The following is a 56,977-nucleotide window of genomic DNA, read 5'->3' as shown; positions in this document are numbered from 1 at the left end:
CAATTGGAATTTCTGTTGTGTAATTTCGGTTTAAATTCTTTACATTTTTTGTTTCATGTACAAATCCATTTATTCTAAATACGCTCGCAGTTGTTCGAACCATAGCTTTTAACTTATCGGCAGCTTTTTGAGAACGAAATTCTTGGGAAAACCGAATCGTTGCACTAAGTAGGACCATTACAGATACGACAATCGTTCCTTGCATATCATCTGTGAAAAAGGAGAGTGCTCCAAGAGCTAATAAAACGAAAATAAATGGATTTTTAAATGCCAATAGAAATTGAATGTACCACGGCGCCATTTTATTATGAGCTATTTCATTCGGACCATATAAAGAAAGTCTACGAGACGCTTCTTGTTTAGATAATCCATCTTGTGTTGTTTCTAAAAGTTTTAACGCAGAGCTTACATCTTGTGTTGCAACCTCCACTAATAATTCGTTATTTGTTTTCATGCTATCTTGCTCATAAGCATGCTTTGTTTCTTGTCTTTGTAAATTAAACATCGGTAGTTCCTCCTCTGTCATGAAGGAGGAAACAATCTGTTACCTAACTATTTGAAATGGTGAGGAACAGTTTCTTTCCTACCTACATGATGAAATATGAATGTAAAACGTATGGGTATCTGGGCCGAATCATCAATTGCCAACTGTTCCTCACCTCCGTACAATTTAGTAGTTTCTGAATATGCTATGTTTGTTTCATAGTAAGGTGCATATAGACGTAAAAAGACCTTTACTCAAAACGAGTAAAGGTCTGAATTCGCAGTTAAAAGAGTCCACAACAAAGACTGTTAGTAGACATAAATAAAAACAGTTTTTGTGTATGACAAAATACATGCACCTCTCCCTCGTTGAGTTTTAGCACTGTATAGCATAGGTACTGAAACCAGCTACGTTAAAAAAGGCCTTCATTCCGACCTTTCCTGTTGACCCATTGGCGTCTCTCGACATTTTTGGGCAGCAGCGTTTCTCTATACAGGAGCCTCACCTAACAGAGACCATATTCAATTACATGTTGATGTTAGCACTGTAAAATCGTAGTGTCAATATCTTTTTTATCTGTGTTTTTAAAATATTAAACAGATTTATAATAGATATATGGGATGAAATGCATGATATTGATTATAAATAATATGGAAAAAATATTTTTATAAAAGGGGAATTTGTAATGGGACCACAAAATTTTATTATAAATATTGAGAATCAAAAATGGTTGTTTAATGAGCAGGAAGATTTATGTTCTCATGGAGAAATATATTTAAATATGGCTGGAACGATTATTACGCAGGCAGGTATGGATGAGGAATGGGGAATAAGTGAATCAGCTTTAGCTTTGTTACGAACTTTAGATAAAGAATATATTTGTGATATTGAAAATGAAGAGGGGCTTATTTTGCACGGATGTGGCACTATGCTAATGTTAGGATGCCCAATTTCAATTCATTGGACTATAAACCATATAGGTAAAAACGTGATTTTAAAGGACTTTGTCAAAGTTATTTCTACTGATCAAAAGGCTATATACTATGAAGGGCTTCATATAGAATTGAATGAAAATGAATATAGAAGACAAATTGTTTCTTTTGCATTACAAGCAAAAGAATTATTTAATAAATCAAGTGACAAGATAATTTTAGATGAGTTTGATCAAAGGATGTATACAAACTTTTGGACGGAATATGACGATTTACTAAATAAGTATAAATAAAAAAGCACTGTAACCAGTGCTTTTTTATTTATAGATTACGAGATTGTAGGGTTTTCAAAAATAACAATCTCTGAACTGTTTGTAGTTGAAACACGTTGGGCGTAATATGTTAAAGCTGAAGAAATATATGCTGGTAACGTATCATTTGTATGTGATGTTGTATATTCATGGATTAATTCCTTTAAAGTTGTCCATTCTAATTGTGCTGGGTGATCAGACACGAAAGAACTTACCCAGCGATCAAATGAAGATGAAAAATCAGTTTGTAAACGAAATACTTCTTTCATAATAAAACGCTCCCTTAAAATGTAGTATAATCATTTTACCATAAAACACGAACGATAGCTAAATTTTTTAAGTATAATGTTCGTGTTATATAGTTGTCTAGATGATTGGTTATGTAAATTCAATTTGCCATTTGAAATAACATTCCGTAAGATGAGAGATAGAGTATATTTAGAGCTGGAGGAAAGAAAGTGGAATTTGTATTTTTAGGAACTGGTGCAGGTGTTCCTTCAAAAGGAAGGAACGTTTCAGCAATTGCTTTACAATTGTTAGAAGAACGAGGACAAACTTGGTTATTTGATTGTGGCGAGGCCACGCAACATCAAATATTACATACATCTGTACGTCCGCGCCGCATTGAAAAAATATTTATTACGCATTTACATGGCGATCATATTTTTGGATTGCCTGGTTTATTAGGTAGCCGTTCATTTCAAGGAGGAACTACGCCTTTAACGGTGTATGGACCGAAAGGAATTAAACAATTTATTGAAGTGGCATTATCGGTAAGTACGACACATGTGAAATATCCACTTGAAGTTGTGGAGATAACAGAAGAAGGTACCGTATTTGAAGATAATGAATTTTATGTAGAAACGAAAAGATTGTCACACGGTATAGAATGTTTTGGATATCGTATTGTAGAGAAAGATATACAAGGTGCTCTTTTAGTTGATAAGTTACTTGAGATGGGTGTGAAACCAGGTCCAATCTTTAAACGTTTAAAAGATGGTGAAGCAGTTGAATTAGAGGATGGCACGATATTAAATGGAAATGAGTTTATCGGCCCACCTCAAAAAGGAAGAATTATTACTATCTTAGGTGATACGCGATATTGCGAAGCGAGTAGGGAGCTTGCGCAAGATGCAGATGTACTTGTCCATGAAGCGACTTTCGCAGCAGAAGATGAGCAACAAGCGTATGATTATTTTCATTCTACATCTAAGCAAGCTGCGAGCATTGCACTTCAGGCAAATGCGAAGCGACTAATATTAACTCACATTAGTTCTCGCTATCAAGGAGATACATATAAGGAATTATTGAAAGAGGCTAGAGAGTTGTTTTCTAATACAGAAATAGCGACGGATTTGAAATCATTCCCAGTAGAAAAATGATAATTTTATAAAAAATGGTAACGGCGGGTTACCATTTTTTTTTTTTTAAAAAAATTTAAAAATAAAACTGTTATTATTTTATACTTATACTTGGATGATACAGAAAATTAGGATGGTTTGAATATATAGGATAAAAATACGAAATAATGATTATTTAGAAAAACTGTTATATAAGTCAGATGACATACAAGTGATACAAATAGCAGAAATGGACTTTTATTCAGAACTTTTAAAATTCAACAAAAGTAAGCGTTTTATAAAAAACAAGCTATAATGAGGGCAGATTATAATTTATGATAAGTCACATGTATTTTAGTCATTATCGTAACAAGTGAAGTTGACTAAATCATGAGAGAGTAACACGAGAATTATAATAGGAAAGATATTACTATTATTTGTCATAAGTCTTTTTCACTTTTTAGCTAAACGATATGATTAGCGAGTGTATCTATTGCAAGTTCCTTAGTTGAAGCTTTTTATTAATAAGGTGGTGGAGATTTAATTGGTATACCACTCTTTAAAAGAGTTCAGAACATCAGCAGGTAGTCTAGGTGGAATAGCGGGTGCAAATTTAGTTGCATTAGCAATGGTTATATCACTTGTTTATGCTATGCTTGCAATGGCTTCTGTGTTAAACTTTGGATTGCTACCAGACTTTATTGTGGATTATCTTGTATCATTTTTAAATGAAAATAATGCTAAGATTCTTATGTATTATGATAACTGGTATTATTTCAGGTTATATTGGATTACTTTTATTCAAAAACTATCCAATTCGTATAGCAGAACAAATTCGTGGTACAACTGGAAAAGCGACAGATGTAGCAGCTTAATAGAATAGTAGAATAAATTTTTTTCATAGAGGTTTAGGGGGAGTTATGATGAAGTATCGCTCAGTATTTGATATTATCGGTCCAGTTATGATTGGACCATCAAGTTCACATACAGCAGGCGCGGCAAGAATGGGGCAAGTTGCTCGCCAGCTGTTTCGTCATGAACCAGAAAGAGTAAGCATTTCGTTATATGGATCATTTGCAAAGACGTATCGAGGGCATGGTACGGATGTAGCACTAATCGGTGGAATATTAGGATTTGAAACAGATGACTTACGTATTCCAGAGGCGCTAGAAATAGCAAAAGAGCGCGAAATTGAAGTGGAATTCATTGAAGAAGATGCCAATGCACCTCATCCAAATACAGCGAGAATTCGTTTGTATAAAGGTGAAGATGAAATTGAAGTTGTTGCCTGCTCAATTGGTGGCGGTAAAATTGAAGTTGTAGAATTAAACGGATTCGATCTTCAATTATCAGGCACGAGCCCAGCACTACTTATTGTAAATAACGATCGCTTTGGTGCTATTGCAGCGGTAGCTTCAATCCTTGCGAAACATGAGATTAACATTAGTACGATGAGTGTATCTCGTAAAGAAAAAGGAAGAAGAGCGCTTATGGTCATCGAAACAGATGAATTATTAGCAGATGAAGTAATTGAAGAAATAAAAGCGCAACAAAATATTTGTCAAGTAACTATTATGGAATAATTGCAGGGGGGACACACCATGTTTCGGAACGCAGCGGAACTAGTGGCGCAAGCTAAAGAACAAAATGTAAAAATCGCAGAAATTATGATTCAATGTGAAATGGAAACAAGAAGTATTTCACGTGAAGAAGTAATTGCTGGTATGGAAAAGAACTTAGTAGTGATGGAGCAAGCAGTAGAACGTGGTATTCGCGGCGTGAAATCACCAACTGGTTTAACTGGTGGAGATGCTGTAAAAGTTCAAGCGTATATGAAGAGTGGAAAAGGCTTATCTGGAGATACGATTTTGGATGCAGTAAGCAAAGCTGTTGCAACAAATGAAGTAAACGCAGCGATGGGAATTATTTGTGCAACACCAACAGCAGGGTCTGCTGGAACAGTGCCAGGTGTACTATTTGCACTAAGAGAAAAATTGCAGCCTACACGTGAAGAAATGATTGAATTCTTATTTACAGCAGGAGCTTTCGGTATGGTTGTTGCGAATAACGCTTGTATTTCTGGTGCGGCAGGAGGATGCCAAGCTGAAGTTGGTTCAGCAAGTGGAATGGCGGCTGCAGCTGCAGTTGAGATGGCTGGTGGAACACAAGATCAAGCAGCTACAGCGATGGCAATTTCATTAAAGAACATGCTTGGTTTAGTGTGTGATCCTGTTGCAGGACTTGTAGAAGTACCTTGTGTAAAACGTAATGCAGCAGGAGCTGCAAATGCGATGATCTCAGCAGATTTAGCATTAGCTGGTGTAACGAGTACAATTCCATGTGATGAAGTAATTGAGGCAATGTTTAGAATCGGACAAACGATGCCAGTAGCACTTCGTGAAACAGCAGAAGGTGGACTTGCAGCAACGCCGACTGGTCGTCGCCTGCAAGAAGAGATTTTTGGGAAGAACAATAACTAAGTGTAATTATAGAAAAAGGAGCTCAAATAAACTTGAGCTCCTTTTTCTATTTTTCTTTTGTTAGTTGTTCTAATGTTTTTCCAAGATTATGTGATCGTTTCGTTGCCTGTGTAATACAAGAAACAAGTGCTTGTTGAAATTTATGTTCTTGTAATACTTCAATACCTGCCTCAGTAGTTCCACCAGGAGAAGTAATTTCCTTTCGCAAAATAGAAGGGTGTTTGTCACTTGCTTTTAACATTTCAGCAGCACCAATCATCGTTTGAAGAATAAGTGATTTTGCAACATCTTCTTTTAAACCAATTTTTGTTGCAGCTTCTTCCATAGCTTCCACTACGTAATAAATATAAGCAGGTCCACTTCCGGATAATGCAGTGACAGCATGCATATCTTCTTCCTCTACAACAGAGACGAGACCAATCGTTTCAAATAAAGATGTTGCAGTGTGAATATGTTCCGCTGTTGCATGTTTTGAAGGGGAGATAGCGGTAGCTGATTTTAAAATGGCTGCGGATGTATTTGGCATTGCACGAATAATTGGAACGTCTTTTTGAAGTAGTTTTCTAATTGAGTGAGTAGAAACACCTGCTAGTAATGAAATAATAAGCACGTTATTATTTATGTATTCTTTAAAAGGGGTAAGCGCCTCTGCAACATCCTTTGGTTTCATTGCTAGAAAAAGAATATTTGCATCAGTAAGTAATTCTTTTTTATTATGAGTACCTTTGACACCGTATTTTTTATGTAGCTCTTGTAATCTTGTCTCGTTAGAACGATTACTTACAGTAATTTGTTCACCTTTAACGACATTTGCATGTAACAAGCCACCAATAATAGCTTCGGCAATAGAGCCTGCACCGAGAAAGGAAATGTTTTGAATAGACATGATGTTCCTCCTTTAATTTTGGTTAGAAATTCTTATAAATGTACATACATTCGTTTTTTTATAGGAAACACCTCTTTTTATCTGAAAATAATGACAAATATATATAGAAGTTGTAAACTGAAGAAGTATTCATTTTTGAACCGGAAAGAGACAGGGGGGCTAAGCATGACGGCGATTCACCGAATGGAGATTCCTGTACCATTTGCAGTGGAAACTGTGAATGTGTTTTTAGTTGAGGGGGAGACATTAACATTAATTGATACAGGGACGAATACAGAAGAGGCAAGGAATGCGTTAGAAAGTCAATTAGGTGCATTAGGACATACGATAGAAGATATTGAAACAGTAGTCATTACGCATCATCATGCAGATCATTGTGGACTTTTAAATATATTTTCTGAGAAGACGAATATTATTGGACATCCTTGGAATGAGCCTTGGATCACACAAAATCCAGAATTTTTAAAGCGGTATCATGAATTTTTTAGAGAGACGGCCTTACAGTTTGGTGTGCCAGCGGCATTTTTGAAAGACGAGTCGTTATTGACGACGAGGACACTTAAATATTCTTGTAATAGATCGTTAACGCATACTGTGAGAGAAGGAGATCGTATTGATTCTTTGCCTGGATTTATAGTACTTGAAACACCAGGTCATGCTTCTACTCATATTTCTTTATATAGAGAATCTGATGGAATATTAATTGGTGGAGATGCTCTCATCAGTCATATTTCTTCGAATCCAATACTAGAACCACCATATGAAGGGCAAACAGAACGGGCACGCCCATTACTACAATATAATCAAACATTACAGCGTTTAAGCGAAATGAATATTTCACGCATTTTATCAGGGCATGGGGAAGATGTTCTAAATGTGAAACAACTTATTGAAACGAGATTACAAAAGCAAGAAACACGTGCTTTTAAAGTGCTTGAGTTATTAAAGGAAAAACCAATGACAGCATTTGAAGTATGTGTAAAACTATTTCCGGTATTATATAAAGAACAATTACCACTTACTATTTCAGAAACGGTTGGACAATTGGACTATTTAGCATATAATCAACAAGTGATGATTGATGAATCATCGCAACAATTGATTTATTATGCAAAGTAGGTGACAGCAATGACAGGACGTTTACAAAATAAAGTAATCGTCATTACAGGTGCTTCTAGTGGGATTGGTGAGCAAGTTGCAATGCAAGTTGCAGCACAGGGAGCGACTCCCGTATTAATGGCTCGAACAGAAGAGAAACTACAAGCGTTAGTAGACAAAATTAAAGAAACTTATAATACGCCTTGCTATTATTATGTATTAGATGTAAGTGAAGAGATGGAAGTACAGTCTGTTTTTTCAAAGGTATTACAAGAAGTGGGACGTATTGATATATTAGTAAACAATGCGGGATTTGGTATTTTTAAAACGTTTGAAGATGCGTCAATGGATGAAGTGAAAGATATGTTCCAAGTAAATGTATTTGGATTAGTAGCATGTACGAAAGCGGTACTACCTTATATGGTAAACAAGAACGAAGGACATATTATTAATATTGCTTCCCTTGCCGGAAAAATTGCAACTCCGAAATCAAGTGCGTATGCAGCAACGAAACATGCTGTATTAGGATTTACGAATAGTTTACGCATGGAATTAGCGAATACAGATATTTATGTTACAGCAATTAATCCAGGTCCGATAGATACAAACTTTTTTGAAATAGCGGATCAATCTGGTACCTATGTAAAGAATATGGGACGTTACATGTTAAAACCAACATACGTAGCAGAACAAATCGTAAAGTCGATGCACACGAAAAAACGTGAAGTAAACTTACCGAAGTGGATGGGAATTGGCCCGAAACTTTATGCTTTATTTCCAGGTTTATTTGAACGTGTAGCAGGTAAATCATTAAGTAAAAAATAGGAGATTTCCACATGGAAATCTCCTATTTTTTATTGTTTTCCAGTCACATAATCATAAACAATATCCTCAATCTCCTCGTATAAATCAATTTCAATATTTGAATGAGTCACCGTTTGAATATGTTTCACTAGCATTTCCTGATCTTCTTTTGATATTGGACTGCATTGATATTGCTGAAAACTTTTTATAATCATTTTCTCAATTAATTTTTCGTTCATATTCTTTCCCGCCTGTATGTACGTATGTATTGTTTTATTGTACTTGAAGTGAAATAAAAAAACTACCATGCACTATTTTTGTATAAAAATCCGGTTGTGTATATTGTTTTTCTAGTAAAATTAAGTTTTTTAAGTTTGTGAAATTTATAAATATTTAATTGACTCTATAAATATACAATATTATAATCATACTTAATTTAAAGAATCGATTTGAGGAGGAACTTATGAAAGTCGCAATTATTGGAGCCACTGGATATGGGGGCATTGAGTTAATTCGTTTATTAGAACAACATCCATATTTTTCTATAGCATCTCTTCATTCTTTTTCACAAGTTGGTGAGTGTATAACAAATGTATATCCGCATCTTCGAAATGTCCTCGTTCATACGTTACAAGAAATTGATGTGGAGACAATAGGGAAAGAAGCAGAAATCGTATTTCTAGCAACACCAGCAGGAGTATCGGCGGAGTTAACTCCCAAGTTATTAGCAGAAGGTTTAAAAGTAATTGACCTATCTGGAGACTTTCGTATGATAGATCCTTCGTCATATGAACTGTGGTATAAAAGGCCAGCAGCGAAAGAAGAAATTCTTAGAAAAGCAGTGTATGGGTTAAGTGAATGGAAAAGGACTGAGATTCAAAAGGCAAATTTAATTGCAAACCCAGGATGTTTTGCTACAGCCACATTGCTAGCGATAGCACCGTTAGTACGTAGTAGCAGGATTGAAGAAGATTCGATTATTATTGACGCGAAATCAGGGGTATCAGGAGCAGGTAAAACACCAACAACAATGACTCATTTTCCTGAACTATACGATAACTTACACATCTATAAAGTAAACCAGCATCAGCACGTTCCAGAGATTGAGCAAATGCTTACAGAATGGAATAGTGAATTACAGCCAATTACATTTAGCACACATTTAATACCGATATCACGAGGAATCATGATTACACTTTATGCAAAAGTAAAACAAAAGATGGAAATAAAGCAACTTCAAAAATTGTATGAAGAAACGTATGAACAATCGCCTTTCATCCGAATTTGTACGCAAGGGAAATTTCCAAGTCCAAAAGAAGTGAGAGGCTCAAATTATTGTGATATTGGCATAGCTTACGATGAAAGAACAGAAAGAGTTACGGTCGTTTCTGTTATAGACAATATGATGAAAGGCGCGGCTGGGCAAGCGATTCAAAATGCAAACATAATAGCGGGACTAGAAGAGACAACAGGTTTACAACATATGCCGCTTTATCTATAAGGGGGACATGATGATTAAAGTAGCGTCTATTACAAAATTAGAAAATGGTTCAATTGTAACGCCGAAAGGCTTTTCGGCAATTGGTACTGCAAATGGTCTGAAAAAGGAGAAAAAGGATTTAGGGGCAATCGTTTGTGACGTACCAGCATCATGTGCCGCTGTGTATACAACGAATCAAATACAAGCAGCCCCTTTGCAAGTAACGAAGGATAGTATAACGGCAGAAGGGAAGTTACAAGCAATTATCGTTAATAGTGGAAATGCAAATGCTTGTACTGGAATGAAAGGATTACAAGACGCATACGAGATGCGCACATTAGGGGCGGAACATTTTGGATTGAAAGAAAATTACGTTGCAGTAGCTTCAACAGGTGTAATTGGTGTTCCGCTGCCGATGGATATAATCCGAAAGGGAGTTGCAACTCTTATACCGACGAAGGAAGAAAGTGAAGCATATTCTTTTTCTGAAGCAATTTTAACGACGGATCTCATAACGAAAGAAACTTGCTATGAAATGATTATTGATGGGAAGAAAGTGACGATTGCGGGTGTTGCAAAAGGTTCAGGGATGATTCATCCGAATATGGCAACGATGCTTAGTTTTATTACGACAGATGCTCATATAGAGCATGACGTATTGCAAACGGCATTATCCCAAATTACGAATCATACATTTAATCAAATTACGGTAGATGGAGATACTTCTACGAATGATATGGTCATCGTTATGGCAAGTGGATTATCAGAAACAAGGCCGATAAATATGGAACATACAGATTGGGAAACTTTCGTATGTGCTTTACAGAAGGCATGTGAAGATTTAGCAAAAAAAATTGCGCAAGATGGTGAAGGCGCTACGAAGTTAATAGAAGTAAATGTGCTAGGAGCTCAAACGAATGAAGAGGCAAAAAAAATTGCAAAGCAAATAGTCGGTTCGAGTCTTGTGAAAACAGCAATACATGGTGAAGACCCAAACTGGGGACGAATTATTAGCAGTATTGGACAAAGTGAAGTAGCTATTAGTCCGAATACAATTGACATTACTCTTCAATCTATATTGGTATTAAAAAATAGTGAGCCTCAAACATTTTCTGAAGAAGAAATGAAAGAGAGATTACAAGAAGATGAAATAGTCATTAATGTGTACTTACACTTAGGAGAAGAGACAGGATCAGCTTGGGGCTGTGACTTAAGCTATGAATATGTGAAAATAAACGCTTGTTATCGTACATAAGGAGAGAGAAGATGAGCGAATATATTGTAGTGAAATGCGGCGGTAGTATGTTGAATCAATTAAAAGCTGTGTTTTTTGAATGTATAAAGAAATTGCAACAGAAGTATAAAGTAGTGATTGTTCATGGTGGTGGGCCAGAAATTGATGCCAAATTAAAAGATTGTAACATCAACGTAGAAAAAAGAGATGGATTACGCGTAACACCAAAAGAAGTTATGGATGTTGTTCAAATGGTGCTATGCGGAAGTACGAATAAAAAACTCGTAATGAATTTACAAAAGCATAATTTACTTGCGGTAGGTTGTTCAGGATGTGACGGCAATTTACTTCAAGTTCAACCTGTCAGTGAAGAGATAGGATATGTGGGGGAAGTAAGTTATGTAGAAACAGCCTTATTAAAAGGATTAATGAATATGGAGTATATTCCTGTTATTGCTCCAATCGGGGTAAATGGTAATGAAGTTTATAACATAAATGCGGACAATGCTGCAGCTGGGATTGCGGCTGCGTTAGGGGCAAAAGAGCTTATTTTTATTACGGATGTAGATGGAATATTACATGAAGGGAATTTGGTAAAGGAAACGGATGAATCTGAAATTGCTACTTTTATAGAAACAGGTGTTATTACAGGTGGGATGATTCCGAAAGTACAGGCGGCACTAGCATCATTAAAAATGGGAGTGCAAAAGATAAGTATTGTGAATGGTACAAAAGATTTTACTGAGGTTACGGGAGAGTGTATTGGAACGACGGTAACGAAAGGTGTGAGTATTGCATGACGAGTCATCTTTTTCAAACGTATGGCAGAAGAACTATTGAGTTTGTAAAGGGAACTGGAACGAAAGTTATTGATAATAACGGTAAGGAATATTTAGATTTCACATCAGGAATTGGCGTATGTAATTTAGGACATTGTCACCCTACTGTTCTCAAAGGTGTACAAGAGCAACTTGATGATATATGGCATATATCTAACCTGTTTACAAACAGCTTGCAAGAAGAAGTTGCGTCATTATTAACAGAAAATAGAGAATTAGATTATGTGTTTTTCTGTAATAGTGGGGCAGAGGCAAATGAAGCGGCTTTAAAGTTAGCACGTAAGCATACTGGAAAATCTCTCGTCGTAACATGCCAGCAGTCTTTTCACGGTAGAACATTTGGAACGATGAGTGCAACGGGCCAAGATAAGGTAAAAGAAGGATTTGGTCCATTACTTCCATCTTTTTTACATATCCCTTTTAACGATATTAAAGCATTAGAGGAAGTAATGAATGAAGAAGTTGCGGCGGTAATGGTAGAAGTTGTTCAAGGAGAGGGAGGAGTAATACCTGCTGATCTATCTTTTTTGAAAGAGATTGAAACATTATGTAATAAGTTCGGTTCCTTATTTATTATAGACGAAGTACAAACGGGGATAGGAAGAACTGGAACACTATTCGCTTATGAACAAGTGGGAATAGAGCCTGATATCGTTACCGTTGCAAAGGCGCTTGGGAATGGGATTCCTGTTGGAGCGATGATTGGCCGGAAAGAGCTCGGAGCGTCGTTTACTGCAGGATCACACGGTTCAACTTTTGGCGGGAATTACATCGCGATGGCTGCAGCGAAAGAAGTATTGCAAGTAAGTGAAAAACCATCGTTTTTAAAAGAAGTACAAGAAAAAGGCGAGTACGTATTAGAGAAGTTGCAAGAGGAATTACAGCATGTCGAATGTATTCAAAATATACGTGGTAAGGGGCTTATGATTGGGATTGAGTGTAAGCATGAAGTTGCAAGTTTTATAGAACAACTAGAAAACGAAGGACTTCTCGTATTACAAGCAGGTCTTAATGTGATAAGACTATTACCGCCACTCATTGTCACGAATGAAGAGTTAGAACAGGCAGTATATATAATAAAAAAAGTAGTTTGTACAAAAAACGTATCAATCATATAAGGGGGAAGTTTCATGTCAACTGTACAAGTACCGAAATTAAATACGAAAGATCTTTTAACACTAGAAGAATTAACGAAAGAAGAAATTATTTCTTTAATTGAGTTCGCTATATATTTAAAAAAGAATAAGCAAGAGCCTTTATTACAAGGCAAAATATTAGGGCTTATTTTTGATAAGCATTCAACTCGTACTCGTGTATCTTTTGAAGCAGGAATGGTACAGCTCGGGGGACATGGTATGTTTTTAAGTGGGAAAGAGATGCAAATGGGAAGAGGAGAAAGCGTTTCAGATACTGCGAAAGTATTATCGCAGTATATTGATGGGATCATGATACGTACATTCTCACACGCGGATGTAGAAGAGCTTGCAAAAGAATCGAGTATTCCTGTTATTAACGGTTTAACGGATGATCACCATCCTTGTCAAGCATTGGCAGACCTTATGACGATATACGAAGAAACAAATACATTTAAAGGAATAAAATTGGCTTACGTAGGTGACGGAAATAATGTATGTCATTCATTGTTGCTAGCGAGTGCAAAAGTCGGAATGCATATGACTGTGGCAACGCCTGTAGGGTATGAACCGAATGAAGAGATTGTAAAAAAAGCGTTAGCAATTGCCAAGGAAACAGGAGCTGAAATTGAAGTTTTGCATGATCCTGAATTAGCGGTGAATGAAGCAGATTTCATTTATACTGACGTTTGGATGAGCATGGGGCAAGAGGGCGAAGAAGAGAAGTATACTTTATTTCAACCTTACCAAATCAATAACGAACTTGTTAAGCATGCGAAGCAAACATATCGTTTCTTACACTGTTTACCTGCCCATCGTGAAGAAGAAGTAACAGGAGAAATTATAGATGGACCGCAGTCTATCGTCTTTGAGCAAGCTGGTAATCGATTGCATGCTCAAAAAGCGTTATTAGTGAGTTTATTTAAAAATGTAGAAGAGCCTTCCTAAAAGGGAGGTTTTTTTATATTAAAATGTCGGATGTATATTTGGTTAACCATTTCGATATCATTTATAATAAAAGAGAAAACTAAATTTGTTTTTCAGAGTGTGTAAGGACATACTACATATAAAAATATAGTTAAAGAGATGATGAGGGTGAAAACAACTAAGAAAACATATTCGTTTTTCCAGCGGATGTGGAGAATATTAAAGTTTCAATATTATAAGTTGCTTCGATCGCCAGAAGGCGCAAAGAAAGTATCGTTAGGGTTTGCTATAGGATTCGGCTTAGAAATGTTAGTCATTTATACGGCATCGCTCGTATATGTAATATTTTATCCAATCGTCAGGTTAGCAAAGGGATCTTTTCCAGCGGCAGTTATTGGCAATATTATTGGGAAAATATCGTTTCTCCCAGTATTTTTATTTCCGCTTGCGTATGCGTTAGGAAAAATGATTTATCCATTTCATGTACAGAAAATTCATCATGAACCATTTACGATATCGGACTTGTTTTCAAGTCACATTTTTACGATATTAAAGAGCTTATTACAAAGTGAAGTGTATGTATTAATTGGAATGACGATTTTAGGAGTTGTGTTTGGTCTCATTTCATATTTCGTTGTGCATTATTTATACGAAAAGAACCGTAAGTTACGTTTGAAGAAAAGGAAGAAACGAGTGAGAGAACCACTTGTACAATTATAAACAATGTCACATTCATTTTCTCCTTTGAATATGTTTAAGAAAAAGGAGGAGAGGATAATGTATTATTATTACGTACCTCAAGTATATCCATATGTAAATTATTATCCGGTTTATGATACGAGTAGACAATACGAATTATATCGGCAACAACAATTACAGCAATTATCACAAATACCACAATTACCAACACAACAGCCTACACAGGAAAAAAAACCATATTTAACAACATGGCCATATTCCAATGTATACTATGGTAACTATTACGAATCATAAAGCTGCTTCTATTTAGAAGCAGCTTTATACGTTTGTTTTCAAAATTAAATTTTGAATGGTTTGAAGAGAATGAATGAGCTTTTCGCGCTCTTCCTCAGATAATGTTTGGAAATTTTCTTTTAGTTTGTCTAAAATGAATTGCTGATACTGATTTACTAATAATTTCCCTTCAGCTGTTAGGGAAATTAAAATGACCCGTCGATCTTTTTCGCTATAATGACGCTCTATTAGTTCTTCTTGAATAAGTTTGTTTAATAGAGGTGTCATGTTAGGCCGTGAAATCGCTAGCCGCTTGCCGATTTCGGAAACTGCTAATGTGCCGTTTTCATGCAAAAGCAGTAATACTTGTGTATGTGATGGCGGCATATGTCTTTGAGAAGAAAATTCTCCAGGAAGCATAAATTTGCGATAAAAAAGAGGCACTAGCGAAAGAAGATGATCAACAATACGTTCCCACTCGCGTGATTCCATATAAAGGCCCCCTTCCACTATCATTGTAACAAAAAAGACATGTTATAAAAATAGAATTGTTTCATGGTCGCTTTAATATTTGTAGGATAACACTTGCTTTGTAAATGTATTGGCAATAATTGCATAGCCGTTATCATTTGGGTGTACTTGGTCAAATAATAACTCTTTTTTATCATTCGATATTAATTTGCGAATTGGTAAAACGATAGATGGTTGATTTGCTTTGGAAATGGAATAAACAGATTCATTCCAGCCATCTAAAAACATATCTGCATAACTTGCGATGGAGTCATCGAGTTGTAACGGGTTATAGAGTTCTGAGAGAATGAGTAAAGCGTCCGGATTTTGATCTCGAACTGTCTTTACAATACTTTTTATATCCGCTTCAAAATGGGCTTTTTCTTTATTTAACATTTTTATACCATCTATAACACCAACATCACGATTTAAACGAAATAAATTATTTCCTCCAATATTAATTGTAATTATATTTGCTGCTCTAATTTTTTCCTTTACATCTTCTGATTGAACTTTTTTAGCGAGACGATCTGTTGTAAGACCGTTTACCCCAAGGTTTTCTACTGTAATTGGTTTATGAATTTGTGCTTCTATTTGCTTAGAAGCTAATTCAGCAAATCCACCTTGTGTCGATCCATATCCTTTAGCGAGTGAATCGCCTAATACAAGATGATAAAAAGATTCGTTTGTTTGCTTATCAATCCAATTTGGGGCAGATGTTTTTTCTGTTTTTTCTTCAGATTCATTTTGTTTTGTCTCGTCGTTCTTTTCAAAATAAGAATAAGAAATGATCAGAAGGAGGAGACAAACAATTGTTAAGATGACTTTTTTCATAAATTCATCCTCCTTGTAATTGGTAATTGTATCATATTCAGCAGTATTAGCAATGTAAGGGCATATTATATGTTTATGAGAAGTTTATAATAACTTTACAGAAAATTTGTTGAAGTTTGTCAAAAAATATTGACGATAGGAAAGAACTTTATATATGATAATGTCAGATAAGGTGAAACTTTAATGAGTGGGAGCTTTATTTCCTATTAATTGTTAGTCTTCATCAATCGGGCGTTTAAGGGGACTACTCGTTAGCGCAGGATGAAATGAAAATTGTGTCTCTAATAGAAGAAAAAAGGTATGTGGTTAGAGACAGATAGGGATTCATTTCATTATTTCTGGTAATTGTATAAGGGGGATTTTTTGTGAAAAAGTCAAAAAAAATGCTGGCTGGAGCAACTCTTGCGATTGGTGTTATAGCACCGCAAGTAATGCCAGCAACAGCTCATGCAGATGAGAACACTGGGGAGAGTACAGTTAACTTACGAATTCTAGAAACATCAGATATTCACGTTAACTTAATGAATTACGATTATTATCAAACGAAAACAGATAATAAAGTAGGTCTCGTACAAACGGCAACACTCGTTAATAAAGCACGTGAAGAAGTGAAGAACTCTGTCCTATTTGATGATGGGGATGCATTACAAGGGACACCGCTTGGAGATTATGTAGCAAATAAAATAAAAGATCAGAAGAATCGTGTGGATCCTAGTTATACACATCCATTATATCGTGTAATGAATTTAATGAAGTATGACGTCATCTCTCTTGGGAATCATGAATTTAACTACGGTTTAGATTATTTAAATAAAGTGATTGAAAAAACGGATTTCCCGGTTATTAACTCGAATGTCTATATAGATGACCATGATGGTAATGATGAGAATGACGAGCATTACTTTGATAAACCATATCATATTTTAGAGAAAGAAGTAGTGGATGAAGCAGGCCAAAAACAAATAGTGAAGATTGGTGTAATGGGATTTGTTCCACCACAAATTATGAATTGGGATAAAGCGAATTTAGAAGGAAAAGTAAAGGCAAAAGATATTGTGCAAACAGCGAAAAAATTAGTTCCGGAAATGAAGGCGCAAGGTGCGGATATTATAGTTGCACTAGCGCATTCAGGTGTTGATAAGAGTGGATACAACGAAGGAATGGAAAATTCATCGTTTTATTTAGCGACAGAAGTTCCTGGCGTAGATGCAGTATTAATGGGACATTCACATACTGAAGTGAAGGATGTATTTAATGGTGTTCCAGTTGTAATGCCTGGTGTCTTTGGAAGTAACTTAGGTATTATTGATATGCAATTGAAAAAGGTAAACGGAAAATGGGAAGTACAAAAAGACCAATCTAAGCCACAACTTCGCCCGATTGCTAATAGTAAAGGTACCCCATTAGTAGAATCTGATCAAAAATTAGTTAATGAAATTAAAGATGAGCATCAAGCGACAATCGACTATGTAAATACACCTGTAGGTAAAACGAAAGCACCAATTAATAGTTATTTTTCATTAGTACAAGATGATCCTTCCGTACAAATTGTGACAAATGCGCAAAAATGGTATGTAGAACAAGAACTTAAAAAACCAGAGTACGAAGAGATTAAAGATATTCCGGTTTTATCTGCAGGCGCACCATTTAAAGCAGGTGGCCGAAACGGTGCTACATATTATACGGATATTCCAGCTGGAACGTTAGCAATTAAAAACGTTGCAGATTTATACGTGTATCCAAATACGTTATATGCTGTAAAAGTAAATGGGGCACAAGTGAAAGAATGGCTTGAAATGTCTGCAGGTCAGTTTAATACAATTGATCCAAAGAAAACAGAAGAACAGCCATTAGTAAATATAGGCTATCCTACATATAACTTCGATATTTTAGATGGCTTAAAATACGAAATTGATGTAACACAACCGGCGAAATACGATAAAGATGGAAAAGTTGTAAATGCAAATACGAATCGTATTGTAAATATGACATATGAAGGTAAGCCAGTAGCTGATGATCAAGAGTTCATCGTCGCTACAAATAACTATCGTGGAAGTAGTCAAACGTTCCCAGGTGTAAGTAAAGGGGAGGTTGTATACCAATCACAAGATGAAACACGTCAAATCATTGTGAAGTATATGCAAAAAATAAAAAATATTGATCCAGCAGCTGATCAAAATTGGACGTTTAAACCGATTGTTGCAGATAAATTACATACAACATTTGATTCTTCACCAAATGCACAAAAGTATATAAAGAAAGATGGGAACATATCATATGTTGGACCATCTGAAAATGAATTTGCTAAATATGCAATTGATATAACGAAGAAAAATGATGATAAAGAAACTGGTGAAGGAAATCCAACGACACCGCCAACAGGTGGGGGAGAAAATCCAACAACACCGCCAACAGGTAATGGAGAAAACCCAACACCACCAACAGAAGAAGGTAATAATGGTAATGAACCAAAACAAGATGGAAACAATACTGGATCTGGACAAACTACAACAGATGATCAAAATACAAAAGAAACAACAACAACTGTAAGTGAAAATAAAGAAGCTGAAAAAGATGAACGTGATTTACCGAAAACAGGTGCAAGTATTGCTTCTACAATTGGAGCGGGTCTTGCGTTTGTTGGAGCGGGATTACTTATGTTATTTAGAAGAAAGAAAGCGAATAGATAGTCGAGAAATATAAAAAGGATTACCGATTTGGTAATCCTTTTTATTATATTATGAAACTGGTACTGCTTTTTCTTTTTTCCATGAAAGGCCGAATCCAGTAAAGCCGACGATAATGGTTACGACTGGACATGCTAAACAGAAGATTGCGTATGGCAGGTAATCGAATGTTGGAACGCTAAGAACGTTTGTTAAGAATACGCCACTTACACCCCATGGTACGAGTGGATTAATTACTGTACCAGCATCTTCTAATACTCGTGATAAATTACGACGTTCTAAACCGACTTCATCGTATTTATTAGCAAATGCTTGTCCTGTTAAAACGATGGATAAGTACTGCTCACCGAGTAAGAAGTTTACACCAATTGCAGTTGAAGCAGTAGAAATAATTAAGCGTGTACTAGTTTTTACGAAGCTAGAGATAATATTCATCAGCTGCGCTATAATACCCATTCCTTGTAATAATCCTCCCATACAAAGAGCTAGGAAAATAAGAGCAATTGACATCATCATACTTTGCAGGCCACCGCGAGATAATAAGCTATCAATATCTTTGATACCAGTTTTAGAAACGTAACCGTCTTGCATAATTTTTATTAAATCAGCTAAAGAAGTGCTAGGTTTAAAAATAAAGAGAATAATAATCCCTACCACAATTCCTGCAAGTAATGTTGGAACTGCGGGTACCTTTTTAAATGCGAATAGGAACAGTAATAAAATAGGAATCAGTGTAACGATAGAAATCGTTGCATTTTTTTCTAATGTGTTAATAAATGCTGAGAAATCAACGTTTCCACCAGATCCGCTTCCTAAAATGAAAAATGCGATAAAAGCAATAATGAAAGCTGGCACTGTTGTCCAAAGCATGTTACGAATATGTTCAAATAAATCTACACCCGTTACAGCAGGCGCTAAGTTTGTTGTATCAGATAAAGGAGACATTTTATCTCCGAAGAATGCCCCAGAGATAATTGCACCAGCAATAAGAGCTGGATCGTATCCAAGGGCAGTACCCATTCCCATAAAGGCAAGTCCTACAGTTGCAGCAGTTGTAAAAGCACTACCGATACTCGTTCCAACAATTGCACAAACAACAAAAACAGTTGGAACGAAAATTTTTGGAGATACAAGTTGGAAGCCGTATACCATTAAAGTTGGAATAGTTCCAGCTGCGATCCAAATGCTAATTAATACGCCTACAAGTAAGAAAATAAATATAGATGGAATACCAGCTGAAATACTACTTATCATTCCTTTTTCCATAGTAGACCAATCAATTTTTTTCATAAATCCAAACGCTAATAAAAGAACGATGCCAAATAAAATCGGGATGTGTGGTGAAACTTCTAATTTGATAACACTAAAGCCAATGCAGAAAAAGATAAAAATTGTTAAAAGAACAGACTCAATTTTTGAAACCATTGTTTTCCCCTCCTAAGTAATATGAAATAGCTCTTTTTTATATAAAATTCGCCAATATTGTATATTTCCTTCTAAAATTTAGAATTTTGTGACAAATTACCGGTAATTGTTTGTTCTTCTATATGATACGGAAATGATTGGATAAAAAAACGTCCCTGCATATAATTATGCAGGGACGAAGAAATCGCGGTACCACCCTAGCTTGTGAAATGAATGTATCACAAAATAAAGGGTCATATGATATGCGCTTATAAAATAAAAAACGCCCCTGCAATATATGCAGGGACGAAAAATTCGCGGTACCACCCTAAATTGTGAAACAGTGTCGTTTCACCACTCTTTAGACATAACGGTCTATAACCGTCTTTCACTACTCCTCACGTTTCGTAAAAGAAGCTCCAGGGGGTAATTCATAATTCGCTCTGTACTGGTTCGCACCGACCACCAGCTCTCTGAAATCAGAAATCGAAATACTACTAAATCCTATCAACGCCGATTCATATGATGTTAGTTAAATTTTTATCATATTTTCATCTTACATGTCAATAAAAATATTAAATGTTTTTTTAGGGAAATAAAGGATAATTGTTTTTAATGCTGTAAAAATGTACGTTATAATGAATTTGAAAGGGGGAGGAAAGAGTGAAGAAAAAAATAATTCTTTTTACCACTTTATTAGTTATTGGAGGAAGTGCTGGAATTTACACAGCTTTTGCGGCTGAATCAGAGCAGCTGAAACAAAAGCAAATACAACAGTCAGAAGTGAAGAAAGTAAAAGAAATAGAAGAGAAGAAATCAATGGAAAAAGCAGCAGAGAAACTAGGAGTTTCTACAGAGGGAAAAACAAAAGAAGAGGTTACGAAAGAAGTAAATACCGCTAGGTTTGAGAAGCGTCATGATTTATTAATTGAGCACGCTAAGCAACTTGGAATTGATACAGAGGGGAAAAAAGATGAAGAAATTATTTTAGAAATTGGAAAGATACAGCATGGAAAGTAGAACAACTTATCGTATGATAAGTTGTTCTTTTTTAAGAACTATTTGATTTTAAAATAATTGACAGTCATTCAGATTTAATGTTAACTATATTTATAAACGAGTTAACATTAGGGGTGACAATTGTGACAATAAATAGTAAAACGATTGAAAAATCATCTTATACATATGAAGAATTAGCAGAGAAAAATAAAGCTTACGTATGGCACCCATTTACACAAATGAAAGATTATTTAGAAGAAGATCCTGTCATTATTGAACGTGGAGAGGGAAGAAAGCTATACGATGTAAATGGTAATGAATATTGGGATGGTGTTTCATCTATATGGTTAAATGTTCACGGACATCAAGTACCGGAATTAGATGAAGCAATTCGTGAGCAATTAAATAAAATTGCTCATTCTACTATGTTAGGACTTGCTAACGTTCCATCTATTTTATTAGCAGAAAAAATTATTGAGGTTGTACCAGATGGATTGAAGAAGGTATTCTATTCTGATTCAGGTTCTACCGCTGTTGAAATTGCAATTAAGATGGCTTTCCAATATTGGCAGCATAAAGGGAAACGAAAGAAACAAAGATTCGTTACATTAAAAGAAGCATATCACGGTGATACAATTGGAGCTGTTTCGGTAGGAGCAATAGACTTGTTTCACCAAGTGTATAGTTCGCTCTTATTTGATGCGATTAAAATGCCGTATCCATATACATATCGTTCTCCTTACGGAAATAATAAGGAGGAAATTGTAAAAAGCCATTTAGAAGAAATGGAAGAATTGTTGAAAGAAAAGCATGAAGAAGTAGCTGCCATCATTGTAGAGCCATTAATGCAAGGTGCTGGCGGGATGATTACAATGCCAAAAGGATATTTAAAAGGACTGCGCGATTTATGTACTAAGTACAATGTATTATTTATTACAGATGAGGTAGCGACTGGATTTGGGCGTACAGGGAAAATGTTTGCGTGTGAACATGAAAATGTGACGCCAGACATTTTAACTGCTGGGAAAGGTTTAACAGGTGGATATTTACCAATTGCAGTTACGGTAACGACAGATGAAATATATAATGCCTTTTTAGGAGAATATGAAGAACAAAAAACATTTTTCCATGGACATAGCTACACAGGCAATCCGTTAGGGTGTGCCGTAGCAATCGCAAATCTAGAACTATATGAAAAAACAAATTTAATAGAAGAAGTGGCACGTAAAACGGATTATGTGGCAGCGCAATTAGAAAAGCTCTTTGCGTATAAACATGTAGGTGATATTCGTCAGTGCGGATTAATGGTTGGTATTGAGCTTGTGAAGAATAAGGAAACGAAAGAAGCGTTTGACTGGACAGAAAGAGTCGGTGTTCAAGTATGTAAACGCGCAAGAGAGCTGGGTATGATTTTACGACCGCTAGGTAACACGATTGTATTTATGCCACCACTTGCTTCTACTTTTGAAGAGATTGATGATATGTTACGCATTTTATATAAGGCAATCTCGGATGTTACGGAGGGAGAATAATGAGTGGTTTTTTCATAACAGCAACTGATACTGAAGTTGGAAAAACAGTAGTTGCAGGTGCTATAGCAGGTGTATTTAGACAATTAGGATATAACGTAGGGGTGTATAAACCGTTGCAAAGTGGGCATGTTGCATCAAACCCTGAGGGAGATGCGGCAAGGTTAAAAGCATTATCAGGTGTGCCGACACAAGAAAATGAAATTTGCCCTTATTCTATTGAAGAACCACTTGCTCCGAGACTTGCCATGAAAAGAGCTGGAAGAGTAGTAAAGTTAAAAGAAATTACTGATTACTATAATGAACTATTAAAAGAGTTTAATAGCTTATTTGTAGAAGGAGCAGGTGGGCTTGCTGTCCCATATACAGAAGATGCTTTAGTAATTGATTTTGCAAAAGAATTACAGTTGCCTCTTATTGTAGTAGCTCGTCCTATATTAGGAACAGTAAATCATACAGTGTTAACGATTGCTTACGCAAAGGCGCATGGCTTAACCGTAGCGGGTGTCATTTTATCAGGTTGCAAAGAATGTGAAATGGAAAGAGTGCAAGAAAATAAAGAGATGATTGAAGAGCTGAGCGGGGTACCAGTTTTAGGATTATTACCATTCTTTGAAGGTGAGTTTACGAAAGAAGAAGTCTTAGAATCTGCAAAAGAACATATTATGATTTCAAAATTAGAGGAGTTTATCCAAAATGAATCAAACGTGGCGGGCGCACCTTCAATGTAAATTACAACAATTACATGAGCAAGGGCAGTATCGTGATTTGCATGTAACAGAGAAGGCAGAAGAGACTTGGCTTATTCGAGATAAAAAAAGGATGTTAAATTTAGCGTCAAATAATTATTTAGGGTTAGCTGGAGATGAAAGGTTAAAAGAAGCTGCTATTGCCTGTACAAAAAGATATGGAACTGGAGCGACTGCCTCTCGTCTCGTTGTAGGAAATCATCCATTATATGAAGAGGTTGAGAGAAGCATATGTGACTGGAAAGGTACTGAAAGAGCTTTAATTGTAAATAGTGGGTATACGGCAAATATAGGTGCCATATCTTCTTTGGCCTCTCGGCACGATATTGTTTTTAGTGATAAGTTAAATCACGCAAGTATTGTTGATGGAATCATATTAAGCGGGGCAGAGCATAAAAGGTATCGTCATAATGATTTGGATCATTTAGAGAAGCTGTTGAAAATGGCTTCGCCTGAAAACAGAAAATTAATCGTAACAGATACCGTTTTTAGTATGGATGGTGATACTGCGTATTTGAGAGATTTAGTACAGCTGAAAGAGAAGTACGGGGCAATCATTATAGTCGATGAAGCACATGCGAGTGGAATATATGGAATCGGCGGAGCTGGGTTATCTCATATAGAAAAAAATCTTGCTCAAAAAATTGATATACATATGGGGACGTTTAGCAAGGCTTTAGGGTGTTATGGTGCGTATTTGACAGGTGATGAAATTTATATAGAGTATTTACAAAATATGATGAGAAGCTTTATTTTTACTACAGCTTTACCACCAAGTACGTTAGGAGCAGTGCAAAAAGCAATTGAAATTGTAAAAGAAGATAACGAAAGAAGAGAGAACCTTATAGCAAACGGAGAATACTTCAGAACTAAATTAAGGGATGCTGGTTTTGATATTGGGAATAGTTCAACTCATATTGTACCGATTGTAGTCGGTTCAAATGAACATGCTTTACGATTTAGTAAAAGGTTGCAAGAGGCAGGGATTGCGGCCATTGCAATTCGTCCGCCAACTGTGCCGGTTCATAGTTCTCGAATTCGCTTTGCAGTTACATCGCAACATACAATAGCTGATTTAAAATGGGCTATTGACCGAATTATTCACATTGCGAAAGAAGAGGAGATTTTCGTATGAACGAGCTAAAGATTATTTTTATCCCCGGATGGGGAATGGAAGAGAATATTTGGGATTTAGTACTTCCGTATTTTAAAGGATATCCTGTTCAATGCGTAGATTGGCGTAATGTGAAAGAACGAAGTGAATTTGCGGAACGAATTATAGATGTAGCGCATAACGACAACGTAATTTTAGTTGGATGGTCACTAGGAGCGTTAGCAGCAGTTGAAGCTTATAAAAAGATTCAGGCAAAAGGCATCGTATTAATTGGTGGGACTGCTAAATTTACAAATACGAGCGACTATAGTAATGGATGGAATGCTTTGCATGTAGAACGGCTGAAAAGGAATTTGGCGAGAAGGAAAGAAGATACGCTCAAGCGGTTTTATGAAAATATGTTTACGAAAGATGAGCTAAAAGGGAATAAAAACTTTGAAGACATTGTAGACCGTTTTAAAGGTGATTCTATTCAGTCTTTACAACTAGGTTTGGATTATTTAATAGAAACAGATATGAGAGAAGAACTAAAAGAAATTAAAGTACCTATACTACTTATTCACGGAGAACAGGATGTAATATGCCCATTGTCTGTGGCACGTAGTATGACGGAGAATAGCAGCAGCGAGCTGAAAGTAGTAAGTGAAGCAGGGCATGCATTATGTGTAACGGATTTTGAATATTGTGCAAATGAGATAATTCAATTTGTAGAGGGGATACGACATGATCAACAAAACGTTACTACAAAAACGGTTTAATGGGGCAGCCGTATCTTACGATCGATATGCAAATGTACAAAAAAAGATGGCACATTCATTACTTTCAATCTTAAAGGAACGATATAGTGAAACGGCATCAATACGTATTTTAGAACTGGGATGCGGGACGGGGTATGTAACAGAACAATTATCAAAGTTATTTCCGAAAGCACATATTACAGCAGTTGATTTTGCTGAAAGTATGATTGCGATTGCGCAAACTAGACAAAATGTAAAAAATGTAACGTTTCACTGTGAAGATATTGAGCAATTACGATTAGAAGAATCATATGATGTCATTATTTCAAATGCTACATTTCAATGGTTAAATAATTTACAACAAGTGTTAAGAAATTTATTTCAACATTTGTCTATAGATGGGATATTACTCTTTTCAACGTTTGGACATGAAACATTTCAAGAATTGCATGCTTCGTTCCAACGTGCGAAAGAAGAAAGAAATATAAAAAATGAAATATCGATTGGTCAACGTTTTTATTCAAAAGATCAGTTGCTTCATATATGTAAGATAGAAACAGGGGATGTGCATGTTTCTGAAACATGTTACATAGAGAGTTTTACAGAAGTTAAGGAGTTTCTGCATTCTATTCGAAAAGTAGGAGCAACTAATAGCAATGAAGGATCATATTGTCAAAGTCCCTCACTCTTTCGTGCGATGCTACGCATATACGAAAGAGACTTCACGGGAAATGAAGGGATAATGGCAACGTATCATGCTTTATTTATACATATAACAAAAGAGGGGAAGAGATGAAATGAAACAAGTGCAAACAAAAAGGGATTGGAAAAAACTTGCATACGACGTAGTGGAAGAGAAGATGATTACGAAAGAAGATGCAATAGCGATATTAGAAGCTGATGATACAGAAGTTTTAGAAATTATGAATGCAGCTTACATTATTCGCCATCATCACTTTGGTAAGAAAGTAAAATTGAATATGATTATTAATACGAAATCTGGATTATGTCCTGAAGATTGTGGATATTGCTCACAGTCTATTATTTCAGAAGCACCGATTGATAAATATGCATGGTTAACGCAGGAGAAGATTGTAGAAGGGGCACATGAAGCAATACGCCGTAAAGCAGGTACATATTGTATTGTAGCGTCTGGTCGTCGTCCGACGGATAAAGAGGTAAATCACGTAATTGGAGCAGTTAAGGAAATTCGTGAAACGACAGACTTGAAGATTTGTTGTTGTTTAGGTTTCTTAAATGAAGATCAAGCAGGACGTTTAGCGGAAGCAGGCGTGCACCGTTATAATCACAACTTAAATACACATGCAAATAATTACGATAGTATTTGTTCAACTCATACGTATGATGATCGTGTTGATACAGTTCAAAAAGCAAAACAAGCTGGTATTTCACCATGCTCTGGAGCGATTTTTGGCATGGGAGAAACAATTGAAGAGCGTGCTGAAATTGCATTTGAATTACAACGTATAGATGCAGATTCTATCCCTTGTAATTTCCTTGTTGCTGTAAAGGGGACACCTCTTGAAGGGCAAAAAGAGTTAACGCCAGTAGAATGTTTAAAAGTACTTGCAATGATGCGTTTTGTAAACCCAACAAAAGAAATTCGTATTTCAGGAGGACGTGAAATCAATTTACGTTCTGTACAGCCAATCGGTTTATTTGCAGCAAATTCTATTTTTGTCGGGGACTACTTAACGACAGCTGGACAAGAGCCGACTGCGGACTGGGGTATGATTGCAGATTTAGGATTTGAGATTGAAGAATGTGCATTATAAGATAGATGAAAAAGCAAACTTGTAAAAGAGTTTGCTTTTTTGTAAATAAAATGTAATAAATAGTTGTGAACGCTTGATACTATTGGTTTTTGAACGAAAAAAAGAATTTTTGTGGACGAATTTTCCAAGCCCTAGTTGTACATAGTAAATATGTAATTTATATTGGGTTGGAGGATTTTACATGTACAAATACATATTAGCGATTATGACTTGTTTAATTTTAATAAAAGCAATAAGTTCTGATCCAGTTAAGGCTACCGAAAATCCTGAACAAAAAGAGATGCAACAAAGAATCGAACAACACTTTCGAACGAAAGCTGAACATTTTGGATTGAAAACGGAAGGAAAAGATTTAAAGGAAGTTAGAAAAGAAATTACTATTATAGAAGAAGCGAAAAAAAGAGAGAATGTATGGAGAACAGCACAAGCTCTTCATATAAAAACAGAAGGAAAAACGATGAATGAATTAATAAAAGATGTACAAAAAAAGGTGAAAAAATAAAAAGAGGCCGCAGCCTCTTTTTTTATGCCCATTGTTTTGATAAGTGAGCCATTTCAATTGCAGCAACAGCTGATTCATATCCTTTATTACCAGCTTTCGTACCTGCGCGTTCAATCGCTTGTTCAATTGTTTCTGTCGTTAATACGCCGAAAATAACTGGGATGTCCATTTGTAGTGATAAAGACGCAACACCTTTTGCTACCTCATTACAAACGTAATCGTAGTGAGTTGTAGCACCTCGGATTACAGTACCTAATGTAATAACAGCATCATACTTTCCGCTACTAGCCATCTTTTTAGCGATTAAAGGAATTTCAAATGCACCAGGAACCCAAGCAACATCAATATCACTTTCTTCTACACCGTGACGCTTTAATCCGTCTAAAGCTCCGCCAAGTAACTTACTTGTAATAAATTCGTTAAAACGTCCAACAACAACTCCAACTTTTAATCCTGTACCAACTAAATGACCTTCGAATACCATAATAAATCTCTCCTTTAATTATAAGTTTAGTAAGTGTCCTAATTTATTTACTTTCGTTTGTAAATACGATTTATTCTCTTCTTTTGCCGGCATTTGCAACGGTACACGCTCGACTACTTCTAAATCGTAACCTTGTAAGCCAGCAATTTTTCTTGGGTTATTCGTTAATAATCGTAAGCTTTGTAAACCTAAATCTTTTAATATTTGAGCACCGATACCGTAATCACGAAGATCAGCAGGGAAGCCGAGTTTTTCATTTGCTTCTACAGTATCGAATCCTTCTTCTTGTAATTTATAAGCGCGAAGCTTATTAAGAAGCCCAATGCCTCTTCCTTCTTGTCTCATATAAAGAAGAACACCTTTTCCTTCACGCTCAATTTGAGCAAGTGCTGCATGGAGTTGTGGTCCGCAATCGCAGCGATGTGAACCGAATACATCTCCTGTTAAGCATTCAGAATGAACACGTACAAGTACCGGTTCACCTGTTGAAATATCACCTTTTACAAGTGCGATATGTTCTTTCGTATCTAATGAGTTAGAATAGCCAATTGCGTGGAAAGTACCGAAATCTGTAGGTAATGTAATTTCCACTTCTCTCGTCACAAGTGTTTCATGATGGCGGCGATAAGCAATTAAATCTTCTATTGTAATCATTTTTATATCAAATTGTTTTGCACATTCTATTAAATCAGGTACACGTGCCATCGTGCCGTCCTCATTTATAATTTCGCAAATAACTCCAGCTGGTTCGGCACCGCATAGCTTTGCTAAATCAACAGCAGCTTCTGTATGACCTGCACGACGCAGGACACCGCCTTCTTTCGCAATTAATGGAAAGATATGTCCAGGTCGATTGAAATCAGCGCCTTTTGATGCGGGGTTTAACAATTCTTGTATCGTAGTTGCACGTTCGTGAGCGCTAATCCCTGTTGTTGTAGAAACATGGTCAATGCTCACTGTAAACGCAGTATGATGTGAATCTGTATTATGAGATACCATTGGTTCTAATTGTAGACGTTCTGCGTACCCTGCTGTAATCGGTACACAAACGAGACCACGGCCATGTGTAATCATAAAATTAATTGTTTCTGGTGTAATGTACTCTGCTAAAGCAATAAAATCGCCTTCATTTTCTCGGTTTTCATCATCACATACGATAACGACTTTACCTTGTTTTAAATCTTCTAGAGCTTCTTCAATACGATGAAACATTGTGCTTCCCCCTTATAGAAATCCGTTTTCTTGTAAAAAGCTTTCGGTCATTGAACCTACTCGTTTTGCAGGTTTAGTAATAAAGCGTTCGATATATTTACCAATCATGTCACACTCAATGTTTACGATATCTCCGGCATTTTTTTCCCCAATGACAGATTCGCTTACTGTGTGCGAGATGAGTGAAATCGTTATGGAAGATTCGTCTATAGCAAATATCGTTAAACTCGTTCCATCAACAGCAATGGACCCTTTCTGCAAACAATAGCGCAGCAGTTCATCAGAAATTGCTATTTTGTAATAGACGGCATTGTAATGTTGTTTTTTATTTAAAATCGTTCCGGTGCCATCAATATGTCCTGAAACGAAATGTCCACCGAATCGTCCGTTTGCAGCCATTGCTCGTTCTAAATTTACTTTAGAGTGCGGTTTAAGTATACGAAGTGATGTCGACTGCATCGTTTCGGGCATTGCATCAACTGTAAATGAAGTAGTTGTAAAGTTTGTTACAGTTAAGCAAATACCGTTAACCGCGATACTATCACCTAAGTGAACATCTGATAAAATTTTCTTTGCATGAATCGTTAATTTCATCGCTTCTCCGCTTTGTTGCATGTTTGCTATCGTTCCTAATTCTTCTACAATTCCTGTAAACATTTCGTCACCTCGTTTCGGGCATTCGCAACGATTTTTATATCATCACCAATTTGTTTCATCTCTTGAATTTTCAAGGAAAGCGCATCTTGTAATTTTGAAAAACCATTTCCTCCAAATAAAGTAGGAGCATCTTTCCCACCAATTAATTTCGGACTTATATAGGTTACAATTTCATTAAAATTGTTTGTTTTTAAGAAACTTGCATGAATCGATTGGCCACCTTCAACGAATAGAGAAAGAATTTGTTTCTCTCCAAGAAAGGAAAGAAGGTCCTCGATTTCTATATACTTCGTTTCCATTTGGAATATAGCTATATTTTTAGATTCATAAGAAGATATCTTCTCTTTCTTTACATCCTTACCGACAATAATCCATGTCGGTGCTAAACCATCTGTTATAACATGAGAAGATGGTGGCGTTCGTAAATGGGTATCTAAAATAACGCGAATAGGATGTTTCCCACCATTTGGAATTCTTGTTGTTAAATGAGGATTATCAGCTATAACTGTATTCACTCCAACAAGAATTGCATCATGTGTATGGCGATATTGGTGAACATCAGCACGTGCTTCTTCACCTGTAATCCACTTACTTTCACCAGTTACAGTTGCTGTTTTTCCATCTAAGCTCATTGCGGTTTTGATTGTTACAAAAGGGCGTTTCGTTTTCATGTAGTGAAAAAAGTAGCGATTTAATAAAACTGCTTCTGCTTCAAGAACACCGGTAGTTACTTCAATTCTAGCTTCCTCTAATCTTCTTTTTCCGTTACCAGAAACGAGCGGATTACAATCGAGAGTAGCAATTACAACACGCTTAACTCCTCTTTCGATGAGCAATTCACAGCAAGGTGGTGTTTTTCCAAAGTGGCTACACGGTTCCAGTGTTACATAAACGGTAGCGTCTTTGGCGTTCTGACCAGCCATTTGAAGGGCATGAACTTCTGCGTGTTCTTCACCAGCTCGTAAATGAGCGCCCATACCAACGATGTTTCCATCTTTTACAACAACAGCACCAACCATAGGATTTGGACTTGTTTGTCCTGATGTTCCTTCTGCTAACTGCAGGGCAATCCTCATATATTCTTGATCTGTCATTTTCTTCACCTCTCCAAAAAAAATCAAAAAACCCCAAGGATTTAATATCCTTGGGGTTTGGGAGACGTGATTTCTAGAAATATAGTTTGAATACGAAAGCATAGGAAAGAAACCTAACGATAATTGATATTTCTGCATAAGGAAAAAACCTAGCAAAATATCGAATTTTTAAACGCTAGTTGTCTCTTTTTATTTCAGTATAAAAAATAAGTATAGAAAATTAAACATATATAAAGAATCAAAATGAATCTTTAAAAATATGCATACTGAAATAAAAGTGTATTCACTATATAAAAAACTAGAAACATATCCTTCTCCCATCCAGACTATACTGTCGGCCCTAGAGTTTCACTAGATCCACCGTTTTCGAGTTGAAAACGGGTCACGGACTTAGAAGTTTTCACTTCATCACCGCCGGTTGGGAATTTCACCCGACCCCGAAGGATGCTGTTTGCTCAAATTATAGCACAAAAAAAATAAAAGGCTAGTAAAAAATATTCGAATGTGAAGAATTGTGTGAAAATATATGCAGGCTGGAATGGAAATAAAAGTATTAGAAATGTTGTAAAGAGAAGGGATATAACGGAGTTGCTAAAAAGAAAAAACATGCACAAAAAAATGTGCATGTCACATGTAAAATTATTCTGCCTCTGGTGCTCTAACAACAGACTCGAATTTACCTTTATGCGAAGCGTCGCAATAAGGCATATTTTTTGATAAACCACAACGGCATAAAGAAAATGCCGGTTTTGCTGGGAATGCATTCCCTTGTGAGTCGACTAATTCCACGTCCCCTGTAACGCGAAAAGAGCCATTATCATTTACTTTAATTTGTACTTTTGCCAACGTTATCCCTCCTTCCCAAACGCTTAATTTCATCATATAATCAAGGGAAGTGCTTGGCAATATAAAGTGAAACTTTAATTAGTGGGGGAGGCATCCCCCACTAATTATTAGTTGAACCAATCGGGCTTTTAGGGGCAGTTAATCTCCTACCTAACTTCTTTGTTTCAGCCGAATTTTGAGGTGGGAGTTTTACTGCCCGCAAATAGCGGAGAAAAAAGAGCACTTTGTTTGAGAAAGAAGAGAGTGTTATAATAGTTTTCATAACTGACTAGAGTAAGGTGACGAGAGATGGATAAACAATTACATACATTACGAAACATTGCAAATGAGCGCACGTGGGCATCATTTTTGAATGATAATCATCCATATAGTTTGTTACATTGGTCCATTGCAGGTGTAGGGCAAGAGGCAAAGGATGTTTGGTTACTGCAAGATGAAGTAACATTTCAAACGACAGAATTCCCAACGTTAGATGATGCAATGCAATGGATTTCTGAAAATATGGAACAAGTTACAGACGTTTTAGCGCAATAAAAAACAGGCTTATGCAAGCCTGTTTTTTGTTTCTTTCACATATGTGTTTAAAAATTGATCGACGGCTGCTTCGTACTCTTCTTTATTTTCGTTATAAGAGCAAGCGTGTGCACCGTGTTCTGCAATATAAAGCTGCTTATTATTTTCTTTCGCTTCATATAACGCTTTTGTCATATCAGCTAAAATATAGTCGTCATCTTTACTATGAATAAAGAGAACGGGATTGTTAATGTTTTTTATACAGTCGATTGGTGAAACTTCACGAATTGTATAACCGTCACGAACTTTCAAAAATGCGTTTGCTAAAGGTAATAAAGGCCATTTTGGTAAATGGAATTCAACCTTTAAACGGTGCTGTAATTGTCCGTGAAAATCAGAGAAAGGACAATCTGCAATATAGAAATCAGCACCATCTTCTACAAGTCCTGCGTATTGAAGAAGTGTTGCAGCTCCCATAGATTCACCATGAATACCAAGTGTAATATTGGTGCCAAAACGGTTTTTTAGCCAGTCAACTACGGATTTTAAATCATGTTTTTCATAGTATCCATAGCTTGTTGTTTTTCCGCCAGTTTTACCATGACGACGATGATCGTAAATGAGGACGTTATATCCTCTTTTTAAGAATAAGTTTGCATATTTTACAGAGTTTATTTTATTTACAGTTACACCGTGGCAAAAAACCATAAACTTATTGGTGGAATGACCAGCAGGAATGTAATATCCGTGAAGGTCGTATCCAAATTGTGAAGGGATATGAATTTCTTCTTTATGAAGAGCATCAAAATCCTCTATACGAAAATGTTTTTTCGTTTCTCTTTCGAGTACTTCTTCCTCTGTTTTTTTCTTTAAGTACATCACTTTATTTGTAAAGAAAATCCCAAGGGCAGTTATTGCACCTAGTATAGTAAACAATGCTGCAAAAAAACGTTTCATACTTTACCTCATCCTCCAAATACCGTTACATGTGATACACTTATATTGTATCACAATGATATAAAAGGGGAGAAATAGGAAATGCTGCATATACAAAAAATTACGCCAGCGATGAAAGAAACAATCCGAATGTTCATGTGTGAGAACTGGGGAAGTTCATTGATGGTTTCACGTGGTAAGGGACATCAGTTAGAAGAGTTGCCAGGATTTGTTGCGCTCTCAGATGACAGAATAATCGGAATTATAACGTATGAAGTGACCAGAAATATGTGCGAAATTGTATCGCTAGATAGCTTTGAAGAAAGAAAAGGAATAGGGACGAAACTTGTGGATTGTGTATTACAAGTTGCAGAAGAAGAACGGTGCAGACAGGTTTGGCTTATTACAACTAATGATAATATGAATGCGTTACGATTTTACCAAAAACGTAATTTTGTAATGACTAATTTATATGTGAATGCGGTAGAGGAGGCACGAAAAATAAAGAAAGAAATTCCACGTATTGGATATGATAATATCCCAATTTTACATGAAATTCAGTTGGAGTATCGTTTAGTGAAATGATGTAACAATTTTCAGAAATATGAGTTATTAATCTTGACGGATAGTTTAATTTAGGTTACCGTAAAATTGTAATCTATTACCATATTAAGGGGTGACGATGTGGCAACTATACGTGATGTTGCAAAATTGGCAGGTGTTTCAGTCGCAACCGTTTCACGAGTTATTAATGAAAAAGGATACGTTCATGAGGACACAGTAAAACAAGTAAAGGAAGCAATTGAAGAATTACGTTATAGGCCAAACAGTGCAGCGAAGCCACTATTTAAAGAGGATTCAACGATAATTGCATTACTTGTAGATAATTTATGTAACCAATCAAACATCACTTTGCTACATTGTATTGAGGAAATAGCATATAAAGAAGGTTATCAAATCATTATTTGTAATATAGAGAATAAAGATAGATACATACATATGCTGAAGCAAAATAACATTGCAGGTGTTATTTTGACAAGAGCAGTTTTTAAAAGTGTAGGAAAAATTCCATTTCCGTTTGTTGTGATCGATGAGCAACAATCACATGGAAATTATTATGAAAGTGGACAGAGAGCTGTTTCTTTATTAAAAGAGAAAGGGTGTCACTTTCTTGCATATTTCGGTGAGGGAGAAGAAAGTGAAGAAATGGAAGATCATATAGCAGGGTTTTTAGACGCTGTTTGGGATGAAGGAATCTCTTATCGAGAAGAATGTGTACAAGGGTATACAAATAAACAATTTATTACATTATTGCAAAACAATCCGTATGTAGATGGAATTGTAGCCTCAAGTGATCAGATTGCTATTGAGTTAATTCGGTCAGCGAGATTTCTAAATATACATATACCAGATAAATTAAAAATTGTTGGACCGAATGGGAGTATAGAGTGTGAATGGATAGGTTCATCACTACCGACAATTGAAAACTATGTCAGAGATAATGGAAAAGTAGCTTTTCAACAATTAAAAGGAAAAATAAAAAAGTAAAAGGTGCGTTTTATACGCACCTTTTTATAATGTAATTGCGGCAATAAAGCCAAATATAAGTAACGGTATATTGTAATGTAGAAAAGTGGGTACACATGTATCCCATATATGATGGTGCTGACCATCAGCATTTAAACCGGATGTTGGTCCAAGGGTACTATCCGATGCTGGAGATCCTGCGTCACCTAGTGCTCCGGCTGTACCGATAATTGCAATTGTGGCCATTGGACTAAATCCAAGCTGAATGCAAAGAGGTACAAAAATGGTTGTTAAGATAGGGATGGTTGAAAAGGATGAACCAATTCCCATCGTAACGAGAAGTCCAATAACGAGCATAAGAAATGCAGCGAGTGGTTTGTTATTTCCGATTATATGTGCACTCGTTTGCACCAGAGATTCAACATGTCCTGTTTTTCGAAGAACAGCGCCGAATCCAGCGGCAGCAATCATAACAAAGCCAATGAAGGACATCATACGCATTCCGCTTGTTAATATCGCATCTGCTTCTTTAAGTGGTAGACTGCCACTAACTGATAAGACGATAATACCTGCTAAAGCACCGAAAATCATTGATTCGGTTGTTAATTGAACAGTTAATGTAGCAATAATAGATAATAACCCGAAAGTAATGCTACGTTTTGTATAGGGAACGATTTCATTTTCGGTAGTATGAATTTGTTCTGTTTCATACGTACGAGGTTTTCGGTACGTAATGAATACCGCTACACATAATCCAATAATCATACCGATTGCTGGAATAGTCATTGCTTTTGGAATAAGTGCGACATCAAATGTAAGACCGCTTTGCGCAGCGTTGGTTTGCAATACGTCATGATAAATTTTTCCGAACCCTGCAGGGATCCACATATAAGGAGTAATCAATCCAAATGTAATAATACATGTGACAAGTCTGCGATCCACTTTCAGCTCAGTTAATACTTTTAAAAGTGCTGGAATTAAGATGGGGATGAAAGCAATGTGAACAGGAATCACATTTTGTGAGAAACAAGCCATCATTAAAATAATGAATAAAATAAGTACCTTAGAATAAACTTGTTTTTTCGTGTCTTGTTCATTGCCAATCCATTTTAATGCAGTTTGAATCATAGCATCTGGAAGTCCTGTTTTGGAAAGGGAAATAGCGAAACCACCAAGCATTGCATAACTTAAAGCGATTGGAGCACTGTTTCCAAGACCAGTTGTAAAAGTGTTAATCGTTTCTGAAATACCGAGTCCGCCGATAAGTCCGCCTGTTAAAGCTCCAACAATGATGGCGACAATGACCTGGACACGTAACAAACTAAGCAATAGCATAATTGCTACTGCGACGAGTACAGCGTTCATAATAAATGTAATCTCCCTAAATTTTTATTCTGTTAAGACAAGTACATATGAAACATTTTGCTATGTTTATACATACTTGCGACATATTATTATAAAATGTTTTCTATGAAATGTAAAAGAGCCTTTTGTGACTAATGCTGAAAAGCTAGCTCTTGTTTAATTGATTGCAAAGAATTGGCGAATAATTCTGGTTCTTCTAGATCAGGAGAATGTGCTGAGTTTGGGAACCAAATCATCTTTTTTATAGGCGCTTCAATAATATCGCAATATTCCTGAACGAGTGCATAAGGAGTTTGATAATCATAGCGACCAGAACAAAAATAAACTGGAATAGATAAACTTGAGATAGAAGAAAAGAAATCGATTGTCAGCATTTCTTCCCATAAAACGCCAGATTTTAAATTTCCTGCGAGAAACTTGAACCAATCTAATAGCGTGTACTCAGGAGAAAAGAAACCTTTTCGTATGAAAGAAAAGGAAGATCCATTTTGGATTGCGCCTCCGAATGTGCCAAGCCACTTTCTTTGAATAATGAGACGTCTCGTATCTAAAAATGGTGGCTTTCCTAATTTTAAAAGGGAAGCTAATGCTTTTTTATGATTATGTTTTTTTGCAGAACGAATTAAATGTTGATATAGCAATTCTTCATTTTGTTTCATATGTACAATTTGCCCAATACCGATGTAAGCCTCAATATACTTTGGATATTGATGTGCTATGTTAAGCCCAATAATACTTCCCCAAGAATGACCAGCGAGAAATAGTTTTTGTTTGTTGAACCTTTTAAGTACATATTGAATTACTTCTTTTGCATCGGAAACGAATTGTTCGATTGTGAAATTTGCTCCGAAATCTTTCAGTGAAAAGGATTTACCAGCCCCGCGCTGATCCCAATTAATAACAATAAATTGCTTCTCTAATTCTTTTTGAAAATGGCGAATAAATCCGATTTGTGCCATCCCAGGTCCGCCGTGACAGCATAATAAAATAGGTTGCTCTACGTTTTGTCCACGCATAAGGAGAGTTTGTTTTCGATTATTAATCATAACGCTTTCTATCGTAGCGATACTGTTAGGAATGAGTTGTTTGTTTTCATTATAGAACTGAGGGGTGTAGCTACGAAAAAGCATATTGAAAACCTCCTTTTGTGAAATCGTATGAATCGCACAGGCTATTCATTTTGCATATACTGTTAGAAAATCATTGTAACATACCATACTAGTGTCATTTCAACACGGGAGGAGGGAAATTGTGACGATTGGAGAAATTATAGATGGTTTAAATAGACGTGAACCCATCGCTATTATAGCAAAACGTCTTGAAATAAGCCCGTATACATTATCGAAGAAATTAAGATTGATTGGATACGAATATGATGGAGAGCAGAAGAAACGTATTTTTGTAGGAGATGGAGAAGAACCACGTCACTTACAACTCCAAGAAGCGACCGCCCTTCAATATGAGAAAACAGATTATCAATTGTTAATTTATGAGCAATTACAAAGCATTTATGAATTATTAAGAAAAAGAGAAGAAGTAATTGTACCAATTATGAGTAAAAGTACAGAGAAGAAGAGACGAACCTTTTCTATTAATACAGAAATATTATCACAATTGGACCTTATATCAGAATCGAAAGGAATTCAAAAATCTAAACTTGTAGAAGAGGCGTTGCACCAATTTTTACAGCAATATGAAGTTGACAAAACATCACATTTTGATAACTAAAGAAAAGGATACTATGTTCATTGGAAGAACGAGTATCCTTTTTATGATGTATATTACGTATAAAATAGAGGATCAGTATAAATCCTTTATGGCGTGAAAAATGAAATTTATTATTAGAGAAACACTTAATTTACTTTTTGAATTCTTCCATCAATAACTGGCTGAATTGGTTCTTTTAATTGTTTTACGTAATCGACTAACGCTTCAAAGTCGTTTGGACCAGTTTCTGCATTTTTACCATTTTTAAATGATACGAATCCGTCACCGCCAGAAGCTAAGAAGGCATTTGCAACTACGCTATACATTTTAGATGGAGATAATTCTTCTCCGTTTGTTAAACGTATATTTGTAACTTTTTCACCGTTTGGTTTATTTGCATCCCACGTATATTGAATACCTGAAATTTGAAGCATTCTTGTTGTTCCTTTTTGCCATTGCTGATTTAAAATATCGCGAATGTCTTGACCTGTTAAATCTACTTTAATTAATTGATTTCCAAAAGGTTGAATGCCGTATAACTCACCCCACGTAATATCACCAGCATCTAAGTCATTACGAATGCCACCAGGATTCATGAGGGCGATTTGAGTTTGCATCGTTTGACGCTGAGCATCGGCAACTAAATTTCCAAGAGTGGACTCACCAGCATCATTTTGTTTACGGTCGATAGGTGCTGTAGATTTTCCGACTACTTCATTTACAAGTGGTGCAATTTTTTCTTTATATTGATCTAGTTTTTTCTTTACTTGTTTATCAGGTTCTACACCTTCATGATACGTTGTAACAACTTCAGCTTTTTTCTTTACAATATCCTTTGTTTTACGATCAATTGTTACATCCACGTCTGAGAAAGCCGTTCCGTATGAATTTGCTTGGACAATTAGTTTATTATTTACTGTACCATTTACATACGTATGACTATGTCCACCGAAAATAACATCAACTTCTGGGTCTGTTTCATTTGCAATTCGAGTAAGATCGCCATTTGTTACCCCAGACTCATCGGTTGTTCCACCGACATGAGCAAGAACGACGATAGATTTAACGCCGAGACGTTTTAATTGTTGTGTTGATTTATTAATTGCTTCTACTTCATCAGTAATTTGTACATTGTTAAGCATCGTAGGCATAACGACATTTGGTGTATCAGTTGTAACAACCCCAATGAATCCTACAGGAACACCATCTACCATTTTTACAGTAAACGGTGGTAAAAATAAGCGGCCAGTTGATTTGTTGTAGAAGTTAGCAGCTACATAGGGGAAGTTAGCCCCTTTGAAATTCCCTGTTTTTTCATGATATCCACCGTAAATGAGGCGTTGCATTTCATCAATACCTTCATCAAATTCATGGTTTCCGATTGTACCGACATCAAATTTTAAGTCATTTAAAAATTCAATTGTCGGTTCATCTTGTAATAATGCTGAAACTGGTGGACTAGCTCCGACGATATCACCAGCATGTACGAGAAGTGTATTAGGGTTTTGTTTTTTACGTTCTTTTAAATAAGTAGCTAAGTAATCAGCGCCACCAGCTTCTTTATTATTGATTTTTTTAACAGTATCTAGTTGTCCATGGAAATCATTAATACCAAGCATTTGTACGTCTATGTAGCGGTTTTGTTCAGTTGGATTCTGAGATGGGGGAGCGGCAAATGCGCTTGAAAAAGTAATGGTGCTTAAAACAGCAACGGCAGGAATAATTTTTTTCCACATAATATAATTCTCCTTTTTTTATAATCTGACATCATACGACATAATTTTAATAGATTCATAGGATTATAGCTACACAAAAATTTAGTCTTTTCGAAAAATTAACATATTTACAAAAAGTGAATAATAGAGTGAAGACCTTTTTTTATTGTCGATTTCATCGTGTATCTACTATAATGGAGAAAAAAGTAAAAGGTGAGTAGCATGAAGAAAAAGAAACAAAGACAAATACAAAGACAATCACAAGTGAATCAACCGAAGAAAGAAACACTTACATTAGGCGATCAATTAAATGATTCACTCATGCAACAATTAAAGAGTAAGAAGAAAGAGTTGCAAGTGAGGGAAGAGGAAAAAGAGGCAGCTGAACTGGAAAGAAAGCGCCAAGAACAAAAAGAACGTGAAAAGAATAAATCATTTGAAGAACTGCTAAGTGAAAGTAACCTTACTTGGAAAGACTTTAAATAATAAAAAATGATCAGTGGTATTTCACTGATCATTTTTTGACGAGCTTGTAAGAAAAGGGGAGTTAGAATGAGAAAAATTATCGTTGTTCCACATGAAAACCATTGGAGTGAAAAATTTCAAATGGAGGCTGAAAGATTAAAAACAGCGATGCCAGAAACGGTGAAAATTCATCATATTGGAAGTACGTCAGTGCCCGGACTGGCAGCTAAACCTATTATTGATATGATCATGGAAGTAGAAAATATCGAAAGAGTAGATGGGTGGAATGAACGATTTATAGAGCTTGGTTACATCGTAAAAGGGGAAAATGGTATTTCAAGACGCCGATATTTTATTCATGGAACTGAAGAAAAACGTTCGTATCATTTACACGTGTTTGAAAAAGGAAATCCAGAGATTGTAAGGCATTTAGCGTTTCGTGATTATATGATGGCTCATTGTGAAGAAGCAGAGGCATATGCAACCTTAAAGAGAGAATTAGCCGAAAAGTATACATATGATGGCACGTTATATACGGAAGGGAAAAATGAGTTTGTGCGCAATGTGGATGAAAAAGCGAAAGAATGGAGAGAAAATAACTTAAATGAATGAGTTCACGTTATTTTTTAGCTATATAAAAGTGTTATGTAAACTGTACGTATGTTTTGACTTTTGGGATGAATCTTGTTGAAATAAAGTTGTGGCTTATAAAAAATGTAACAATGAAAGGGAGACGACTGTGCATATTCCAACAACTACACTTCATAATGGCGTGAAAATGCCGATGATTGGTCTAGGCGTATATAAAGCGAAAGAAGGAGACGAAGTAAAGCAAGCAGTAAAAACAGCGTTAGAAGTTGGATACCGTTCGATTGATACAGCAACTGTATATGAAAATGAAAGCGGTGTCGGAGAGGCGATACGTGAATCAGGAATTCCAAGAGAAGATATATTTATAACAACAAAAGTATGGAACGACGATCAAGGATATGAGGAGACACTCGAGGCGTTTGAAAAGAGTTTGAAAAAATTACAAATGGACTATGTAGATTTATATTTAATACATTGGCCGGTAAGAGGGAAGTATGTTGATACGTACCGAGCTTTGGAGAAATTGTATGAAGAAGGTAAAGTGCGCGCGATTGGTGTTTCTAATTTTCATAAACATCATTTAGAACTATTATTACCAAATTGCAAAGTGAAGCCGATGGTAAACCAAGTGGAACTTCATCCGATGTTGACGCAATTTGAGTTGCGCAATTATTGTCAAGATGAGCAAATTCAAATGGAAGCATGGAGTCCGTTAATGAGGGGCGGAGAAGTATTCCAGCATCCAATCATTCAGGCTATTGCTAACAAATATGAAAAAACACCTGCACAAGTTATATTAAGGTGGGATATTCAAAGCGGAATTGTTACAATTCCTAAATCTGTTACACCATCTCGTATTGAAGAAAACTTTACTATTTTTGATTTTGCACTAACTGAAGAAGAGATACGTCAAATTAACACGTTGAATCGTGATTTACATGTAGGAACGAATCCTGATAAATATGATACGTTATAAAAAAGACTGTCTCCTAATACTGGAGACAGTCTTCTGTTTATCGGTAATTCGATATTTTTAACGATGCAAAGCATATGTGTCATATTTAACAATCTTTTGAAGTTGTATATATTCTTCTTTCGTTAAAGGTAACTGTTGGCTAGCTCGTATATTTTCCTGTAATTGTTGAAGCGAGCTTGCACCGGGTATAACAGCTGCAACAGTCTTACTATGTAAGCAATATTGAATAGCTGTTCCTGTTAAAGAGCGTTCTCCAATCGTTTCTTTTACACTCGCTAGAGTTGTATGTAATTCATCGTAAGAATAAGAGAGATAATCCTTTTCCTTTACTCTTTCTATTTTTTTTGCATTGTTGTCAGTTAAAATTCCTTTTGCAAGTGGTCCGCGGGCAATGACGCTAATTTGGTGTTCATTCAGAAGGGGGAACCATTCTTCTGGACGACGATTTAAAAGGCTATATTCCATTAGTACACTAACGATGTTTGAGCGTTTTGCATACTCACGAACGACATTTGGGCGTATAGAAGAAATACCGTAATGGCGAATAATACCTTCCTTTTTCAATTCTTCAAAAGCTTCAATTGTTTCATCTATTGGATCTTCAGTCGTTCCGCCATGAAGTTGGTAAAGATCAATATAATCAGTTTGAAGTCTACGTAAACTTTCCTTTACTTCAGTTTTTATGTAAGCTTTAGAAGGATCCCAAGACCAGCCATTTTTTTCTTCTGTCCAACGATTTCCAACTTTCGTTGTAAGAACAATTTGGTCTCTTCTTCCCTTCAAGGCTTTTCCAACAAATTCTTCATTTAATCCGTAATCATATAAATCTGCTGTATCAAAAAAATTAATTCCTAAATCGATTGCTTCATCGATAATACGCATAGCTTCTGTTTCAGATGTACCGAGAGACATACAGCCAAGGCCCATTTCTGTAACAAACAAATCTGAGTTTCCTAATTGACGTTTTTTCATAGGTCAACCTCCTTACCTTTATTGTACGAGAGGGAAAAGAGGTTGACAAACGTTTACTTTTCGTTTCGCATTAACTGCCCGTAAAAGCATGATTAATGTTTCACTTTATTTGCTGTAATCCACTCTTGTACAGTTGTATACTCTTTGCTATATTGCTTTAGCTTATGGCGAATTTGCCATGCTTTTCCGACTAAAGTGACGCGATTTGGTAAAATATAAACTTTCATTTCTATCACGCTCCTTTCAATGTGGTAAAATGTATGAGGAAAGAATAGGAAATAGAACAGGGAGATGAAGTAGTATGAGTAATCTTGCAGAGAGAACAGTAAAAACTGAGCCGATTTTTGATGGTAGAGTTATAAAAGTTCGTGTTGATGATGTAGTATTACCAAATGGAGCAATGAGTAAACGTGAAATTGTAAATCACCCTGGTGCAGTTGCTATTATTGCTATTACTGATGAGGGGAAAATTGTGCTTGTTGAGCAGTATCGTAAAGCGCTTGAAAAGGCGATTATAGAAATTCCAGCTGGTAAGTTAGAACCTGGTGAAAAACCTGAGGTAACAGCAGTTCGTGAATTAGAAGAGGAAACAGGATATGTATGTGAAAATATGGAGCTCATTACTTCTTTTTATACATCTCCAGGATTCGCAGATGAAATTTTATATGTATATAAAGCGACAGGTTTGACAAAAAAAGAAAATAAAGCTGAGTTAGATGAAGATGAGTTTGTGGAATTAATGGAAGTATCGTTAGAAGAAGCGATTACTCTTATGAAAGATCTTCGTATTCATGATGCGAAGACGATGTTTGCAGTACAATATTTACAACTACAAAAATAAACACTCGCCAAAGGCGAGTGTTTTTTAATTGATTTTTGCATATACACGTGCATCACGTAAGCTACCATCTGGTGCTAGGAAATCATTTTCCATTGTACCTTCTAGAATGAATTCTAGACGTTCTGCTAAGCTACATGCATTTATATTTGTTGCATCAGTACGAATTTCAATTCTTCTAGCGCCTAGTTTATCAAAGGCGAACTGAATTGCACCTTTAACAGCTTCGGTCATATAGCCTTGTTTTGTATAGGCACTATGTAGCCAGAAGTGAAGTGAAAACTTTGGAATATCCCAGTTTTCAGGCTTTAGTGTAATTGCTCCGATGAATGTACCAGATACTTTATCGTATAAGTGAAAATCAAGTGTTTCACGAAGTAAAAACTGTCCGTGAGCTTCGCGAACAATTTCTTCAGCACTCTCTTCTGTTTCAGCGTTAATTGGTATCCACGGTACTAAGTCTTCTAGAGAAGCTTGGATTGCTTCATATACTTCTGCACCATCACCTGGAAATGGTTTACGAACTTGCAAGCGTTCAGTTTGAAATAATGTTGGAAAATCTAATAATAATGGTTTCAAGAGAAATCCCTCCTATTCTCTACTTTTTAGTTTAGCAAAGTAGAGCGGAATTTCAATGTTAATTCGTCATACTTTTTTCTTTCTTTCATACATTTTTAATAAGAGTGTGAACGGAGGGAAGAAAAATGTGGCGAAAAAATTGGCAAGACCGTGTAATGTCTCACATACAGGAAAACTCTTCATTATATATATTTAACGCCGTTTTATTATTGATGGGAGTAATATTCGGAGCTATTCTGGTGAATAGTTTACAAATCAATCAAAAACAAGATTTATCATTTTACTTACAACGTTTTTTTGGACAAGTCTCTAAAGGAGAATTTGCCATTGCGGGCGAAATGTTTCGAGAAAGTTACTTTTCGCAATTAAAATACATCGGATTTATTTGGATTTTAGGGATTTCAATTATTGGATTACCACTTATTTTTATTTTATTATTTGTAAAAGGAGTTGTCGTTGGATTTACAGTTGGTTTTTTAGTAAGTCAGCATGGATGGAATGGACTATTATTAGCATTTGTATCTGTTTTGCCACAAAATTTAATTATCATTCCAGTCTTTCTCGTTATGACAACTATTGCTGCAAGTTTTTCTTTACGGATGATTAGGCATCAATTTATTAGAAAAATAACCGAGCCACTATTACCATTATTAATCCGTTATACATGCTTCTTTCTCGTAATTGGAGTGGTGTTAGCACTTGCTTCTAGTGTGGAGGCTTACGCATCACCAGTTTTAATGAAAGAAGTCGTTGAGGCTATTAATAAAAAATAAATACTTTTTGAGAATAATTATCAATTTGTTTTTATTGTTTTTTTCTTTTGACAGAAGCCCTTCTTCTGATATAATGGTGTAAGAGTGGCGAGGAGGGAGTAGTACCGAATGGAAGAAAGAATTGAACGAATTAAGAAGCAATTACATGCAGCGAGCTACAAATTAACACCGCAACGTGAAGCAACAGTTCGTGTGCTGCTAGAAAATGAAGAAGATCATTTAAGCGCAGAAGATGTTTACCTCCTTGTAAAAGAAAAGTCGCCAGAGATCGGATTAGCAACCGTCTATCGAACTTTAGAACTATTATCTGAGTTAAAAGTTGTCGATAAGATTAACTTCGGAGACGGTGTTTCACGCTATGACTTACGCCAAGAAGGTGCGCAGCGTTTCCACCATCATTTGATTTGTACACAATGTGGTGCTGTACAAGAAATACAAGAAGATTTACTTGGTGAAGTGGAAAGGAAAGTAGAACGAGACTGGAGCTTTAAGGTGAAAGATCATCGTTTAACATTCCATGGGATTTGTAAAAATTGTCAAGAAAATGAAACGGATGAAAAATAACCTTTTCCTATTTATCTAGGAAGAGGTTTTTTATTTGAATAAGGTATAAATTGGTGAAAGCTTGGCATATGTTGTAATAACTTATATTTTGGAGGAATTTACAATGCGCCGAGCTTTAAAATTAACTTTTGATGGAATAAAAGTATTTTTATTATTTACAAGTTGTACGATTTTGTTTTATTTCGCTATACTATGGATAAATGAAGAATATGAAAGCTATCATCGTTATGAAAAACCTAAAGAAGAGACTGTAGAAAAAGTATCAGGGAATGAAGAACCGGCAAAGGATGCTTTCGTAAATAGAATGATGTTTTTCTATGAAAATGGGGAGTAGTGTAGAGTGGAAGATCAATTAAAAGATTTTATTCATTATATGGTTGTCGAAAAAGGATTAGCAAAGAATACAGTAGTATCTTATGAACGGGATTTAAAAAGCTACGTAAAGTATTTGCAAAATGTGGAACAGACGAAAACTTTTCATGAAGTGACCCGTTTACATATTGTTAATTTTTTGCAGTATTTAAAAGAGAACGGAAAATCTTCGAAAACATTAGCGCGTCATATCGCATCAATTCGTTCGTTCCACCAATTTTTACTTCGTGAACGAGCGGTAGAACACGATCCATCCGTACATATTGAAACGCCACAAGGGGAACGGAAATTACCAAAAGTATTATCAGTTGATGAAGTAGAGGCGTTACTTCAAACACCAAAAATGACAAGTGCTTTTGGGATTCGTGATAAGGCGATGCTAGAGTTACTGTATGCGACAGGACTTCGTGTTTCAGAATTGATTGCACTCAATTTAGAAGATGTACATTTAACGATGGGATTTGTTCGTTGCATAGGGAAAGGGAATAAAGAAAGAATTATTCCACTAGGAAGTTTAGCAACGGAAGCGATTCAAAAGTATATTGAAAAAGGAAGAAGAGAATTAATGGGGAAAAAAGTAGTAGATGCACTCTTTTTAAACCATCATGGTAATCGTTTATCAAGACAAGGATTTTGGAAAATATTAAAACGATTAGCGAAAGAAGCAAATATTGAAAAAGAGCTTACACCTCATACGTTGCGTCACTCGTTTGCTACGCACTTATTAGAAAATGGAGCAGATTTACGTGCTGTACAAGAAATGCTTGGACATGCAGATATTTCAACGACTCAAATCTATACGCACGTTTCAAAAACTAGATTAAAAGATGTATATAAACAGTTTCATCCGAGAGCATAGTTACTATGCTCTTTTTTCATAGATTAAGAGGGGAAGACCGCTTCACAGAAACTTCACAAACATTTCGTATATTGTTTTCAGCAGAAGACTGGAATATTACAATGTATTTCCTCTATACTAAATAAAGTATAAAGGAGGAAATGATGATGAAAAAACTGATTATAACTTTATTTATCGCGATGCTAGCGTTGGCTGGCTGTAATACAAACAAAGAAGAACCGAAAAAAGAACAGAAACTTGAAGCTGTAAAAGTAGCAGTACAAACAAATCCGAAAGAAATTAAACCAGGTGAAAAAACAGAAGTACAAGCACTTGTTACACAAGGGAAAGAAAAAGTAACGGATGCCGATGATGTAAAGTTTGAAATTTGGAAAGATGGCGACGAAAAACACGAGATGTTAGATGGTAAGCATAAAGGAAAAGGTGTTTATGCAGTAGAGAAAACATTCGAAACGGATGGAGTATACCATATTATCGCTCACACAAATGCACGTGAAATGCACGTTATGCCAGAAGTAAAAGTTGCTGTAGGAAATGCGAAAGTAGAAGATGCAAAAAAAGAAAATAGTGATCACAGTGCAGGACATGGAGATCATAAAAGTGACACAATGATCCATCTTATGGCTGGAGACATAAAGGCAAATGCTGAATCTACAATGAAAGTTCATTTAAAGCAAAAAGAAGAAGCATTAACTGGTGCTGAAGTACAACTAGAGATTTGGAAAGATGGTGTTGAAAAACACGAATTTATTCCAGCGAAAGAAGGAAATAAAGGAGAGTATGAAACGAAACATACTTTCAAAGAGAACGGTGCTTACAAAGTGAAAGTACATGTAAGAAAAGGCGAATTGCATGAACATAAAGAAGAAACAATAGAAGTAAAATAAAAAGTAGCTCTTTAGAGCTACTTTTTATTTTTAATATGAAGAAATAAATCATAAAAAAATTAGCACTTCGTTGCAGAATGGATTACAATAGAAGTGTGAAGAAAATGAGAAATTCTACGAAAATGTATTAAAAAGAAAGCGTAAACATGTTATGATATCAGTATCAGATGTCTGACATCTGACTTAGAAAAAACTAGAAATGTTTTTGAATCGTTTCAAGTAAACGAAATAGGTTAGAAAATGATTTAAAGAAGTACTGTTTGACAATGAGAATTCTTTTTGATAACAGTTTCACTTTATAGCGTTTTGAACATACTACAAGAAGTAGAACTGAACTTATAGGAGGGCGCAGTTATGAATAAATATAAACGTATATTCCTAGTCGTAATGGACTCTGTGGGAATCGGTGAAGCACCAGATGCTGAGCAATTTGGTGATTTAGGATCTGACACAATTGGTCACATTGCTGAACATATGAATGGGTTACAAATGCCTAACATGGTGAAATTAGGTCTTGGTAACATTCGAGAAATGAAAGGTATCTCTAAAGTAGAGAAACCACTTGGATATTACACAAAAATGCAAGAGAAATCTACTGGTAAAGATACAATGACAGGTCACTGGGAAATCATGGGCCTTTACATTGATACACCATTCCAAGTGTTCCCGGAAGGATTCCCGAAAGAATTACTTGATGAATTAGAAGAAAAAACAGGCCGTAAAATTATCGGTAATAAGCCAGCTTCTGGAACTGAGATTCTTGATGAACTTGGTCAAGAGCAAATGGAAACAGGCTCTTTAATCGTTTATACTTCTGCTGATAGCGTATTGCAAATTGCAGCACACGAAGAAGTAGTGCCACTTGATGAGTTATATAAAATCTGTAAAATTGCACGTGAATTAACATTAGATGAGAAATACATGGTAGGTCGTGTTATTGCTCGTCCATTCGTTGGTGAACCTGGAAACTTTACACGTACACCAAACCGTCATGACTATGCATTAAAACCATTCGGCCGTACAGTAATGAATGAATTAAAAGATAGTGACTACGATGTAATTGCTATCGGTAAAATCTCTGATATTTATGATGGTGAAGGGGTAACTGAATCACTTCGTACGAAGTCTAACATGGATGGAATGGATAAGCTTGTAGATACATTAAATATGGACTTTACAGGTCTTAGCTTCTTAAACTTAGTTGACTTTGATGCATTATTCGGCCATCGCCGTGATCCACAAGGATACGGAGAAGCTCTGCAAGAATATGATGCACGTCTTCCAGAAGTATTCGCAAAACTAAAAGAAGATGATCTATTATTAATTACAGCAGACCACGGTAATGATCCAATTCACCCTGGTACTGACCATACACGTGAATATGTACCATTATTGGCATATAGCCCAAGCATGAAAGAAGGCGGACAAGAATTACCACTTCGTCAAACATTTGCTGATATTGGTGCAACAGTAGCAGAAAACTTCGGTGTGAAAATGCCAGAATACGGAACAAGCTTCTTAAACGAGCTAAAGAAATAGGGGGATAAACAAATGAATCGTGAACTTATTACAAAATCAGCTTCATACTTAAAAGAGAAATTTCAAGAGACACCACAAGTAGGACTAATCCTTGGATCAGGACTAGGTGTATTAGCAGACGAAATTGAGAACGCAGTAACAGTACCTTACAGTGAAATCCCTGAATTCCCAGTATCAACTGTAGAAGGCCATGCAGGTCAACTAGTATTTGGTACACTTCAAGGTGTAACAGTAGTAGCAATGCAAGGACGTTTCCACTTCTATGAAGGATACGACATGCAAAAAGTAACATTCCCAGTTCGTGTTATGAAAGAACTAGGTGTAGAAACAGTAGTTGTAACAAACGCAGCTGGTGGTGTAAATACATCATTTGAGCCAGGCGATCTTATGTTAATTTCAGACCACATTAACTTCATGGGTACGAATCCATTAATCGGACCGAATGATTCTGAAATGGGCGTACGTTTCCCTGATATGTCTACATCATATACAGTAGAACTTCGCGAAATGGCGAAACAAGTTGCAGCAGACTTAAATATTAAAGTACAAGAAGGTGTATACGTAGGAATGACAGGTCCTGTATATGAAACACCTGCTGAAATTCGTATGCTTCGTACACTTGGCGGAGATGCAGTTGGTATGTCAACAGTACCTGAAGTAATTGTAGCGCGTCATGCTGGTATGAAAGTGTTAGGTATTTCTTGTATTTCAAATATGGCAGCTGGTATTTTAGATCAACCACTTCACCACGATGAAGTAATTGAAACGACAGAACGTGTTAAAGCTAACTTCTTAGCATTAGTAAAAGCAATCGTAAAACAAATGAAGGGGTGACTTCACAATGAGAATGGTGGACCTAATTGCAAAAAAACGTGACGGACATGCATTAACGACAGAAGAAATTAACTTTATTGTTGAAGGATATACGAATGGTGATATTCCTGATTATCAAGTAAGTTCACTTGCAATGGCAATTTTCTTCCAAGATATGAACGATCAAGAGCGTGCCGATTTAACGATGGCAATGGTAAATAGCGGTGATACAATCGACTTATCAGCTATTGAAGGTGTAAAAGTAGATAAGCATTCAACAGGTGGTGTTGGTGATACAACGACACTTGTATTAGGTCCATTAGTAGCCGCTTTAGATGTACCAGTAGCGAAAATGTCTGGACGCGGTTTAGGACATACTGGTGGTACAATTGATAAATTAGAAGCAGTTCCAGGATTCCATGTGGAAATTGAAAACGATGAATTCATGCGTCTTGTAAATGAAAACAAAATCGCTGTTATCGGTCAAAGTGGTAACTTAACACCTGCTGATAAAAAGCTATATGCACTTCGTGATGTGACAGCAACAGTAAACTCAATTCCGCTTATTGCAAGTTCGATTATGAGTAAAAAAATTGCTGCTGGTGCAGATGCAATTGTTCTTGATGTAAAAACTGGAGCAGGTGCATTTATGAAAACGGATGAAGATGCAAAACGTTTAGCAGAAGCAATGGTACGCATCGGTAATAACGTTGGTCGTAACACGATGGCAGTTATTTCTGATATGAGTCAACCACTCGGTGAAGCTATCGGTAACGCATTAGAAGTTCAAGAAGCAATTGATACATTACAAGGTAAAGGGCCGAAAGATTTAGAAGAGCTATGTTTAACACTTGGAAGTCAAATGGTGTACCTTGCTGGACAAGCTTCATCTTTAGAAGATGCACGTGAAAAGCTAATTGAAGTAATGAACAACGGAAAAGCGCTAGAATCATTTAAAACGTTCTTATCAGCGCAAGGCGGCGACGCATCTGTTGTTGATGACCCTTCTAAATTGCCACAAGCACAATTTAAAATTGAAGTGGAAGCGAAAGAAGACGGATATGTATCAGAAATCGTTGCAGACGAAATCGGAACAGCAGCAATGCTTTTAGGAGCAGGACGTGCAACGAAAGAGTCTGAAATTGATTTAGCAGTTGGTCTAATGCTGCGCAAAAAAGTAGGCGATAGCGTGAAGCAAGGTGAATCTCTCGTTACAATTTACGCAAACCGCGAAAATGTTGAAGATGTAAAAGCGAAAATTTATGAGAACATGAAGATCTCTAAAGAACACGTAGATGCACCAACTTTAGTACACGGTATCGTAACGAAGTAATAAAAAAAAGCTGAGGAGATTTCTCCTTGGCTTTTTTTACTATTTTTTGTTTATAATAATAATGGGTGAAATTATGATTAGAATTTGTGCAGTAACAAAAACAGATGAAGTATTATATGATGTTTCTCTAGAAGAAACAAAGAAAGACCATATTGTATGGTATTGGCTAGATTTATATAAGCCAACGAAAGAAGAGTATACATATATTCTGCAAGACCATTTTAAGTTCCATCCCCTTGCAATTGAAGACTGTATAGAATATGTACAGAGGCCAAAAGTTGATTTTTATGATGGATATAACTTTTTAGTACTTCATGCATTTGGGGAAGATGGACTAGAACCGCACGAAATCGATTTATTTATTAGTGATCGTTATATTGTTTCTTTCCACTTTTCTCATAACAATGCAATCGAAAGAGTATGGAAAACACTTGGAGAAAAGAAGCGTATTAAAAATAGTCCTTTACACGTAGCTCATACAATTATCGACCAAATTGTAGATGACTATTTTGCGCCTGTATATTACATTGAGGATCATTTAAATGCAATTGATGATAATTTAACGGGGGAGACAGCAGGAAGTGTATTAGAAGAGGTATTTGATATACGTACAGATTTATCAAAGCTAAGGCGTACAATTATTCCGATGCGTGATTTATTATATCGTATTTTAAATTCGACTCGTTTTTACGGTATAAGCGATCATGAAATTTACTTTAAAGATATACATGATCATTTGCTTAAACTAACAGAAATGATTGAGGCAAGCCGAGAGTTAACAGCAGATATTCGGGATAGTTATTTTTCATTAAACTCACATCATATGAATAACATTATGAAAACATTAACTGTATTCTCGACTATTTTCATGCCATTAACATTTATTGCGGGAGTATATGGAATGAACTTTACGCATATGCCAGAGCTTGGTGGACAATATAGTTATTTTATTTGTCTACTTATTATGGCACTAATTGGCGGCGGAATGATGGCCTGGTTTTATAAAAAAGGATGGTTTAAGTAAAAAAACACCGAGGATTTCCTCGGTGTTTTTTTTAACCAATAGCATGTAATACAAACATAGCTAAGAATAAGCATGTAATGATATACATAGATGGTGCGACTTCTTTACGCTTTCCAAGAGCAACTTTTAAGATAGGGTAAGCAATAAATCCGAACGCAATGCCATCAGCGATACTATATGTGAGCGGGATCATAACGATAATTAAGAATGCTGGAAATCCTTCTGAAAAGTCATTCAGAGGAATTTGTTGAATGCTTGTAATCATCAGACCGCCAATAATAATTAAGATTGGTGCAATGGCACTATCAGGAATTAATTTGACAAATGGAAGAGCAAACAGTGATGCAAAGAATAGCAACCCAGTAACGATAGACGTCAGACCTGTCTTACCACCTGCAGTAATACCTGCGGCACTTTCTACTGTTGAAACGGTAGGACTTGTGCCAAATAGACCACATGTCATTGCTGAAATTGCATTGGCTTGGTAAGCACGTGGGAATTTACGATCATCTTCTAATAAACCGTGCAGAAGTCCCATGTTCTCAAAGATAAGCACCATGCTTAAAGAGAATGTTGCAATCCAAAATGGTAAGGAAGAAAGTTTCCCAAATGACATAGCTCCAAACACATCACCGTAATTAGCGAATGAGAATGAACTACTTCCCACTTGACTCGTATCCACAAGACCAAATAGCCAGGCGATACCAGTTCCTATTGCAATCGTCCATAAAAAGTTTCCACGTACGTTACGAATAAATAATACAAGTGCAATGATAAGAGTAAGTAATGTCGCAAGAACGACAGGATTACTTAATTTCCCCATTGCCACAGCAGTATTTGGGTTCGAAACGACTAAACCACCTTTTTGCAATCCGATAAACGCTAAAAATAATCCGATGCCGACAGTAATCGCTTCCTTTAATGACTTTGGAATTGATACTGATAGCACGCGAGCGATTGGTGTAAAAGCGGCAATTGCAAAAATAATACCAGAGATAAAGACAGCAGCCAATGCTTCTTGCCAAGTTAGTCCAAGCGTATGCACAGCTGTGTACGTGAAGAATGCATTTACACCCATACCCGGGACAAGAATAGCAGGTGCATTTGCCCAAAATGCCATGAGTAGACATCCGACAAATGAACTAAAAACAGTTGCTAAAATTCCAGCTTCAAGAGGAATGCCAGCATCTGATAAGATTGACGCATTTACAATCATAATATATACGATTGTGAAAAATGACGTAACTCCAGCTAATACTTCTTGTTTTGGTGATGTTTCGTGTAAACCTAATTTAAATGTTCTTTCAAGTATTCCTTTCATGTTAAACCTTCTTTTTCATATCCCTCTCCCACCCGTGATATCTCTTATGTAAGAGCTCACCGTTCTTTATTATATCAGAACATCATGTTTTTACAACAAGTAAAATGATAACGTTTACTTGTAAAGAGAATTCGTTATAAATACGTAAAAATAGCCCGTATGGATGAAATGATTTCTAATTCACCCGATTGAATGGGAGGGGCTGCTTGCGCATGTAAAGTAGCATAAGACGTAACCTCCCGTGGTAATTGGGCAGATTCTTCAACGAATGAGAGGGGAACAGGATTAATATTTAAATTATATGTACTCGCAATAGCACGAGCTTTTTCTACTGCTTGGTGCAGAGCTTGAATGAGAGCTTGCTCATAATATTTATTTGGATGAGATACTCGGAAACGTAAACCTTTTGCTACATTTGCGCCATTTGAAACGGCTATATCATATACTTCCCCAGCTTTTTGTACATTTAAAACGGTAATTTCATACAAATGCTCCACGCGGTATCCTTGTAGCAATGCTTTATCATTTACATATTCGTATTGAGGAGTAATTGTATAAGAAATCGTTTCTATATCTTTATCGGCAATACCAAGCTGTTTAAGTGCATCCAGCAATTGTTTGGATTGCACTGCATTTTCTTCTTGAGCCTGTTTTACATTTTTATCATCTGTTCGAATGCCAAGCGTTAATATAACAACATTCGGTTTTGCTTTGACAACGCCTTCGCCTTGTACAGTAATAGTAGCTTCTTTACCAGTATTAGCTGTGCGTACGTTGTGTAAATAAGGATTCATTCCACCCTGCATTTTCCATCACCATCCTTTTTATATGTATATGTGTGAACAAAAAAGAAATTTATATGAAAAAAGTTACATAAATGAGAATGTTGAGGAAAGAAAGCATGTACAACATAGGTATTTATAGATTATAATATGTGTAAATATGATAAAAAAGGGACGAGGCTATTGAACGAAAAAAGAGAAACACTGATTTTAGATTTATCTGCATCATTTCGAAAAATGATACGTTTATTACAAAATGATATTAATACACGTTTTGCAGAACATATGCCATATAATGAATTTTCTGTATTACGTGCGTTATTTTTAAAGAGTCCACAGATGGCTTCGCAAATTGCGAGTGAAGTAAACGTAACCTCCAGTCATATTACAGCTGTTACAGATCGTCTCGTACGAAAAGGATTAGTAGAAAGAAAACGTTCTAATTCAGATCGTCGAATCGTGTATTTAGAAATTACAGAGCACGGAAGAGAAGTAACTGAAAAACTTGAAGCTGTGCGTAAAGAATATTATAAAGAGAGATTTAAAGGTTGGAGCGACCAAGAAATAGAAATGGTCTTAGAACTATTTGGCCGCGTATTATAATAAATGAGGATAGGAAGCGAAAGCATTCCTATCCTTTTTCTTTTGAATAAAAATATTTTGAAACTCCGATACTTTAATTAAAAGATCGGAGGAAAGATTATGAAATATATTGCTGCACTTACCATTTTATTTGGTGGTTTTTTCTATTTTCAAACATTTACGTACGCAGATACGCCTATCCAAGTGGTACGAAAAGAAGTGAAGTACATTGAAACCGATAATACAGTCTTATATTCGAAATTATGGGTTCGTTCTATGCAAAACGCAGTATTATTCCACCATAGCGATAATATTCGTAATCAGGACACATTACGTAATGTAACAAGTTCATCGCTTGTTAAAGCGAAACAACTATCTTTTCAGAAAGCAGCACTCTATATACCGAGACTATCGCAATACGTATCAAAAATAGGAAAAGAAAATATTCAAGTGTACTACATTGCGATTCACTATAATGTGAAAAAAGAAAATGCATATCAATTAGATGGCATGAACTATTTTCTACAAGTATTTGTGAAAGAGCGTGGGGAATGGAAAATTGCTGAAAGTGTAGTTGCACCGACAGAGCAAATTGTGCAAAATGGTGATGGATTTGGGATGAAAGAAGAGATGGTGTATGGGGATAGGAGAGAGAATGTGAAATAACCTCCTTTAAAAGGAGGTTATTTCACACGCCAAGAAAATTTGAATTTTAATAAGCGAGATAATAGTAGGTAGACTATCGTACTGGTCCCTATAAAACCAATATAATAATTTACGATAGAATGACTTCCGCCCGCTGCCATTCCTCCAAACATTCCAATAAAGGTTACACAACATATCATACATAGTGTTTTAAGCTTCGGATATAATAGAAAGTTTCCGTTTTGTTCATTAGGTGATCTTGTATATAAGTACATTCCTAAAGGTAATAGAATAAGTATATTTACGATTGGACCGATAAGTTTTGTTGCTGAAGGAATATACGTAAAATTAGGTTCATCATGACGTACGCCTTGTTGATCAGTATAAGCACGTTGAGGATCGTAATTAAAATTAATATTGAATCCGCGAACTGGCGCTAAAATACTCACTTTTTCTATTACTGAACCGTAACGATCTACATTTTCCTCCGTATAGACGGGATGATTGGAAATAAGTCCAACCGTATGAATAGAAATAGCCCCGGCAATTAGAGTCGGCAAAATAAAAGGGAATCCAAGTATAGCAACACTGAAAAATCCTTGTGAAATCATATTACCAGCAATTGTTCCTATGCATAATGCAAGTGTATATATAGCAATTAAGATAATAACCATGTATAAGAAGTAAGTATGAAATGGTGAAAATATTTGATACTTATTATGAAAGGTTGTCTTTTTCATAATAGCAAAAAGTCCCCAATTTAGTATAACGATAGCTACAATATTACACACACCAAAAAGCCATTTCGTTATGAAGAGATGTGTTCGTTTAAATGGCATAGACCATAAAATGTCACTTGATTGATTTTGACGTTCCCATCCAATAAGAATACAGGCTAATATAATAAGGAGTCCTCCTTGAACCATAATAGCATCGGGAAGTGAAAGTTGATAATTATATCGGTATATATATTTCCATTCATTATGTTCATGAAAATATTTTAATTGCTCGGCAGCTGCTAAATAGTATTTATATGATAGTACATAAAAACTTACTAACCAAAATAGCCAAACAATATATTTACTTTGTTTGTAGGTATGCACCCATAATGCTTTTTGAAACATAGGATCTCTCCTTTAAAAAACTTTATAGTTTGTAAGACGTGATAATATAAAATAAGTGACGATTCCAAATAAAAAGAATCCAACATAGTAACTAAATAATA

General features: G+C 35.9%; 65 protein-coding genes, 2 riboswitches and 1 other annotated feature (2 of these 68 cut by a window edge). Of the genes, 42 read left to right on the top strand and 23 right to left on the bottom strand.

The window, feature by feature from the left end:
• A protein-coding gene (gene mgtA / locus D1166_RS18580) for a magnesium-translocating P-type ATPase (RefSeq protein ID WP_118043371.1) crosses the window boundary here: on the bottom strand, positions 1-505 show its 5' portion. The gene continues 2,201 nt to the left of window position 1, outside the view; the window shows 505 of its 2,706 coding nt (coding positions 1-505); the start codon lies at positions 503-505; the stop codon falls past the left edge of the window.
• A gap of 331 nt (positions 506-836) precedes the next feature.
• A riboswitch (M-box (ykoK) riboswitch) is annotated at positions 837-1,004 on the bottom strand.
• Positions 1,005-1,169: 165 nt separating this feature from the next.
• Here mgtA and D1166_RS18575 point away from each other — a divergent pair.
• Entirely contained in the window at positions 1,170-1,709 is a 540-nt protein-coding gene (locus D1166_RS18575) for a hypothetical protein (protein WP_048567754.1), read from the top strand.
• 35 nt (positions 1,710-1,744) lie between these two features.
• On the opposite strand, the gene D1166_RS18570 is transcribed toward D1166_RS18575, so the two are convergent.
• A complete protein-coding gene (locus tag D1166_RS18570; RefSeq protein WP_000665709.1) occupies positions 1,745-1,996 on the bottom strand; it encodes a DUF3932 family protein in 252 nt (83 codons plus the stop codon).
• 189 nt (positions 1,997-2,185) lie between these two features.
• Between D1166_RS18570 and rnz the strand changes: the two genes are divergently transcribed.
• From rnz to sdaAA, 4 genes are all read left to right on the top strand, one after another.
• On the top strand, positions 2,186-3,109 hold the full coding sequence (gene rnz, locus D1166_RS18565) for a ribonuclease Z (protein WP_000397453.1): 924 nt from the start codon (positions 2,186-2,188) through the stop codon (positions 3,107-3,109).
• 556 nt (positions 3,110-3,665) lie between these two features.
• Complete coding sequence (locus tag D1166_RS18560) at positions 3,666-3,950, top strand: hypothetical protein (protein ID WP_048567782.1); 285 nt, start codon at positions 3,666-3,668, stop codon at positions 3,948-3,950.
• Positions 3,951-3,990: 40 nt separating this feature from the next.
• Positions 3,991-4,650: an L-serine ammonia-lyase, iron-sulfur-dependent subunit beta gene (sdaAB, locus tag D1166_RS18555; RefSeq protein ID WP_000877445.1), complete on the top strand. Its 660-nt coding sequence runs from the start codon at positions 3,991-3,993 to the stop codon at positions 4,648-4,650.
• Positions 4,651-4,668: 18 nt separating this feature from the next.
• Positions 4,669-5,547: an L-serine ammonia-lyase, iron-sulfur-dependent, subunit alpha gene (gene sdaAA / locus D1166_RS18550; RefSeq protein ID WP_000489461.1), complete on the top strand. Its 879-nt coding sequence runs from the start codon at positions 4,669-4,671 to the stop codon at positions 5,545-5,547.
• 46 nt (positions 5,548-5,593) lie between these two features.
• Here the strand turns inward: sdaAA and proI are convergent, their stop codons facing one another.
• Positions 5,594-6,433, bottom strand: a complete 840-nt coding sequence (proI, locus tag D1166_RS18545; RefSeq protein ID WP_000027253.1) for a pyrroline-5-carboxylate reductase ProI — start codon at positions 6,431-6,433, stop codon at positions 5,594-5,596.
• A 165-nt stretch (positions 6,434-6,598) separates the two neighbouring features.
• Here proI and D1166_RS18540 point away from each other — a divergent pair, with 165 nt between their 5' ends.
• Together D1166_RS18540 and D1166_RS18535 are read left to right on the top strand one after the other, a co-directional pair.
• Entirely contained in the window at positions 6,599-7,552 is a 954-nt protein-coding gene (locus D1166_RS18540) for an MBL fold metallo-hydrolase (RefSeq protein ID WP_000125118.1), read from the top strand.
• A gap of 9 nt (positions 7,553-7,561) precedes the next feature.
• Positions 7,562-8,356: an SDR family NAD(P)-dependent oxidoreductase gene (locus D1166_RS18535; RefSeq protein ID WP_000147791.1), complete on the top strand. Its 795-nt coding sequence runs from the start codon at positions 7,562-7,564 to the stop codon at positions 8,354-8,356.
• Between the two features lie 29 nt (positions 8,357-8,385).
• Here the strand turns inward: D1166_RS18535 and D1166_RS18530 are convergent, their stop codons facing one another.
• Positions 8,386-8,574 carry a YqzH family protein gene (locus D1166_RS18530; protein WP_001003222.1) on the bottom strand — a complete coding sequence of 63 codons (189 nt, stop codon included), beginning with the start codon at positions 8,572-8,574 and terminating at the stop codon, positions 8,386-8,388.
• Between the two features lie 224 nt (positions 8,575-8,798).
• Between D1166_RS18530 and argC the strand changes: the two genes are divergently transcribed.
• From argC to D1166_RS18495, 7 genes are all read left to right on the top strand, one after another.
• A complete protein-coding gene (gene argC / locus D1166_RS18525) occupies positions 8,799-9,836 on the top strand; it encodes an N-acetyl-gamma-glutamyl-phosphate reductase (RefSeq protein ID WP_000861251.1) in 1,038 nt (345 codons plus the stop codon).
• A 10-nt stretch (positions 9,837-9,846) separates the two neighbouring features.
• Entirely contained in the window at positions 9,847-11,070 is a 1,224-nt protein-coding gene (argJ, locus tag D1166_RS18520; RefSeq protein WP_061654457.1) for a bifunctional glutamate N-acetyltransferase/amino-acid acetyltransferase ArgJ, read from the top strand.
• Between the two features lie 11 nt (positions 11,071-11,081).
• The gene (gene argB / locus D1166_RS18515) at positions 11,082-11,849 is read left to right on the top strand and encodes an acetylglutamate kinase (protein ID WP_000006080.1); all 768 of its coding nucleotides are present in this window, start codon (positions 11,082-11,084) and stop codon (positions 11,847-11,849) included.
• Positions 11,846-13,006, top strand: coding sequence for an acetylornithine transaminase (locus D1166_RS18510; protein ID WP_097855717.1), 1,161 nt, complete (start codon positions 11,846-11,848; stop codon positions 13,004-13,006). Before argB ends, D1166_RS18510 begins: the two co-directional genes overlap by 4 nt.
• Positions 13,007-13,018: 12 nt before the next feature.
• Positions 13,019-13,969, top strand: a complete 951-nt coding sequence (gene argF, locus D1166_RS18505; RefSeq protein ID WP_000108852.1) for an ornithine carbamoyltransferase — start codon at positions 13,019-13,021, stop codon at positions 13,967-13,969.
• A 138-nt stretch (positions 13,970-14,107) separates the two neighbouring features.
• Positions 14,108-14,668, top strand: coding sequence for a DUF2062 domain-containing protein (locus tag D1166_RS18500; RefSeq protein ID WP_002005691.1), 561 nt, complete (start codon positions 14,108-14,110; stop codon positions 14,666-14,668).
• A 57-nt stretch (positions 14,669-14,725) separates the two neighbouring features.
• Complete coding sequence (locus tag D1166_RS18495; protein ID WP_000291957.1) at positions 14,726-14,941, top strand: hypothetical protein; 216 nt, start codon at positions 14,726-14,728, stop codon at positions 14,939-14,941.
• A gap of 24 nt (positions 14,942-14,965) precedes the next feature.
• On the opposite strand, the gene D1166_RS18490 is transcribed toward D1166_RS18495, so the two are convergent.
• Positions 14,966-15,412: a MarR family winged helix-turn-helix transcriptional regulator gene (locus D1166_RS18490; protein WP_000445819.1), complete on the bottom strand. Its 447-nt coding sequence runs from the start codon at positions 15,410-15,412 to the stop codon at positions 14,966-14,968.
• Between the two features lie 72 nt (positions 15,413-15,484).
• A complete protein-coding gene (locus D1166_RS18485) occupies positions 15,485-16,264 on the bottom strand; it encodes a GDSL-type esterase/lipase family protein (RefSeq protein ID WP_000755850.1) in 780 nt (259 codons plus the stop codon).
• Positions 16,265-16,629: 365 nt separating this feature from the next.
• Here D1166_RS18485 and cpdB point away from each other — a divergent pair, with 365 nt between their 5' ends.
• Positions 16,630-18,954 carry a bifunctional 2',3'-cyclic-nucleotide 2'-phosphodiesterase/3'-nucleotidase gene (gene cpdB, locus D1166_RS18480; protein WP_061654452.1) on the top strand — a complete coding sequence of 775 codons (2,325 nt, stop codon included), beginning with the start codon at positions 16,630-16,632 and terminating at the stop codon, positions 18,952-18,954.
• Between the two features lie 48 nt (positions 18,955-19,002).
• Here the strand turns inward: cpdB and nhaC are convergent, their stop codons facing one another.
• Entirely contained in the window at positions 19,003-20,376 is a 1,374-nt protein-coding gene (nhaC, locus tag D1166_RS18475; protein WP_000253716.1) for a Na+/H+ antiporter NhaC, read from the bottom strand.
• 278 nt (positions 20,377-20,654) lie between these two features.
• Positions 20,655-20,875 (bottom strand) — a binding site (T-box leader).
• 143 nt (positions 20,876-21,018) lie between these two features.
• Here nhaC and D1166_RS18470 point away from each other — a divergent pair.
• The 8 genes from D1166_RS18470 to D1166_RS18435 all read left to right on the top strand — a co-directional run bounded on the left by D1166_RS18470 (position 21,019) and on the right by D1166_RS18435 (position 27,781).
• Positions 21,019-21,375: a hypothetical protein gene (locus D1166_RS18470; protein ID WP_000726902.1), complete on the top strand. Its 357-nt coding sequence runs from the start codon at positions 21,019-21,021 to the stop codon at positions 21,373-21,375.
• Between the two features lie 77 nt (positions 21,376-21,452).
• The gene (gene bioA / locus D1166_RS18465) at positions 21,453-22,886 is read left to right on the top strand and encodes an adenosylmethionine--8-amino-7-oxononanoate transaminase (protein WP_002062238.1); all 1,434 of its coding nucleotides are present in this window, start codon (positions 21,453-21,455) and stop codon (positions 22,884-22,886) included.
• Positions 22,886-23,614 (top strand): dethiobiotin synthase, encoded by a 729-nt coding sequence (gene bioD, locus D1166_RS18460; RefSeq protein WP_000012482.1) that lies wholly within the window; start codon positions 22,886-22,888, stop codon positions 23,612-23,614. The genes bioA and bioD overlap by 1 nt, the downstream gene beginning before the upstream one ends.
• Positions 23,580-24,767, top strand: a complete 1,188-nt coding sequence (gene bioF / locus D1166_RS18455) for an 8-amino-7-oxononanoate synthase (protein WP_001077287.1) — start codon at positions 23,580-23,582, stop codon at positions 24,765-24,767. Before bioD ends, bioF begins: the two co-directional genes overlap by 35 nt.
• Positions 24,764-25,504, top strand: coding sequence for an alpha/beta fold hydrolase (locus tag D1166_RS18450; RefSeq protein WP_001004165.1), 741 nt, complete (start codon positions 24,764-24,766; stop codon positions 25,502-25,504). Before bioF ends, D1166_RS18450 begins: the two co-directional genes overlap by 4 nt.
• Positions 25,470-26,279 carry a malonyl-ACP O-methyltransferase BioC gene (gene bioC / locus D1166_RS18445; RefSeq protein ID WP_000608906.1) on the top strand — a complete coding sequence of 270 codons (810 nt, stop codon included), beginning with the start codon at positions 25,470-25,472 and terminating at the stop codon, positions 26,277-26,279. Before D1166_RS18450 ends, bioC begins: the two co-directional genes overlap by 35 nt.
• A gap of 1 nt (position 26,280) precedes the next feature.
• Positions 26,281-27,279 (top strand): biotin synthase, encoded by a 999-nt coding sequence (bioB, locus tag D1166_RS18440; RefSeq protein WP_000815856.1) that lies wholly within the window; start codon positions 26,281-26,283, stop codon positions 27,277-27,279.
• Between the two features lie 181 nt (positions 27,280-27,460).
• Entirely contained in the window at positions 27,461-27,781 is a 321-nt protein-coding gene (locus D1166_RS18435) for a hypothetical protein (protein WP_000280033.1), read from the top strand.
• Positions 27,782-27,803: 22 nt separating this feature from the next.
• On the opposite strand, the gene ribH is transcribed toward D1166_RS18435, so the two are convergent.
• The 5 genes from ribH to D1166_RS18410 all read right to left on the bottom strand — a co-directional run bounded on the left by ribH (position 27,804) and on the right by D1166_RS18410 (position 32,074).
• Positions 27,804-28,265 carry a 6,7-dimethyl-8-ribityllumazine synthase gene (ribH, locus tag D1166_RS18430; RefSeq protein WP_000230899.1) on the bottom strand — a complete coding sequence of 154 codons (462 nt, stop codon included), beginning with the start codon at positions 28,263-28,265 and terminating at the stop codon, positions 27,804-27,806.
• An 18-nt stretch (positions 28,266-28,283) separates the two neighbouring features.
• On the bottom strand, positions 28,284-29,477 hold the full coding sequence (gene ribBA / locus D1166_RS18425) for a bifunctional 3,4-dihydroxy-2-butanone 4-phosphate synthase/GTP cyclohydrolase II (RefSeq protein ID WP_000468983.1): 1,194 nt from the start codon (positions 29,475-29,477) through the stop codon (positions 28,284-28,286).
• A 12-nt stretch (positions 29,478-29,489) separates the two neighbouring features.
• Positions 29,490-30,134 (bottom strand): riboflavin synthase, encoded by a 645-nt coding sequence (gene ribE / locus D1166_RS18420; RefSeq protein WP_118043370.1) that lies wholly within the window; start codon positions 30,132-30,134, stop codon positions 29,490-29,492.
• Entirely contained in the window at positions 30,116-31,228 is a 1,113-nt protein-coding gene (gene ribD / locus D1166_RS18415) for a bifunctional diaminohydroxyphosphoribosylaminopyrimidine deaminase/5-amino-6-(5-phosphoribosylamino)uracil reductase RibD (RefSeq protein WP_061654448.1), read from the bottom strand. The genes ribE and ribD overlap by 19 nt, the downstream gene beginning before the upstream one ends.
• Before the next feature lie 305 nt (positions 31,229-31,533).
• Positions 31,534-31,677: riboswitch (FMN riboswitch) on the bottom strand.
• 190 nt (positions 31,678-31,867) lie between these two features.
• Positions 31,868-32,074: a CDGSH iron-sulfur domain-containing protein gene (locus tag D1166_RS18410; RefSeq protein WP_001151579.1), complete on the bottom strand. Its 207-nt coding sequence runs from the start codon at positions 32,072-32,074 to the stop codon at positions 31,868-31,870.
• A 288-nt stretch (positions 32,075-32,362) separates the two neighbouring features.
• Here D1166_RS18410 and D1166_RS18400 point away from each other — a divergent pair, with 288 nt between their 5' ends.
• A complete protein-coding gene (locus D1166_RS18400; protein WP_000360793.1) occupies positions 32,363-32,608 on the top strand; it encodes a DUF2552 family protein in 246 nt (81 codons plus the stop codon).
• Between the two features lie 9 nt (positions 32,609-32,617).
• On the opposite strand, the gene D1166_RS18395 is transcribed toward D1166_RS18400, so the two are convergent.
• Positions 32,618-33,544, bottom strand: a complete 927-nt coding sequence (locus tag D1166_RS18395; protein ID WP_000819234.1) for an alpha/beta hydrolase — start codon at positions 33,542-33,544, stop codon at positions 32,618-32,620.
• Positions 33,545-33,625: 81 nt separating this feature from the next.
• Between D1166_RS18395 and D1166_RS18390 the strand changes: the two genes are divergently transcribed.
• Positions 33,626-34,108 carry a GNAT family N-acetyltransferase gene (locus D1166_RS18390; RefSeq protein ID WP_000902438.1) on the top strand — a complete coding sequence of 161 codons (483 nt, stop codon included), beginning with the start codon at positions 33,626-33,628 and terminating at the stop codon, positions 34,106-34,108.
• Positions 34,109-34,207: 99 nt separating this feature from the next.
• The gene (locus D1166_RS18385) at positions 34,208-35,071 is read left to right on the top strand and encodes a LacI family DNA-binding transcriptional regulator (RefSeq protein ID WP_048567765.1); all 864 of its coding nucleotides are present in this window, start codon (positions 34,208-34,210) and stop codon (positions 35,069-35,071) included.
• A gap of 24 nt (positions 35,072-35,095) precedes the next feature.
• Here the strand turns inward: D1166_RS18385 and D1166_RS18380 are convergent, their stop codons facing one another.
• Both D1166_RS18380 and D1166_RS18375 read right to left on the bottom strand, forming a co-directional pair.
• Positions 35,096-36,415 (bottom strand): Na+/H+ antiporter family protein, encoded by a 1,320-nt coding sequence (locus D1166_RS18380; RefSeq protein WP_000994819.1) that lies wholly within the window; start codon positions 36,413-36,415, stop codon positions 35,096-35,098.
• 131 nt (positions 36,416-36,546) lie between these two features.
• Positions 36,547-37,545, bottom strand: coding sequence for an alpha/beta fold hydrolase (locus tag D1166_RS18375; protein WP_000898967.1), 999 nt, complete (start codon positions 37,543-37,545; stop codon positions 36,547-36,549).
• Between the two features lie 121 nt (positions 37,546-37,666).
• Between D1166_RS18375 and D1166_RS18370 the strand changes: the two genes are divergently transcribed.
• On the top strand, positions 37,667-38,143 hold the full coding sequence (locus D1166_RS18370; protein ID WP_000151926.1) for a ribbon-helix-helix domain-containing protein: 477 nt from the start codon (positions 37,667-37,669) through the stop codon (positions 38,141-38,143).
• Between the two features lie 125 nt (positions 38,144-38,268).
• Here the strand turns inward: D1166_RS18370 and D1166_RS18365 are convergent, their stop codons facing one another.
• Entirely contained in the window at positions 38,269-39,858 is a 1,590-nt protein-coding gene (locus D1166_RS18365) for a bifunctional metallophosphatase/5'-nucleotidase (RefSeq protein WP_097862000.1), read from the bottom strand.
• 201 nt (positions 39,859-40,059) lie between these two features.
• Here D1166_RS18365 and D1166_RS18360 point away from each other — a divergent pair, with 201 nt between their 5' ends.
• The 3 genes from D1166_RS18360 (at position 40,060) to D1166_RS18350 (ending at position 41,869) form a co-directional block, all read left to right on the top strand.
• Positions 40,060-40,323, top strand: a complete 264-nt coding sequence (locus D1166_RS18360) for a YqkE family protein (RefSeq protein WP_000727548.1) — start codon at positions 40,060-40,062, stop codon at positions 40,321-40,323.
• Between the two features lie 66 nt (positions 40,324-40,389).
• Positions 40,390-40,914, top strand: a complete 525-nt coding sequence (locus D1166_RS18355) for a GrpB family protein (RefSeq protein ID WP_001226445.1) — start codon at positions 40,390-40,392, stop codon at positions 40,912-40,914.
• A gap of 127 nt (positions 40,915-41,041) precedes the next feature.
• Positions 41,042-41,869: an aldo/keto reductase gene (locus D1166_RS18350; protein ID WP_000547991.1), complete on the top strand. Its 828-nt coding sequence runs from the start codon at positions 41,042-41,044 to the stop codon at positions 41,867-41,869.
• 57 nt (positions 41,870-41,926) lie between these two features.
• Here D1166_RS18350 and D1166_RS18345 read toward each other — a convergent pair whose 3' ends face one another.
• The gene (locus D1166_RS18345) at positions 41,927-42,841 is read right to left on the bottom strand and encodes an aldo/keto reductase (protein WP_000747227.1); all 915 of its coding nucleotides are present in this window, start codon (positions 42,839-42,841) and stop codon (positions 41,927-41,929) included.
• A gap of 92 nt (positions 42,842-42,933) precedes the next feature.
• Positions 42,934-43,068 (bottom strand): Z-ring formation inhibitor MciZ, encoded by a 135-nt coding sequence (gene mciZ, locus D1166_RS18340; protein WP_000870302.1) that lies wholly within the window; start codon positions 43,066-43,068, stop codon positions 42,934-42,936.
• A 74-nt stretch (positions 43,069-43,142) separates the two neighbouring features.
• Here mciZ and D1166_RS18335 point away from each other — a divergent pair, with 74 nt between their 5' ends.
• On the top strand, positions 43,143-43,682 hold the full coding sequence (locus D1166_RS18335; RefSeq protein ID WP_000067041.1) for an NUDIX hydrolase: 540 nt from the start codon (positions 43,143-43,145) through the stop codon (positions 43,680-43,682).
• A gap of 24 nt (positions 43,683-43,706) precedes the next feature.
• On the opposite strand, the gene D1166_RS18330 is transcribed toward D1166_RS18335, so the two are convergent.
• Entirely contained in the window at positions 43,707-44,258 is a 552-nt protein-coding gene (locus D1166_RS18330; RefSeq protein ID WP_000803479.1) for a GNAT family N-acetyltransferase, read from the bottom strand.
• Positions 44,259-44,413: 155 nt separating this feature from the next.
• On the opposite strand from D1166_RS18330, the gene spoIIM reads away from it, so the two are divergent.
• The 9 genes from spoIIM (at position 44,414) to corA (ending at position 52,422) form a co-directional block, all read left to right on the top strand.
• Positions 44,414-45,031, top strand: a complete 618-nt coding sequence (gene spoIIM, locus D1166_RS18325; protein ID WP_013142149.1) for a stage II sporulation protein M — start codon at positions 44,414-44,416, stop codon at positions 45,029-45,031.
• A 108-nt stretch (positions 45,032-45,139) separates the two neighbouring features.
• Positions 45,140-45,595 carry a ferric iron uptake transcriptional regulator gene (gene fur / locus D1166_RS18320; protein ID WP_000392657.1) on the top strand — a complete coding sequence of 152 codons (456 nt, stop codon included), beginning with the start codon at positions 45,140-45,142 and terminating at the stop codon, positions 45,593-45,595.
• Positions 45,596-45,698: 103 nt separating this feature from the next.
• On the top strand, positions 45,699-45,929 hold the full coding sequence (locus D1166_RS18315; RefSeq protein WP_001250432.1) for a YqzK family protein: 231 nt from the start codon (positions 45,699-45,701) through the stop codon (positions 45,927-45,929).
• 6 nt (positions 45,930-45,935) lie between these two features.
• Complete coding sequence (xerD, locus tag D1166_RS18310) at positions 45,936-46,826, top strand: site-specific tyrosine recombinase XerD (protein ID WP_000390088.1); 891 nt, start codon at positions 45,936-45,938, stop codon at positions 46,824-46,826.
• 146 nt (positions 46,827-46,972) lie between these two features.
• Complete coding sequence (locus D1166_RS18305) at positions 46,973-47,713, top strand: FixH family protein (RefSeq protein WP_000733456.1); 741 nt, start codon at positions 46,973-46,975, stop codon at positions 47,711-47,713.
• A gap of 354 nt (positions 47,714-48,067) precedes the next feature.
• Positions 48,068-49,252, top strand: coding sequence for a phosphopentomutase (gene deoB / locus D1166_RS18300; RefSeq protein WP_001046079.1), 1,185 nt, complete (start codon positions 48,068-48,070; stop codon positions 49,250-49,252).
• 12 nt (positions 49,253-49,264) lie between these two features.
• The gene (locus D1166_RS18295; protein ID WP_001078446.1) at positions 49,265-50,086 is read left to right on the top strand and encodes a purine-nucleoside phosphorylase; all 822 of its coding nucleotides are present in this window, start codon (positions 49,265-49,267) and stop codon (positions 50,084-50,086) included.
• A gap of 7 nt (positions 50,087-50,093) precedes the next feature.
• The gene (locus tag D1166_RS18290; RefSeq protein ID WP_001243069.1) at positions 50,094-51,398 is read left to right on the top strand and encodes a pyrimidine-nucleoside phosphorylase; all 1,305 of its coding nucleotides are present in this window, start codon (positions 50,094-50,096) and stop codon (positions 51,396-51,398) included.
• Positions 51,399-51,459: 61 nt separating this feature from the next.
• On the top strand, positions 51,460-52,422 hold the full coding sequence (gene corA, locus D1166_RS18285; RefSeq protein WP_002005674.1) for a magnesium/cobalt transporter CorA: 963 nt from the start codon (positions 51,460-51,462) through the stop codon (positions 52,420-52,422).
• 31 nt (positions 52,423-52,453) lie between these two features.
• Here the strand turns inward: corA and D1166_RS18280 are convergent, their stop codons facing one another.
• Positions 52,454-53,743 carry an NCS2 family permease gene (locus D1166_RS18280; protein ID WP_000676242.1) on the bottom strand — a complete coding sequence of 430 codons (1,290 nt, stop codon included), beginning with the start codon at positions 53,741-53,743 and terminating at the stop codon, positions 52,454-52,456.
• A 134-nt stretch (positions 53,744-53,877) separates the two neighbouring features.
• Positions 53,878-54,549 carry an SIMPL domain-containing protein gene (locus tag D1166_RS18275; protein ID WP_001161448.1) on the bottom strand — a complete coding sequence of 224 codons (672 nt, stop codon included), beginning with the start codon at positions 54,547-54,549 and terminating at the stop codon, positions 53,878-53,880.
• Positions 54,550-54,708: 159 nt separating this feature from the next.
• Here D1166_RS18275 and D1166_RS18270 point away from each other — a divergent pair, with 159 nt between their 5' ends.
• Both D1166_RS18270 and D1166_RS18265 read left to right on the top strand, forming a co-directional pair.
• On the top strand, positions 54,709-55,128 hold the full coding sequence (locus tag D1166_RS18270) for a MarR family winged helix-turn-helix transcriptional regulator (protein WP_001003305.1): 420 nt from the start codon (positions 54,709-54,711) through the stop codon (positions 55,126-55,128).
• A gap of 99 nt (positions 55,129-55,227) precedes the next feature.
• Positions 55,228-55,773 (top strand): hypothetical protein, encoded by a 546-nt coding sequence (locus D1166_RS18265; RefSeq protein ID WP_000873785.1) that lies wholly within the window; start codon positions 55,228-55,230, stop codon positions 55,771-55,773.
• A gap of 17 nt (positions 55,774-55,790) precedes the next feature.
• Here the strand turns inward: D1166_RS18265 and D1166_RS18260 are convergent, their stop codons facing one another.
• Both D1166_RS18260 and D1166_RS18255 read right to left on the bottom strand, forming a co-directional pair.
• Complete coding sequence (locus D1166_RS18260; protein WP_000486561.1) at positions 55,791-56,876, bottom strand: ABC-2 transporter permease; 1,086 nt, start codon at positions 56,874-56,876, stop codon at positions 55,791-55,793.
• A gap of 12 nt (positions 56,877-56,888) precedes the next feature.
• Positions 56,889-56,977 carry the 3' portion of an ABC transporter permease gene (locus D1166_RS18255; RefSeq protein WP_000468528.1) on the bottom strand. The gene runs 979 nt beyond the window's last position, so 89 of the gene's 1,068 nt are visible here — the last part of the coding sequence; its start codon lies beyond the right edge, outside the window; its stop codon occupies positions 56,889-56,891.

The organism is Bacillus sp. ISO11 (assembly GCF_003458115.1).
In the GTDB taxonomy this organism is placed as follows: domain Bacteria; phylum Bacillota; class Bacilli; order Bacillales; family Bacillaceae_G; genus Bacillus_A; species Bacillus_A cereus.
Note: the sequence above shows the minus strand (reverse complement) of the source record. Positions and strands in the feature narration are given on the sequence as shown.

What these genes read in the sequence shown, in the direction of transcription:
- argC (WP_000861251.1), top strand. Translation starts at nt 8,799, where the DNA reads ATGAAAGTCGCAATTATTGGAGCCACTGGATATGGGGGCATTGAGTTA.
- D1166_RS18570 (WP_000665709.1), bottom strand. Translation starts at nt 1,996, where the DNA reads ATGAAAGAAGTATTTCGTTTACAAACTGATTTTTCATCTTCATTTGAT.
- D1166_RS18400 (WP_000360793.1), top strand. Translation starts at nt 32,363, where the DNA reads ATGGATAAACAATTACATACATTACGAAACATTGCAAATGAGCGCACG.
- D1166_RS18365 (WP_097862000.1), bottom strand. Translation starts at nt 39,858, where the DNA reads ATGTGGAAAAAAATTATTCCTGCCGTTGCTGTTTTAAGCACCATTACT.
- D1166_RS18495 (WP_000291957.1), top strand. Translation starts at nt 14,726, where the DNA reads ATGTATTATTATTACGTACCTCAAGTATATCCATATGTAAATTATTAT.
- D1166_RS18335 (WP_000067041.1), top strand. Translation starts at nt 43,143, where the DNA reads ATGAGTAATCTTGCAGAGAGAACAGTAAAAACTGAGCCGATTTTTGAT.
- D1166_RS18390 (WP_000902438.1), top strand. Translation starts at nt 33,626, where the DNA reads ATGCTGCATATACAAAAAATTACGCCAGCGATGAAAGAAACAATCCGA.
- mciZ (WP_000870302.1), bottom strand. Translation starts at nt 43,068, where the DNA reads ATGAAAGTTTATATTTTACCAAATCGCGTCACTTTAGTCGGAAAAGCA.
- D1166_RS18375 (WP_000898967.1), bottom strand. Translation starts at nt 37,545, where the DNA reads ATGCTTTTTCGTAGCTACACCCCTCAGTTCTATAATGAAAACAAACAA.
- argB (WP_000006080.1), top strand. Translation starts at nt 11,082, where the DNA reads ATGAGCGAATATATTGTAGTGAAATGCGGCGGTAGTATGTTGAATCAA.
- D1166_RS18345 (WP_000747227.1), bottom strand. Translation starts at nt 42,841, where the DNA reads ATGAAAAAACGTCAATTAGGAAACTCAGATTTGTTTGTTACAGAAATG.
- D1166_RS18490 (WP_000445819.1), bottom strand. Translation starts at nt 15,412, where the DNA reads ATGGAATCACGCGAGTGGGAACGTATTGTTGATCATCTTCTTTCGCTA.
- bioF (WP_001077287.1), top strand. Translation starts at nt 23,580, where the DNA reads ATGAATCAAACGTGGCGGGCGCACCTTCAATGTAAATTACAACAATTA.
- D1166_RS18355 (WP_001226445.1), top strand. Translation starts at nt 40,390, where the DNA reads ATGAGAAAAATTATCGTTGTTCCACATGAAAACCATTGGAGTGAAAAA.
- proI (WP_000027253.1), bottom strand. Translation starts at nt 6,433, where the DNA reads ATGTCTATTCAAAACATTTCCTTTCTCGGTGCAGGCTCTATTGCCGAA.
- D1166_RS18280 (WP_000676242.1), bottom strand. Translation starts at nt 53,743, where the DNA reads ATGAAAGGAATACTTGAAAGAACATTTAAATTAGGTTTACACGAAACA.
- corA (WP_002005674.1), top strand. Translation starts at nt 51,460, where the DNA reads ATGGGTGAAATTATGATTAGAATTTGTGCAGTAACAAAAACAGATGAA.
- D1166_RS18360 (WP_000727548.1), top strand. Translation starts at nt 40,060, where the DNA reads ATGAAGAAAAAGAAACAAAGACAAATACAAAGACAATCACAAGTGAAT.
- D1166_RS18575 (WP_048567754.1), top strand. Translation starts at nt 1,170, where the DNA reads ATGGGACCACAAAATTTTATTATAAATATTGAGAATCAAAAATGGTTG.
- D1166_RS18530 (WP_001003222.1), bottom strand. Translation starts at nt 8,574, where the DNA reads ATGAACGAAAAATTAATTGAGAAAATGATTATAAAAAGTTTTCAGCAA.
- D1166_RS18510 (WP_097855717.1), top strand. Translation starts at nt 11,846, where the DNA reads ATGACGAGTCATCTTTTTCAAACGTATGGCAGAAGAACTATTGAGTTT.
- D1166_RS18295 (WP_001078446.1), top strand. Translation starts at nt 49,265, where the DNA reads ATGAATCGTGAACTTATTACAAAATCAGCTTCATACTTAAAAGAGAAA.
- ribBA (WP_000468983.1), bottom strand. Translation starts at nt 29,477, where the DNA reads ATGTTTCATCGTATTGAAGAAGCTCTAGAAGATTTAAAACAAGGTAAA.
- D1166_RS18395 (WP_000819234.1), bottom strand. Translation starts at nt 33,544, where the DNA reads ATGAAACGTTTTTTTGCAGCATTGTTTACTATACTAGGTGCAATAACT.
- D1166_RS18260 (WP_000486561.1), bottom strand. Translation starts at nt 56,876, where the DNA reads ATGTTTCAAAAAGCATTATGGGTGCATACCTACAAACAAAGTAAATAT.
- D1166_RS18290 (WP_001243069.1), top strand. Translation starts at nt 50,094, where the DNA reads ATGAGAATGGTGGACCTAATTGCAAAAAAACGTGACGGACATGCATTA.
- deoB (WP_001046079.1), top strand. Translation starts at nt 48,068, where the DNA reads ATGAATAAATATAAACGTATATTCCTAGTCGTAATGGACTCTGTGGGA.
- D1166_RS18435 (WP_000280033.1), top strand. Translation starts at nt 27,461, where the DNA reads ATGTACAAATACATATTAGCGATTATGACTTGTTTAATTTTAATAAAA.
- argF (WP_000108852.1), top strand. Translation starts at nt 13,019, where the DNA reads ATGTCAACTGTACAAGTACCGAAATTAAATACGAAAGATCTTTTAACA.
- D1166_RS18265 (WP_000873785.1), top strand. Translation starts at nt 55,228, where the DNA reads ATGAAATATATTGCTGCACTTACCATTTTATTTGGTGGTTTTTTCTAT.
- D1166_RS18540 (WP_000125118.1), top strand. Translation starts at nt 6,599, where the DNA reads ATGACGGCGATTCACCGAATGGAGATTCCTGTACCATTTGCAGTGGAA.
- D1166_RS18305 (WP_000733456.1), top strand. Translation starts at nt 46,973, where the DNA reads ATGAAAAAACTGATTATAACTTTATTTATCGCGATGCTAGCGTTGGCT.
- ribD (WP_061654448.1), bottom strand. Translation starts at nt 31,228, where the DNA reads ATGACAGATCAAGAATATATGAGGATTGCCCTGCAGTTAGCAGAAGGA.
- D1166_RS18380 (WP_000994819.1), bottom strand. Translation starts at nt 36,415, where the DNA reads ATGAACGCTGTACTCGTCGCAGTAGCAATTATGCTATTGCTTAGTTTG.
- bioA (WP_002062238.1), top strand. Translation starts at nt 21,453, where the DNA reads ATGTTAACTATATTTATAAACGAGTTAACATTAGGGGTGACAATTGTG.
- sdaAA (WP_000489461.1), top strand. Translation starts at nt 4,669, where the DNA reads ATGTTTCGGAACGCAGCGGAACTAGTGGCGCAAGCTAAAGAACAAAAT.
- D1166_RS18450 (WP_001004165.1), top strand. Translation starts at nt 24,764, where the DNA reads ATGAACGAGCTAAAGATTATTTTTATCCCCGGATGGGGAATGGAAGAG.
- nhaC (WP_000253716.1), bottom strand. Translation starts at nt 20,376, where the DNA reads ATGGTTTCAAAAATTGAGTCTGTTCTTTTAACAATTTTTATCTTTTTC.
- D1166_RS18315 (WP_001250432.1), top strand. Translation starts at nt 45,699, where the DNA reads ATGCGCCGAGCTTTAAAATTAACTTTTGATGGAATAAAAGTATTTTTA.
- argJ (WP_061654457.1), top strand. Translation starts at nt 9,847, where the DNA reads ATGATTAAAGTAGCGTCTATTACAAAATTAGAAAATGGTTCAATTGTA.
- fur (WP_000392657.1), top strand. Translation starts at nt 45,140, where the DNA reads ATGGAAGAAAGAATTGAACGAATTAAGAAGCAATTACATGCAGCGAGC.
- D1166_RS18500 (WP_002005691.1), top strand. Translation starts at nt 14,108, where the DNA reads ATGATGAGGGTGAAAACAACTAAGAAAACATATTCGTTTTTCCAGCGG.
- ribE (WP_118043370.1), bottom strand. Translation starts at nt 30,134, where the DNA reads ATGTTTACAGGAATTGTAGAAGAATTAGGAACGATAGCAAACATGCAA.
- bioC (WP_000608906.1), top strand. Translation starts at nt 25,470, where the DNA reads ATGATCAACAAAACGTTACTACAAAAACGGTTTAATGGGGCAGCCGTA.
- D1166_RS18485 (WP_000755850.1), bottom strand. Translation starts at nt 16,264, where the DNA reads ATGAAAAAAGTCATCTTAACAATTGTTTGTCTCCTCCTTCTGATCATT.
- sdaAB (WP_000877445.1), top strand. Translation starts at nt 3,991, where the DNA reads ATGAAGTATCGCTCAGTATTTGATATTATCGGTCCAGTTATGATTGGA.
- D1166_RS18275 (WP_001161448.1), bottom strand. Translation starts at nt 54,549, where the DNA reads ATGCAGGGTGGAATGAATCCTTATTTACACAACGTACGCACAGCTAAT.
- spoIIM (WP_013142149.1), top strand. Translation starts at nt 44,414, where the DNA reads ATGTCTCACATACAGGAAAACTCTTCATTATATATATTTAACGCCGTT.
- ribH (WP_000230899.1), bottom strand. Translation starts at nt 28,265, where the DNA reads ATGGTATTCGAAGGTCATTTAGTTGGTACAGGATTAAAAGTTGGAGTT.
- D1166_RS18535 (WP_000147791.1), top strand. Translation starts at nt 7,562, where the DNA reads ATGACAGGACGTTTACAAAATAAAGTAATCGTCATTACAGGTGCTTCT.
- bioB (WP_000815856.1), top strand. Translation starts at nt 26,281, where the DNA reads ATGAAACAAGTGCAAACAAAAAGGGATTGGAAAAAACTTGCATACGAC.
- bioD (WP_000012482.1), top strand. Translation starts at nt 22,886, where the DNA reads ATGAGTGGTTTTTTCATAACAGCAACTGATACTGAAGTTGGAAAAACA.